The sequence below is a fragment of the Massilia niastensis DSM 21313 genome (assembly GCF_000382345.1).
GTDB lineage: Bacteria > Pseudomonadota > Gammaproteobacteria > Burkholderiales > Burkholderiaceae_D > Telluria > Telluria niastensis.
In genome coordinates, this window is record NZ_KB908077.1 from 1 (window position 1) to 57671 (window position 57671).

The 57671-nt window shown below is 67.0% G+C and carries 44 protein-coding genes, 2 tRNA genes and 1 pseudogene (1 of these 47 running past the window's edge); 18 read left to right on the top strand and 29 right to left on the bottom strand.

What is annotated here, in order from left to right; all coding sequences use genetic code 11:
- Positions 1 to 137 (top strand): annotated as a pseudogene (locus H162_RS33805) (IS5/IS1182 family transposase); the annotation flags it as partial.
- A 132-nt stretch (positions 138 to 269) separates the two neighbouring features.
- On the opposite strand, the gene H162_RS0101340 reads toward H162_RS33805, so the two are convergent.
- Both H162_RS0101340 and H162_RS0101345 read right to left on the bottom strand, forming a co-directional pair.
- Positions 270 to 860, bottom strand: coding sequence for a DUF4123 domain-containing protein (locus tag H162_RS0101340; RefSeq protein WP_020651644.1), 591 nt, complete (start codon positions 858 to 860; stop codon positions 270 to 272).
- Complete coding sequence (locus H162_RS0101345) at positions 857 to 3691, bottom strand: type VI secretion system Vgr family protein (protein WP_020651645.1); 2835 nt, start codon at positions 3689 to 3691, stop codon at positions 857 to 859. Before H162_RS0101345 ends, H162_RS0101340 begins: the two co-directional genes overlap by 4 nt.
- A 253-nt stretch (positions 3692 to 3944) precedes the next feature.
- Between H162_RS0101345 and H162_RS0101350 the strand changes: the two genes are divergently transcribed.
- Positions 3945 to 4487, top strand: coding sequence for a hypothetical protein (locus tag H162_RS0101350; protein ID WP_020651646.1), 543 nt, complete (start codon positions 3945 to 3947; stop codon positions 4485 to 4487).
- A gap of 93 nt (positions 4488 to 4580) precedes the next feature.
- Positions 4581 to 4656: transfer RNA gene (locus H162_RS0101355), tRNA-Lys, on the top strand.
- A 69-nt stretch (positions 4657 to 4725) separates the two neighbouring features.
- Here the strand turns inward: H162_RS0101355 and H162_RS0101360 are convergent.
- Positions 4726 to 7065, bottom strand: a complete 2340-nt coding sequence (locus H162_RS0101360) for a hybrid sensor histidine kinase/response regulator (protein WP_020651647.1) — start codon at positions 7063 to 7065, stop codon at positions 4726 to 4728.
- Positions 7066 to 7161: 96 nt separating this feature from the next.
- Between H162_RS0101360 and H162_RS0101365 the strand changes: the two genes are divergently transcribed.
- Together H162_RS0101365 and H162_RS0101370 are read left to right on the top strand one after the other, a co-directional pair.
- Positions 7162 to 7521 carry a transposase gene (locus H162_RS0101365; RefSeq protein ID WP_020651648.1) on the top strand — a complete coding sequence of 120 codons (360 nt, stop codon included), beginning with the start codon at positions 7162 to 7164 and terminating at the stop codon, positions 7519 to 7521.
- Positions 7518 to 8384, top strand: a complete 867-nt coding sequence (locus tag H162_RS0101370) for an IS3 family transposase (RefSeq protein ID WP_020651649.1) — start codon at positions 7518 to 7520, stop codon at positions 8382 to 8384. Before H162_RS0101365 ends, H162_RS0101370 begins: the two co-directional genes overlap by 4 nt.
- Positions 8385 to 8402: 18 nt before the next feature.
- Here H162_RS0101370 and H162_RS29860 read toward each other — a convergent pair whose 3' ends face one another.
- A complete protein-coding gene (locus tag H162_RS29860) occupies positions 8403 to 8774 on the bottom strand; it encodes a PAS domain-containing protein (protein WP_020651650.1) in 372 nt (123 codons plus the stop codon).
- 151 nt (positions 8775 to 8925) lie between these two features.
- Here H162_RS29860 and H162_RS0101380 point away from each other — a divergent pair.
- A tRNA-Lys gene (locus H162_RS0101380) sits at positions 8926 to 9001 on the top strand.
- Positions 9002 to 9071: 70 nt separating this feature from the next.
- Here H162_RS0101380 and H162_RS29865 read toward each other — a convergent pair.
- The 13 genes from H162_RS29865 to H162_RS33810 all read right to left on the bottom strand — a co-directional run bounded on the left by H162_RS29865 (position 9072) and on the right by H162_RS33810 (position 28430).
- Positions 9072 to 9467: a GYD domain-containing protein gene (locus H162_RS29865; RefSeq protein WP_020651651.1), complete on the bottom strand. Its 396-nt coding sequence runs from the start codon at positions 9465 to 9467 to the stop codon at positions 9072 to 9074.
- Positions 9468 to 9645: 178 nt separating this feature from the next.
- Complete coding sequence (locus H162_RS0101390) at positions 9646 to 10356, bottom strand: acyltransferase (RefSeq protein ID WP_020651652.1); 711 nt, start codon at positions 10354 to 10356, stop codon at positions 9646 to 9648.
- On the bottom strand, positions 10353 to 11693 hold the full coding sequence (locus tag H162_RS0101395) for a glycosyltransferase family 4 protein (protein ID WP_026354101.1): 1341 nt from the start codon (positions 11691 to 11693) through the stop codon (positions 10353 to 10355). The genes H162_RS0101390 and H162_RS0101395 overlap by 4 nt, the downstream gene beginning before the upstream one ends.
- Positions 11694 to 11731: 38 nt before the next feature.
- Positions 11732 to 12916 carry a hypothetical protein gene (locus tag H162_RS0101400; RefSeq protein ID WP_156885427.1) on the bottom strand — a complete coding sequence of 395 codons (1185 nt, stop codon included), beginning with the start codon at positions 12914 to 12916 and terminating at the stop codon, positions 11732 to 11734.
- 10 nt (positions 12917 to 12926) lie between these two features.
- Positions 12927 to 13697, bottom strand: coding sequence for an outer membrane lipoprotein-sorting protein (locus H162_RS0101405; protein ID WP_020651655.1), 771 nt, complete (start codon positions 13695 to 13697; stop codon positions 12927 to 12929).
- Between the two features lie 13 nt (positions 13698 to 13710).
- A complete protein-coding gene (locus H162_RS0101410; protein ID WP_020651656.1) occupies positions 13711 to 14958 on the bottom strand; it encodes an ABC transporter permease in 1248 nt (415 codons plus the stop codon).
- Positions 14952 to 15680, bottom strand: a complete 729-nt coding sequence (locus H162_RS0101415) for an ABC transporter ATP-binding protein (RefSeq protein ID WP_020651657.1) — start codon at positions 15678 to 15680, stop codon at positions 14952 to 14954. Before H162_RS0101415 ends, H162_RS0101410 begins: the two co-directional genes overlap by 7 nt.
- A 13-nt stretch (positions 15681 to 15693) precedes the next feature.
- Positions 15694 to 17448: a 4'-phosphopantetheinyl transferase superfamily protein gene (locus H162_RS0101420; RefSeq protein ID WP_051109855.1), complete on the bottom strand. Its 1755-nt coding sequence runs from the start codon at positions 17446 to 17448 to the stop codon at positions 15694 to 15696.
- Entirely contained in the window at positions 17448 to 18668 is a 1221-nt protein-coding gene (locus tag H162_RS0101425; RefSeq protein ID WP_020651658.1) for a 3-oxoacyl-[acyl-carrier-protein] synthase III C-terminal domain-containing protein, read from the bottom strand. Before H162_RS0101425 ends, H162_RS0101420 begins: the two co-directional genes overlap by 1 nt.
- Positions 18669 to 18704: 36 nt before the next feature.
- The gene (locus H162_RS0101430; RefSeq protein ID WP_051109856.1) at positions 18705 to 26177 is read right to left on the bottom strand and encodes a type I polyketide synthase; all 7473 of its coding nucleotides are present in this window, start codon (positions 26175 to 26177) and stop codon (positions 18705 to 18707) included.
- A 68-nt stretch (positions 26178 to 26245) separates the two neighbouring features.
- A complete protein-coding gene (locus tag H162_RS0101435; protein ID WP_169444415.1) occupies positions 26246 to 26983 on the bottom strand; it encodes an AMP-binding protein in 738 nt (245 codons plus the stop codon).
- A gap of 141 nt (positions 26984 to 27124) precedes the next feature.
- Positions 27125 to 27937, bottom strand: coding sequence for a hypothetical protein (locus H162_RS32455; protein WP_020651661.1), 813 nt, complete (start codon positions 27935 to 27937; stop codon positions 27125 to 27127).
- Positions 27938 to 28085: 148 nt separating this feature from the next.
- Positions 28086 to 28430, bottom strand: a complete 345-nt coding sequence (locus H162_RS33810) for a hypothetical protein (RefSeq protein ID WP_156885429.1) — start codon at positions 28428 to 28430, stop codon at positions 28086 to 28088.
- Between the two features lie 67 nt (positions 28431 to 28497).
- On the opposite strand from H162_RS33810, the gene H162_RS0101445 reads away from it, so the two are divergent.
- Positions 28498 to 29094, top strand: coding sequence for an IMPACT family protein (locus H162_RS0101445; protein WP_020651662.1), 597 nt, complete (start codon positions 28498 to 28500; stop codon positions 29092 to 29094).
- Between the two features lie 276 nt (positions 29095 to 29370).
- The gene (locus tag H162_RS0101450; protein ID WP_020651663.1) at positions 29371 to 30537 is read left to right on the top strand and encodes an MFS transporter; all 1167 of its coding nucleotides are present in this window, start codon (positions 29371 to 29373) and stop codon (positions 30535 to 30537) included.
- A gap of 43 nt (positions 30538 to 30580) precedes the next feature.
- Here the strand turns inward: H162_RS0101450 and H162_RS0101455 are convergent, their stop codons facing one another.
- Positions 30581 to 31153, bottom strand: a complete 573-nt coding sequence (locus tag H162_RS0101455) for a cysteine hydrolase family protein (protein ID WP_020651664.1) — start codon at positions 31151 to 31153, stop codon at positions 30581 to 30583.
- Positions 31154 to 31267: 114 nt separating this feature from the next.
- On the opposite strand from H162_RS0101455, the gene H162_RS0101460 reads away from it, so the two are divergent.
- Positions 31268 to 32176: a LysR family transcriptional regulator gene (locus H162_RS0101460; RefSeq protein WP_040786172.1), complete on the top strand. Its 909-nt coding sequence runs from the start codon at positions 31268 to 31270 to the stop codon at positions 32174 to 32176.
- Positions 32177 to 32181: 5 nt separating this feature from the next.
- Here the strand turns inward: H162_RS0101460 and H162_RS0101465 are convergent, their stop codons facing one another.
- The 7 genes from H162_RS0101465 to H162_RS0101495 all read right to left on the bottom strand — a co-directional run bounded on the left by H162_RS0101465 (position 32182) and on the right by H162_RS0101495 (position 41033).
- Positions 32182 to 33018 carry an HDOD domain-containing protein gene (locus H162_RS0101465; RefSeq protein WP_020651666.1) on the bottom strand — a complete coding sequence of 279 codons (837 nt, stop codon included), beginning with the start codon at positions 33016 to 33018 and terminating at the stop codon, positions 32182 to 32184.
- Between the two features lie 149 nt (positions 33019 to 33167).
- Entirely contained in the window at positions 33168 to 34013 is an 846-nt protein-coding gene (locus H162_RS0101470) for a BON domain-containing protein (protein WP_020651667.1), read from the bottom strand.
- 127 nt (positions 34014 to 34140) lie between these two features.
- The gene (locus tag H162_RS0101475; protein ID WP_020651668.1) at positions 34141 to 34830 is read right to left on the bottom strand and encodes a hypothetical protein; all 690 of its coding nucleotides are present in this window, start codon (positions 34828 to 34830) and stop codon (positions 34141 to 34143) included.
- Positions 34831 to 34970: 140 nt separating this feature from the next.
- Positions 34971 to 36692: a DUF8614 domain-containing protein gene (locus tag H162_RS0101480; protein ID WP_026354104.1), complete on the bottom strand. Its 1722-nt coding sequence runs from the start codon at positions 36690 to 36692 to the stop codon at positions 34971 to 34973.
- A 94-nt stretch (positions 36693 to 36786) separates the two neighbouring features.
- On the bottom strand, positions 36787 to 38241 hold the full coding sequence (locus H162_RS0101485; protein ID WP_020651670.1) for an efflux transporter outer membrane subunit: 1455 nt from the start codon (positions 38239 to 38241) through the stop codon (positions 36787 to 36789).
- Between the two features lie 38 nt (positions 38242 to 38279).
- On the bottom strand, positions 38280 to 39881 hold the full coding sequence (locus H162_RS0101490) for a DHA2 family efflux MFS transporter permease subunit (protein ID WP_020651671.1): 1602 nt from the start codon (positions 39879 to 39881) through the stop codon (positions 38280 to 38282).
- A 9-nt stretch (positions 39882 to 39890) separates the two neighbouring features.
- Positions 39891 to 41033, bottom strand: a complete 1143-nt coding sequence (locus H162_RS0101495; RefSeq protein ID WP_020651672.1) for an HlyD family secretion protein — start codon at positions 41031 to 41033, stop codon at positions 39891 to 39893.
- Positions 41034 to 41143: 110 nt separating this feature from the next.
- On the opposite strand from H162_RS0101495, the gene H162_RS0101500 reads away from it, so the two are divergent.
- Together H162_RS0101500 and H162_RS0101505 are read left to right on the top strand one after the other, a co-directional pair.
- Entirely contained in the window at positions 41144 to 41803 is a 660-nt protein-coding gene (locus H162_RS0101500; protein WP_026354105.1) for a TetR/AcrR family transcriptional regulator, read from the top strand.
- A 165-nt stretch (positions 41804 to 41968) separates the two neighbouring features.
- Positions 41969 to 42154, top strand: coding sequence for a hypothetical protein (locus tag H162_RS0101505; protein WP_020651674.1), 186 nt, complete (start codon positions 41969 to 41971; stop codon positions 42152 to 42154).
- A 66-nt stretch (positions 42155 to 42220) separates the two neighbouring features.
- Here the strand turns inward: H162_RS0101505 and H162_RS0101510 are convergent, their stop codons facing one another.
- The 4 genes from H162_RS0101510 to aceE all read right to left on the bottom strand — a co-directional run bounded on the left by H162_RS0101510 (position 42221) and on the right by aceE (position 49011).
- A complete protein-coding gene (locus H162_RS0101510) occupies positions 42221 to 42547 on the bottom strand; it encodes a hypothetical protein (protein ID WP_020651675.1) in 327 nt (108 codons plus the stop codon).
- A 229-nt stretch (positions 42548 to 42776) separates the two neighbouring features.
- The gene (gene lpdA / locus H162_RS0101515) at positions 42777 to 44579 is read right to left on the bottom strand and encodes a dihydrolipoyl dehydrogenase (protein ID WP_020651676.1); all 1803 of its coding nucleotides are present in this window, start codon (positions 44577 to 44579) and stop codon (positions 42777 to 42779) included.
- Positions 44580 to 44592: 13 nt separating this feature from the next.
- Entirely contained in the window at positions 44593 to 46239 is a 1647-nt protein-coding gene (gene aceF / locus H162_RS0101520; RefSeq protein ID WP_020651677.1) for a dihydrolipoyllysine-residue acetyltransferase, read from the bottom strand.
- A 75-nt stretch (positions 46240 to 46314) separates the two neighbouring features.
- A complete protein-coding gene (gene aceE / locus H162_RS0101525; RefSeq protein ID WP_026354106.1) occupies positions 46315 to 49011 on the bottom strand; it encodes a pyruvate dehydrogenase (acetyl-transferring), homodimeric type in 2697 nt (898 codons plus the stop codon).
- A gap of 443 nt (positions 49012 to 49454) precedes the next feature.
- On the opposite strand from aceE, the gene folD reads away from it, so the two are divergent.
- From folD to H162_RS29875, 7 genes are all read left to right on the top strand, one after another.
- Positions 49455 to 50315, top strand: a complete 861-nt coding sequence (folD, locus tag H162_RS0101530) for a bifunctional methylenetetrahydrofolate dehydrogenase/methenyltetrahydrofolate cyclohydrolase FolD (RefSeq protein WP_020651679.1) — start codon at positions 49455 to 49457, stop codon at positions 50313 to 50315.
- A gap of 53 nt (positions 50316 to 50368) precedes the next feature.
- Complete coding sequence (locus H162_RS0101535) at positions 50369 to 52444, top strand: M3 family metallopeptidase (RefSeq protein WP_020651680.1); 2076 nt, start codon at positions 50369 to 50371, stop codon at positions 52442 to 52444.
- Between the two features lie 42 nt (positions 52445 to 52486).
- Complete coding sequence (locus tag H162_RS0101540; RefSeq protein WP_020651681.1) at positions 52487 to 52912, top strand: DNA polymerase III subunit chi; 426 nt, start codon at positions 52487 to 52489, stop codon at positions 52910 to 52912.
- A complete protein-coding gene (locus H162_RS0101545; protein WP_020651682.1) occupies positions 52909 to 53301 on the top strand; it encodes a DUF2486 family protein in 393 nt (130 codons plus the stop codon). Before H162_RS0101540 ends, H162_RS0101545 begins: the two co-directional genes overlap by 4 nt.
- An 80-nt stretch (positions 53302 to 53381) precedes the next feature.
- Positions 53382 to 55520 (top strand): NHL repeat-containing protein, encoded by a 2139-nt coding sequence (locus H162_RS0101550; protein WP_020651683.1) that lies wholly within the window; start codon positions 53382 to 53384, stop codon positions 55518 to 55520.
- 61 nt (positions 55521 to 55581) lie between these two features.
- Positions 55582 to 57108: an FAD-dependent monooxygenase gene (locus H162_RS0101555; protein WP_020651684.1), complete on the top strand. Its 1527-nt coding sequence runs from the start codon at positions 55582 to 55584 to the stop codon at positions 57106 to 57108.
- 75 nt (positions 57109 to 57183) lie between these two features.
- Positions 57184 to 57671 carry the 5' portion of a CYTH and CHAD domain-containing protein gene (locus tag H162_RS29875; RefSeq protein WP_020651685.1) on the top strand. It continues 1024 nt past the right edge of the window, so 488 of the gene's 1512 nt are visible here — the first part of the coding sequence; its start codon is at positions 57184 to 57186; the stop codon falls past the right edge of the window.

The window sequence follows — 57671 nt, forward strand, 5'->3', positions numbered from 1 at the left end:
ACCTCTTCCGTCATCGCAAGACACGCTATCGTGGGCTGGCAAAGAACACCACGCAGCTGTTTGCCCTGTTTGCGTTTGCAAATCTGGTGCTGGCTGGACGAACCTTCGGAAGCGCTCGCGCCAGAACTCCGTCTTGAGCGGAGAAAAACTCGCAGGGATACCTCGAAAATCGTCTCGCGACGCCGTGCTGGGGCAAAAATACTCGCTTCGCTGCTCGTCAAGCCAGCGTCGACAGCACAGCTCCGGCCACGAGAAAAATATCGATTAAATCAGCGCTTCCCTAGCAAAGCGAATTCTTGTTGCTGACTGAGCACCAAAGGCGCGGAAAAATTTTCTTGAACATTGAAGAACGTTGTAACCCCCGCCATTCTTCCAGCCCGATCGACGTAGCGCCACGCTTGGGCTGGACTAAAGAATTCTTTAGCCTGCTCGACAGACAGGATTTCTATCAAACTTTCCAATACTCTCGGGTCAAAGAAGCGGAGCATCGCTTCCATGTTTTCCGAAATCCTGACGTCGAGGCGCGCTGTCAGTCGGCTCGTCATGGGCTCGATCTGCAGGGGCGAAGACAGCATGATGACGGTCGAGGAATAGGTCCCGTTTTCCCCTAGCCATTCCAAAAATGATCGAGACATCCGCAACTGGCCATTGCTACCGGCTAATATGAGGAAAGGCGCCACAGCCAGTGCATTCGCCTCCCTTGTAGAGTCGAACAGACTCGTCCAACCCAAGGAGCTTCTCGATAATTGCCGATACAGGCCAGGCAACCCACCGTGATCAAGCAGGAAGTACAAGTTCGATGTGGGATATTCGGCGAGAGACTCTTCCGCAATCACACGAAAGTCGATGCGAGAGCTCATGCTGACCTCATGACGAAAGGCGAACCTGAGCTGCGTGCTTTCTTCAAACAATCCACGCATAGACTTGTTGGCATGACAGGGAGCGGATAAGAGAGCTTGGCTGCACCGGCAAAGCTCTTTTTACCTGCATGGACCGCAATTTTCCCCGGACACTGCACCGTGATATTTCCTCCATCGATCACGATGTTCGCGCCACCTGCCGTCGCCAGGCTGATGCTGTTCGCCGCCGCCCAATCGATGTGTGCGTTTGCGCTGATGACCTTGATCTCGTTCTTTGCCTGCACCTTGAGCTCATCCGCCTGAGCCTGGATGTCGACCGGATCCTTTGCTGCGATCATTTGCAGACCCACGTTTCCTTCGCCAGCCTTGACCGCTCCACCGAGCACGCCAATCGCCTGCCTGGTCTGCACGCGCATCTGTCCACCCGTAACGAACTGCGTATCCTGCCCACTCATCAGCGTGACGGTTTCGCCATTCGCCAATTGCAGGCTCTGGGCCGCGTTCACCGCCAAGCCCTCTTTGGCGGCAATCGCGATCACCGGTCCGCTTGCCTCGGAGTCCGAAGCAGCTGCTTCGCCTGAACCATTCTGCTTTGCCATGCTCTTGGCTGCAGCCAGCATTGCCTTCAGCGGCGGCGCCCCGTCGTCCAGCACGCTTGCGTTGGCTTTCGCCGCCCCTGCATGCGCCGCCAGCCCCACCGTCTGATGGGTCACGGCTGCAGAGTGAAACGTCTGCGCCATCTTGACGCCCTGCTCCAGCACCGCGATACCAGGAGCGTTCTCCCCAGCAGGCTCACGCGCCGCCGCGTTGTGCCTGATCCCGTAACTCGACACCAGCAAGCCAGCCCCCGCCCGCACCGCCCCATACGCATCCGTCCGCAATTCCGCACCCAGCCCGCGAAAACTTCCGCGGTAGTTATCCGCCGCATGGATCAGGTGCCCCAGATTCAGCTCCGTGGCCGCATGCGTACTCCTGAGCTGAATCCGCCCCTGCCCGTCGGTGTCATCGAATACCAGCTGGTTGTACCCGGACCCGCCGAACTCCTTGCTGCGTATCCCCCACTGCGCCGCCGCATTGCGGTGACCATGACTATCAGCCGACGCCCCATGCCAGACCGGACTATTCCCCCCAGCCAGATTGCCCTGCGCCGAAGGCGCATGGTCGTGCGCCGAATCGAACGGCGACTCCTCGCTGGCCGCACTACGCTGCCCACCCGGCGTCGGCGCGATCCCGCCCTCCCCCTGCCCGTTGTACAGCGCTCCGACGACGATCGGCCGATCGATATCGTTCTCCATGAACTGCACCAGCACTTCCTGCCCGATCCGCGGCAGGAACTGGCTGCCCATCCCCCCGCCCGCCGAGCGCTGCGCGACCCGCACCCAGCACGTGGCGGCGCCGCTGTCCTGCCAGTGAAAACGAATGCGCACCCGTCCCAGGCGATCGCAATACAGTTCATCCGGACCGGAAGGATGGTCGCTCCCATCCGCCCCAAGCACGATGGCGCTCTGCGCGCCGAACGCCGTCGGCTTCGGACTGAGACGTCCTCCGCTGCCCGCGAGCTGAGGGCGCCAGGGAAGCTCCACCGAAACCGCCTCGAAGCAATTGGCATATCCCGTCTGCCGCGCCTGCTCGACCGCGAGCCCGAAGTCCTCAGGCAGCTCAAGCCCGGCGCCCGCTGCCCGCTGCAGCAGATCGGGAAGTGGCCCGAACAATTCAGCCAGCGCCTGCCGGGCCGGCGGCGGCATGTTGTTCACGCCGACGCTCACCACACGCAGGACCGTGAACGCCGCCGCCTCCCCCAGCCGCTGCAGGGGCGCACCGACGATGCCGAGCCGCGTGCCCGCACACAGCGTGCGTACGGTGGAGCGCCCTTGCCACAACTGGCCGCGCGCCTCCATCCCTTGCATCTGCAGATCGGCGTGGCGCTGCGCCTGCGCGCGGTCCGCAAAGGCATACTGGCCCGGCGCATCGCAGGACTCCAGCACCGGCAACTGGCTCCCGGAGTGAAAACGCGACGGCGAACTGGCACCGACGATGCGCTTGGCCTTGTAGTCGACACTGAGCACCGTCGCCAGCGACGCATGCAGGCGGCGCTGCGTCACGAGCGCCTGCACCGTGTCCTGCTGCTCGACCGAGCGCGCGCCGTGATAGCGGATGCCGCCATTCGCCGCGCTGCTGCGGTCCTCCGGCACCGCGCATGCCTGGGTGCTATCGGCAAACAGCACCAGGCAAGGCCCGCCATCGCCCTGCTCGAAGCGCCAGCACAGCCCCTCCTCGGCCAGGATGCGCCGTACGAAATCGAGATCGCTCTCGCGGTACTGGCAGCAGTAACTGCGGGGCGGGACGTCCGCGAGGAAGGAACCGGTCTCGTCGCTCCAGCGCCACGACCCAGCCGGTAGAAACGACGCGAACACCGACTCGACGATCTCGACGACGGTCTTGTCCTGCCACACGCGGCTGTTGCGCGTCTGGTCCAGGCGCCACAACCACGGCGTGATGCGAATCCGGTAGCGCGCCAGCCCGCCATCGCTGCCCAGCATGGCGGCCGCGCTGATTTCTCCGGCGAAGCGGGTCCGGGTCCCATCCGCCAGGCACACTTCCAGCGCCGCCGGTTGACCCAGCAGTGCTTCGAGATCGAGGCAGGCGCTGGTCGACAGCGCAATCACATCCCGCGCCCCGGCCTCCTGCACCGCCTCGTCGGCAACGAAGGCCTCGACCAGCAGGCCGGCCGTCTCCCTGCCCTCCGCGCCGATCTTCAGTTCATACAGCCGGCTCGCACTGGAGAATTCCGCCAGTTCCTTCATGAGCTGTATCGCCAGCACAGTGTCCATGAGCGCAGCGCTCCTTTCCAATGATCGGCCCGACGCCATCTGCCAGGATACGCGGGTTGCCCTGCGATCTATTGCGTCACATCATCGGGATGGCTCAGCGCCCCAATTGCAGACAGGCAACCGACACCGCCGCGATCGACGACGTCAAGCTCGCCGCGGATACGCATCGGCCAGGCCGTCTGTCGCCATGACCAGGAAACCTGAACGAATACGCATCGCGAGCGCGGCCGTCATCGTATTAATGCTAGAGTGATTGCAATTCTATAAACATTACCGCACCGTGAAGCTCATCCAGAAAATCTTCCTCGCCGGTTACCTGGCGATCGTCAGCCTGTTCTTCATCTGCGGACTGGGCCTGATCGTGCTGGCCGCGATCGAGACCTGGGCCGCGCTCAATCCCATCGACGACACCTCGGTGCGCGACCGCTTCGTCATCCTGCTGGAATGTATCGGCCTGCTGACCATCGCCGTGGCCGCGCTGGAACTCGGCCAGACGGTGCTCGAAGAAGAAGTGCAGCGCTCGGTCAATATCAGCGCGCCCACCCGGGTACGCCGCTTCCTGTCGCGCTTCCTGATCGTGGTGGTCGTGTCGCTGTCGATCGAATGCCTGATCGGCGTCTTCCAGTTCATCCATGGCAAGCCCGAATTCCTGCCGCATGCGGCCTCGATCGGCATCGCCGCCGCGTCCATCCTGGCGACCTGGGGCCTGTTCATCCGGATGAACGTCGACGCGGAAAAGCTGGAACCGCACTCCATGCACGAGGTCCAGGCAGAGGACAAACAAGTCGAAACCTGAGGGGCTGACCTGCTCGACAACTGGCAGATGTACAAAAAATGACTGGATGCACTTGGAAAATCGCGCAAGTGCCGCTATAATTTCGATCTCTTCGGGTCGTTAGCTCAGCTGGTAGAGCAGCGGACTTTTAATCCGTTGGTCGCAGGTTCGAATCCCGCACGGCCTACCAAAGATACAAGCGAAAACGCCAACCTTCACGGGTTGGCGTTTTTGTTTTCCGCTCCATTCCCGGTCCGCCTCATGGTCCAGGCTTGCCGCCCAGTCCGGCCAGGATGCGCTCGACGTCCGCCAGCAGCACCGGCTTGGTCAGATGATGATCGAAGCCCGCCGCGCTCGTGCGGTTGCGGTCGTCTTCCGCGCCCCATCCGGTCAAGGCCACCAGCACGACCTGTTCCAGCCCCGGCATGCGGCGTATCGCCCTGGCGGTTTCGTAGCCATCCATGCGCGGCATGCCGATGTCCAGGAAAGCCAGCCGCGGCCTGAATGCCTCCAATGCCTGGATCGCCTCGACACCGTCGTGGGCCACCCGTGTCTCATGGCCGCTCATCTCGAGGATCATCGACAGCGTCACCGCCGCGTCGACGTTGTCGTCCACGACCAGCACCTCGATGCCCGTCGCGGCCTGGTGGGCGGCGCCGTCGCGCTGTTGGGCGAGCCCGGGACCGTGGCTCTCCACGGCCTGCGCCAGCGGCAGGCATACGGTAAACGTACTGCCGGCGCCGATCCCGGCGCTGCGCGCCGTCACGCTGCCGCCATGCATTTCTACCAGGCGGCGCACGAGCGACAAGCCGATCCCGAGGCCGCCCTGCGAGCGGTCCAGGTGGCGGTCGATCTGGCTGAACATCTCGAAGACGCTGCCGAGCGCTTCCTCCGGAATGCCGACGCCGGTGTCCGTCACCGAGATCAGCGCATGCTGGCCGTCCCGGCGCATCGCCAGCCGGATGTTGCCGCCCGCCGGCGTGTACTTGGCGGCGTTGTTCAGCAGGTTCGCCACGACCTGGGCGATGCGGGTGACATCGACCTCGGCCATGAACGGTTCCTGGGGCGCGTCGACGCTCAATTCGTGGTGGCTTGCCTCGATCATGGGAAGGCTGGTCTCGATCGCGCTCGCCAGGACATGGTTCAGGTCCGCGCGCGTCCTCTTGAGCTCCAGCTTGTCGCCGCTGATGCGGGCGATGTCGAGCAGGTCGTCGATCAGGTGCACCATATGCCCCACCTGGCGCTCCATCATCTCCCTCACCTTGGTGATGGCGGCGGCGCTGTCGCCACCCAGGCGCATGACGCTCAAGCCGCTGCGGATGGGCGCCAGCGGATTGCGCAGCTCATGCGCCAGCGTTGCCAGGAATTCGGTCTTGCGGCGGTCCGCTTCGGACAGGTCGCTGGCCTGCCGGCGCAGCGTGTCGTCGGCCTGCTTGCGTGCCGTGATATCGCTGAACAGGAGCGCAACCCGCCGGCTCGCCACGCCGCCGATGCGCGTCGCATAGACATCGAACCAGCGGCCCATCGCCCTGGCCTCGCTCTCGAAACGCACCGCCTCTCCGGTCAGGGCCACCCGGCCATAGGTATCGGTCCAGAAGCTGTCGAGCGTGGGCAACAGCTCCCTGGCGGTCCTGCCGGTGGCCTGCGCCAGCCCGGTATGCTGTTCGAACATCGCGTTCATCTCGATGAAGCGATAGTCGACCGGCCGGTCCTCGTCATCGAAGATCATGTCGATGATGCAGAAGCCCTGGTCCATCGACTCGAACAGGGTACGGTAGCGCTCCTCGCTGGCGTGCAGCTCCTGCGCGGCGTGCCTGTTTTCGGTCGTATCGAGCACGATCGCCACCACTCCCTGGAACTCGCCGGCCGGCCCGCGCAGCGCGTTGACGCTGCTGGTGGCGGACATCAGCGATCCATCCCGGCGCAGGTAATGCTTGTCGATGACGGTCTCGACGCCATCGTCGAGCAGCCTGCCGACGGCGTCGAGCGTCTTCCGCACCGAATCCGGCGCCGTCACATCGATGACGCTCATGCCGATCAATTCGTCCGGGGCGTATCCCAGCATGTCGCCGTATTTCTGGTTGACGAAGCTGATGCGGCCCGTGGCGTCCAGCTCGACGACGCCGGTGGCGGCCTGGCTGACCAGTTTCTGGAAGCGCTCGCGGCTCTCGTAGAGTTCGATTTCGGCCAGCTTGCGGTCGGTCTGGTCGACGCCGTGCGCGAGCAGGCCGGTCACCTTGCCGTTCGCGTCGCGCAGGGCCAGGTAGACCAGGTCGACGTAACGCTTCTCGAGCGGCATGCCGGGCTGGCGCTGCAGCATCACCGGCATGTCGACGCCAAAGAACGGCGCGCCGGTCTGGTAAACACGATCGATCAGTTCGAAAAACCCCTGCCCCGCGATCTCCGGCAGCGCCTGCCGCACGGACTGGCCCACCAGGTCGCGATTGCCCACGAGCTGGAGGTAACGGTCGTTGATCAGCTCAAACACATGTTCGGGGCCGCTCAGTACGCACATGAACGCAGGCGCCTGCCTGAAGATATCGTTCATGCGGTCGTTGGCCGCCTGGAGTTCCTTGTGCAGCCGTTCGTGCTCGGTCACCGCCTGGACCCCGGCCGTGATGTCGCGTGATACGGTGAGGTGGTCCGGGTTTCATGGACATCCAAATAGGGGACAATACACCCCGGAAGGATATACATGAAAAAGAAGCAGCTACCCTCGAAGCGGGAGATCATTCCCGCGTCACCGACGTCGGCCCCCAAACCGCGCGCCACCTTCACCGATGAGTTCAAGCGGAAGGCGGTATCGCGGTTGCGCTCTGGTGGTCAAAGCGCCACTGATCTGGCGATTGAGCTGGGGATACAGCGTAGCCAGCTCTACAAATGGGCCAAGAAGCTCGACGAGCAATCGCCCGGGGACACGTTCCGTTCCCCCGGTCGGCCTGCCGTAAGTGAGTTGAGCGAAGTTGAGCAATTACGCCGCGATCTGGCCAAAGCCCAGGAGGAGTTGGCCATCTTAAAAAAGTTCGATGCGTACTTAACTCGCCTAAAGAAGTGAAGTACGCCTCCATTGACGAGCTACGCAGCGAATTCCCAGTGAAGTCGCTGTGCCGGGTGCTCGATATCAGCCGCAGCCTGTACTACGCTTTCAAGAAGGCCAGGCCGAGCCTGCACAGCCAGGAGGACCTGGCCTTGCGTGCCGAGATTGTCAGGATCAATGCTGCGCATCGCTGGGCCCCTGGAGCAATCAAGATGTGGCGCTTGCTCAACGCCGAAGGCATCCAGTGCGGCAAACACCGGGTGAGAAGGCTGCGCAAGCTGGAGAACATTCAGACGACACGCATCAAGCGCTTCCGTGTCATGCAAGCGATGGAACGCGTGCAGCCGCCGGCGCCGGATCTGGTCAAACGCGGCTTTCAGGTCAATGCTCCGAACAAGATCTGGGTAGGCGACATGACGTGCCTGCGCACCCGGGAAGGATGGATCCATCTGGCCATCGTGCTCGATCTGTTTGCGCGCCGTATCGTGGGCTGGTCGATGGATGCCACGCAAGCTGCAACGCTGCCGATGGCCGCGTTGAGCATGGCGCTGGCACAGCGCAAGCCCTGCGCAGGACTGATCTTCCACAGCGACCAGGGCACCGTCTATGGCTCACACGATTACCGTGAATTGATGCAAGCTCACGGTGTGCGAGCAAGCATGAGCCGTAAAGGTAATTGCCACGACAATGCTGTCGCGGAGAGCTTCTTTTCGAACTTGAAGAACGAGGCAATGCACGGCCGCCTGTTTGCATCCAGGGACGAAGCCAGGGCAGTGGTCAATGACTACATCGAGGTGTATTACAATCGGCAACGGCTACATCAAACCTTGGGCTATCAAACGCCTGCCGCCGTCGAAGCCGCGTTCCGTGTGCTTAATTAACTGTCCGGGAAATCCGGACTACCTCACGGCGAGCAGGTTCCCGGCTTGCCCGTCCATGCCGGACACCGAGGTGACGACGACGTCCCACCATGCCGGCCTGCCTTTGGCGGTCGGGCAGGATGCCTTGAAGCGTCCGGTCCCGCCCGCAATGGCGGCGGCGATGGCGGCGTCGATGTCAGCGTGGCTGTGCGCCGGCCAGAACGCCTTCCAGGGCCGGCCCGCGCATGCGGAAAACGAATCGATTTCCATGGCGCGTAGTCCATGTCGATTCATCGCCAGCACCCGTCCATCGAGACTGAGCACCTTGACGCAGTCCGAACTGGCTTCGAACAATTTCCAGCCCAGGTCCAGCGAATTCAGCCCTGGCGGCCCTTCGTATTCATGCGGCATGCAGTCATCTGCCCCAGCCGGCTGGGGCATCCAGGTTCTTCAAGGACTACCTATATAACATAACCAATGTCGGAAACGGCGTTTCCGTCGCGTGTCCCGAAGAAAGTACTTAGCGAAACGCGGATGAGCCGGTATAATGCACGCCTTCTTCGGGTCGTTAGCTCAGCTGGTAGAGCAGCGGACTTTTAATCCGTTGGTCGCAGGTTCGAATCCCGCACGGCCTACCAAAGATACAAAGCGAAAACGCCAACCCTGACGGGTTGGCGTTGTTGTTTTCATCCGCGTCCGGCGCCTCGTTCATTGATTTGTGCCTGGCACACCTCCCGCAAGATGCCCCCCTTCGCCTTCCCAGTTGGCGACCTCGGGATCCAGGTCGACTCCAGGCGGGCGATACACGCCGGTTTTCGTCACTGCCAGGTCGATTTCTTGAGGTGTAAGCAAGACTGATGTCTTGCAGGTGACGACGCCCACGGCATTGACCCTCAGGGTCAGCGCCGCGGCGGTGGCATTGTCAGGCAGCTCGCCAATGATGACGACATCCTTGTCTCCGAACACGAAATAAAACGCCTCGACCGACCCGCCGAGTGACTTGAACAATTCATCGACAGCCGCGCGCCGCCGCGTGCCGCCTTCCTTCAGCAGACCACTGACACCTTCGCTGAGATAGCTCGCTTCAACCAGATACTTAGCCATGTGAGCTCCTTCCAGGTTTAACGCTCCAGTCGCAGCAGCGCCGGCTGATGCCGTCCGCAACGGCCTATCGAGGACGTCATGGTGAAACGAGTGTACTCCTGTTTCACGACCGGCCATCGCTCCTTTTGGGCTCGACAATCCCGGCCTGCTCATGCACTCGCGCATGTCTTCGCCGCCCTCATCCGGTCCTGTTGACCGGCACTGGCGTGACAGCGGCGGGAAGCGCACCCATGCGGCGCGCCGGCGTGCCTGCCCAGGTTTCTCCCGCGCGGATGCAGGTTCGCTTCGTCACCACCGAATTGGCGGCGACGATCGCGCCATCGCCGATGCTTGCACCTGCCAGCACCACCGCGTGAGCGCCTATCGTGACGTTGTTGCCGATCGAGATGCGGTAGTGGGCGATCGCCCCGCCCTCGATCACGTGCGGCACCAGCAGCGCCGATTCGCCCACCAGCGTGTTGCCGCCGATGGTCACGAACATGGGATCGAAAATGATGCCTGCGCTATAGCTGTTGGCGCCGAGCCGCGCGCCCAGGGCCAGGTACACCAGGCGCATGAGCGGAATCGGGATGGCCCGGCAACGGATCAGCGTATTCAGGAGAAACAGGTAATACAGGATATACACCTGGTAGCGGAACTCCTGCTCGCCGCCGGCCCCGATCGCCCCCTCGCGCAGCGGTGCGATCCACAGGAGCAGCCGATGCTGCGCAACCGCATAGGCGTAGAGACACACGATCGCCGCGGCGCCGACCGCGACGCCGCGCATGTCCCCCAGGGCGTGCAGGTAGCGTCCGCACCACCACGCCGTCCCTGCCGCCAGGGCCAGCACCGGTGCAAGCAGGACCAGGAATGCGGCGATGGCGCTCCAGCGCATCGGCCGCATCGTCATGCACCGCCGGCCTGGGCGAGCCGGGGCTGCTCGCCCAGGCCCACATGCGCAAGGACGTCGTCGGTCATGTTGTCCAGGCTGAAACGGGCCGCGATCGCGCGCGTATTGGCGACCAGGCCACGGTGCAGCGCCTTGTCGACCAGCAGGCGTTCGAGCTGGCGCGCCAGGTCGCCGCTGTCCCACGCCTTGAAGGTCAGCCCGCCCGCCTTGCCGCCCTGCTGGATCACTTCGCCGATGCCACCGTAATCCGGCACCAGCACCGGTGCGCCGTGGCTCATCGCTTCAGCGACCACCAGGCCGAAGGGTTCGCGGTTCACCGAGGGATACACCACGCAGTGGCTGTGCGCGAACAGCGCGTCGCGCACCTCGTTCGGCACCGACCCGGCATGGAACACCGCCAGGCCGAGGTGCTCGGCGAGATCGGCGAGCACCTTGCGGTAGGCGGTGCCCTTGGCGGTGGAGCCGCAGATCACCAGCTGCATCGGCAGCTTGCGGCCGGCCAGCTGGCGCGCGGCGTACAGCAGCAGGTCGACGCCCTTCTCGACGTCCTGGCGGCCCAGGTAGACCACCATCGGGTAGTGCGGCGACAGGCCGGGAAACACCGCCTTGAGCCGGGCGAACGAGGCCTTGCTGTCGCGCTTGGGCAGTTCGACCCCGTTGTACACCACCTCCAGCTGCTTGCGCGGCACCGCCAGCTCCTCGACGATGCGGTCGATGTAGTCGGCGCTGACGGCGATCGCCGGCCATGGCGATCCGCGCAGCACCTCGCCCAGCCGCGCGCGGAACGGCTCCAGCAGGCCGAGCCGCTTCGCATGCGCGGCGAACTGCTCGTCGCCCTGGAAGGTCAGCAGGTACTCGAAGCCCCCGCGCATCTGCTTCGCCGCCAGCGCCAGCGGTCCGATCGAGGCGTAGCTCATCATCAGGTGCGTGGCCCCGTCGCGCGCCAGGAAGTCGGCCAGGCGCCGCGCCAGCGCCCTGTCGCCCTCCGCCCTCCCGTACAGCGCGCCCACCATGTTGCCGAGCAGCCGGTCGACATAGCCGCTGCGTCCCTGCACCACGCGCACCCTGAAAGGCTTGGGCAACAGGAACAGCAGGCGGCCGAGCACCCGGTCGAGCAGCCAGGATGGGCGTCCGAAGTGGTAGCGGGTGCCGTGGCACAGCACACGCTGGACGATTCCCGGGTCGGCCATCTCTTCATTGGTTTCCATCATCCAGTACACGACGACCTTGTAGCCGCGCCGGTGCAGCATGTTGGCCAGCGCAAGGTCGCGCACGGTGGCGCCCAGGAAGTCGCCGCTGCCCATCGTGACGAAAGCAAAAACCGGTGCCTGACTCATCTCGTTCTCCTCGGTGACATGGATTGCCGGACGCGCGCCTAGAAGGTGTAGGAAGCGCCGACGAATATGGATTTGCGCAACAGGCTGCCGAATTCGCTGGTGCGGCTGCCGTGATAGAAAGTGGGGATCGCATACAGCTGCCAGTGGTCCCCCAGTTCGTATTCGAGATTGACGACCAGCTGGGAAGACTTGTCATCCAGGTTCCGGACCAGGCGCGCCGCCAGGTTCAGCTTGCCCGCGATCCTGGTATCGGCGTACTGCAGCATCGCGTAGCGGCGCCGCACCAGCGGGCGGACCGGGTCGACCAGGGCGCCGCGCAGCGCCAGGCAGGCCTGGATCGACAGGCGGATGCAGCCATCGTCGCGATAAAAATATTCCGCCGACAGCTTCGCCCCCTGTTCGAAGGTGTAGGAAGCGCCGACCAGCAACTGGCGGTCGCGCCGCTGCGGCAGCAGGCTCTCCTCGCGCCGGGCGGCGCTGCCCTCGGCGTGCAGCGAGACGGACTCGGACACGTCCCAGCCGGCGAAGCCGCCGACACGGGTTTCTTCCCCGTCTCCGCGCGAGACGACCAGCGACAGGAAGTAGCCGTCGCCGGTGTAGTCGACCTTCGCCGCGTTGGCCTTGCGGTAGCGGTTGACCTGGTCGAGACGTCCGCGCCCGGTGTTGGAAATCAGGGAGATCGTCAAGGAGGAGCTGGCCACGTAGACGACGCGCGCGTAATCGAGCCCGGGCAGCTCGAGGTTCGGATTGTTCCTGCCGTTGCTCGCGTTGAAGGGATTCGACGGCGACAGCAGCGCGGAGGGGCCCCACTGCAGGTTCTCCCTGCCGTAACTGAGGATCAGGCGGTCGTGCAGCCGGTAGCGCACCGACCCCTCGTTGATGTAGGCGCGGTCCTGGCGCGTGTCGAACTGCAGCAGGTCGGCATACAGGGTGCGCGTCCGGCTCCACTGGAAGCGCGGCTTCAGGTCGAGTTCGAGCTGGCGCCACTTCAGGTTGAAATCCGGGCGCAGGTCGAGTTCCTTCTGGGTGCGCGGCGTGCCCAGCACATTGATCGTGTTGACGAACGTCTCGGCCGGTTCCTGGTGCAGCGCGAAGCCGAATACATTCACGCGCGAGAAAAAGCCGGCGCGCAGCTCCTCGCCCAGGCTCGCCGGTTCATCGGCCAGGCATGCGCCGCAGGCCAGTCCCAAAGCCGCCAGCGGCAGCATCCTTCGTCGTCGCATCGCGTTCTCCTCATCGCATGAACAGGTTCAGGTCGAACACGTAGTCCGGAACCGGTTCGACCCGCGGGCTGCGAAGGTTCAGGTAAGTCACCGAGCCATTCATCAACTCGTTGCGCAAGGTGATGCGCGACAGGAAGGGGCGCGCCTGGCCTTCCAGCCTGACCGCATTCCCGTAATCCATCGTGGCGGACTTGAATTTTTTCCCCGACACGGTGTAGTAGTCCGCCTTGATGCCGGTCCGGCTCTGCTTCGACACCCAGTAGACGATGCGGTCATAGGTCAGCTTGTCTTCCTTGGCCTTGAGATCGAAGACGTAGCACGGCTCGCCGTCGACCGTCTCGTCCGGCAGGCGCGTGGCGGCATAGTTTTCGGCGTAGTTGGTCGAGGCGATATCGCCGTAGGCGGCCTCGCCCATCAGTTTCTGGCGCTGCGAGACCGGGACCGGCTTGCTCAGGCCCGGCTTGTAGAACCACATGCTGGTATTCAGCATCAGGATCTTGTTGCCGCGGTACTTGGCGGGCGCCAGGCTGGTGCCGGCGATATTGAAGGCGCGGACCTTGATGTCGTACACCAGCGTGTCGGTGGTGCGCTCGTTGTCCTTCGATTCGATGCTCACTTCCCAGCCCATCCCGCTGACGTTGCCGCGCGCCTCGTCGGCGGCCTTGAGGATGGCCTGGTTGCCTGGCACCGCGTCGGCCCAGGCCGGCGGCGACAGCAGCGCGGCCAGCAGCAGCGGCAGCAGCGGCCGCGCGGCGGATCGGAATTCGGGTTTGGCAGTCATCACAGCTCCTTCCTCAGGCATAGCCCAACGCGTTCGTAATCGGCATCCGCGCGGCCTTGCGCGCGGGGAGAATCGCAGACAGCATCGAGAGCAGCATCAGCACCGCGGTGCTGAACAGCCAGAACTGCGGCACCAGGTGGATTTCCAGCGGCACCCGGCGCGCCAGCTGCGGCGGGACCCAGGTCGGCTGCAGCCAGCCGACCAGCGCGACGACCAGCAGGGTGAGCGTGATGCCGAGCACCGAACCGACGCCGCCCAGCACCACGCTTTCCAGCGAAAACAGCGACACGATGCCGCGGCGCTTGACGCCCAGCGCGCGCAGCGTGCCGATCTCGCGGGTACGCTCCATGACCGCCATCGTGAAGGTGTTCACCACGCTCATCACCACGATCGTGAACACGATCAGGAAGCTGATCGCGAAGATCACGTCGAACATCGTCTTGACCTTGGTGTAGAACGGCGACAGTTCGTTCCAGGTCTTGACCTCGAGGTCGAGTCCGGCCGCGTCCAGCTCGCGCGCCAGCACGGCCCGCATCGCCCCGGCGTCCACGCCGCGCTCGAGCAGCACGGTGACCCGGTCGACCTGGCCGGTGTCGTACAGGCCCTGGGCGAACTGGAGCGGCACCAGGGCCAGCTTGTCTTCGAGCGCCTCGACCGGCGCGTCGATCAGCTGGTAAAGCTGGGCGTCGAGCGCATTCACCTGGCCGCTGATGGTCGGCGCCATCGCCACCGCGGTATCGCCCAGTTTCAGGTTGAGTGCGCGCGCCAGGCCATGGCTGACGCCGATCCCGCTGGCGACCCGGTCGGACAGCGCCCGGCCGTCGTACAGCTTGACCCTGGCGCCGCGCCCGCCCAGCTTGCCGATCGCCTCCACGTCGGACGGCACCCGGCCCGAGGCGACGAAGATCGTGGACACTTGGCCATTGCTGAGCATTCCAGAAATCTGCAGCTGCGGGGTACCGACCAGCACCTGCGGATGGCGATGCAGCACCTGCCGGATGCCGGCCACCTGCTGTTCGTCCAGCAGATACTGCGTCGGATCGAGCCTGCCCTTGTCGAGGAAGCCTTTGCGGAACACCGTCAGGTGCCCGTTCGCCTCGCCGTAGATATAGCTTTCCTGGAGACTGGTGAAGATATAGGTGGTAAAGCCGCCCAGGACATTCACGGCCAGGAAGCCGAGGGCGATCGCCAGCACGGTGAACAGCGAACGGCGCCCGTTGCGAAACAGGTTGCGCACCGCGAGCGTGATCCAGGTCAGCATGATTGCCCCCGCAGCGCAATGACGCCGGATGCGGCGTGGTCATCCGTCACCACGCCGTCGCACAGCGTGATGCGGCGATCGACCCGCTCCAGCAGGCGTTCGTCGTGGGTGGAAAACACGAAGGCCGTCCCTTCGCTCTTGCTGATCGCGCGCATCAGCGCGATGACCCTCAGCGCGTTGTCCGAGTCGAGATTCGCGGTCGGCTCGTCCGCGACCACCAGCGCGGGCGCCCCGACCAGGGCGCGCGCGATCGCCACGCGCTGCTGCTGTCCGCCCGACAGCTTCGCGGGCCGGTGCGCCAGGTGGCCGCCCAATCCGACTTCGTTCAGGCGCGCCGTCGCCGCCGCCCGCGCTTCGCGCGCCGGCGTCCCGTCGATCTGCAGGGGCAGCATGACGTTTTCCAGCGCCGACAGCACCGGCACCAGGTTAAAGCTCTGGAACACGAAGCCGATCGAGCTGTTGCGCAACTCGCTGCGCTGCTCGTCCGACAGCCCGGCCACGTCCTGGCCCTTGAAGCTGACGCTGCCCGACGAAGGCGTATCGAGCAGCCCGATCAGGTTGCAGAAGGTCGACTTGCCCGAGCCCGAAGGGCCCCACACCGCCACGAACTCGCCCGGCATGATCGCCCCGCTGACGCCCTTCAGGGCGTCGATCCGGCTTTCGCCGAGCAGGTAATGTTTGCTGACACCGCGCATCTCGAGCAGCGCTAGGGATTTCGACATGAGGTTCTCCAGATTAACGGGCAATGGCGGCGGTATCGAAGGCGATGACGAACTCGCCGTCCTGGCCGGTGTGGACCTGCGTGGCGGCGCCGCTCGCGGCATGCCGCATGTGCAGGCTGAAGTCAGGCGCCAGCGACTGCGCTTCGAAGCGGTGCGGCCCGCCGGCGACGCCGGTACCCAGCCGTTTGCCGAAGGCTTCCTTGGCGCACCACAGCCGTGTGATCCACGCATCGCGTTCGGCATCCGGCACGGCGGCGAGCAGTTCGCGCTCCCGCGCCGTGCAGAAGCTCGCCACGCAGTGCTCGTCGCGCGGGACGATCTTCTCGATATCGACGCCGACCGCGGCGCCGGACGCCAGCGCGATCGCCTGGCCGCCGGCATGCGCGATGCCGATGCGGGGCGCCGGCCGGCCGGGCGGCCAGCACGCCACCTCCGGCTGGCCGGCGGCGTCGTTGACGATCGCGAAGGCCGCGGGATGCAGGCCGGGATGGCCGCACCAGGCGCGCGCCGCGTCCTTGGCGGCGATCCGTCCCAACAGCCAGTCGTGCTGGCGCGCAGGCTGCCCGGACTTCGCGGCGAACGCCGGCCACTCGCTGCCGTGCAGGTAGTGGCGCGCCAGCAGCGCCAGGTCGAAACCCTTCAGCGCCTGGGCCGACATCCGCCGGCAGGCGACGCCGGCGCCGGGCGTCTGCCGCTCCTCGCTGAGCAGGGTATGCGCGGGCTGCCGCTGGAACGCGACCAGCTGCGGCGCCCAGTCGAACTGCCAGGATTTCCAGCCGCTGATCCGCAGCCAGAGACCGCCCTGGCCGTCGCCGATCTCGACGTCCGCGATCAGCATCTTCAGCTGCTGGTCGACGACCTGCAGGCGGATCGGCAGGCGCGTCCCCGGCGCGGGCGTCGGACCATGCAGGTCCAGCCGCTCCAGGCCGATCGGGAACGCCGCGCGCCCCTGCCGCATGGCCCACACCGCCGCCAGCTGGCCCACCGTGTCGAGCAGGGCCGCATCGGTCAGCAGTTGCGGCCGCCGCTGGCCCGCGAACCAGTCGTCGGCACGGCGCGCCAGCAGTTCTGCGGCGGCGCCGTGCGCGCCGACGGCGACCTGCCCCACCAGCCCCTGGAAGCGCGGGCCGTGGAACAGGTGGCGCTCGCCATACAGCGCCACCGCGTCCTGCGCCGTACTGGCGCCGAGCGGCGGCAGCACCGGCTGCGCGGCCTCGTGATGGGTGCCGAAGCAGACCGTCGCATCGATCGCGGCCGTGCCGGCATCGCCGGCGAAGACCTGCACCGCGATACGCGTGCTTCCTCCTGGCGCCCGCTGGTCCAGCACGCGGCCTTCGATGCGCAGATCCAGCGCGCCGCCCTCTTCGAGCGCGATCCAGCGGCGCGCCGTGACCGACTCGAAGCCGACCAGGCCCTGCCCGGGCGCCAGGCAGGCGGCGGTTTCCGCCATCGCCTCGAGGCTGACCGTCATCGGCAGCACCGGGAAGCAGTCGGCCATGGGCTTGACCCCGGGCGCGTACACGAAACTGTGGTCGGCCAGGTACAGGTCGTGCTCGAGCGCCAGGCGGCGCGCGACAGTGATGCCGGCGCCCGGCCGGAAGCCGTGCACCGCCCCGACGAACGGCAGCACGGGCAGCACGGGCGGCACCGGCGGCGTGGCGGCGGCCGGCGGCCGCGGCTCCGGCGCGGTCTCCGCCTGAGCCGCCTCGAACATGCGGCCGATGACGGGCATGGCGCCCGGCGCCAGCATGTTGTTCAGGTGTGCCATCAGATTTTCTCCAGCACCAGTCCGGTCACCGTCAGGCCGGGGCCGAAGCCGAGGCAGACGACGCGGGTGCCGGCGCGTATCGACGACTCTTCCACGATCGCCTTCATGATGTGCGGGATGGTGGCCGACGACATGTTGCCGTTTTCCCAGAACACCGACTTGCTGATCGCCACCTGGTGGTCCAGCAGCCCGAGTTCGTCCTGGATGTGCTCGACGATCTTCGGTCCGCCGGGATGGATGGCGAACATCACGCGCTCCCTGTCATCCTCGAAATCCATGCCGGCCCGGTGCATCAGGTTCACCACGAACTTGTACACATGGCGTTTGATCACCACCGGCACCATCACCGACAGCGTCATCTGGAACTGGTGCGCGGCCGGCACCCAGGTCATGTCGTCGGCCGAATCGGGCAGCAGGTGTTCGTTGAACGCCAGGATGCGCAGGCCGGCCAGGCCGCGCTCCTGCGCATACTCGCTCGAACACATCGAATACTTGATGAAGCCGTCCGCGAACAGGGTCATCGTGATGATGTTCTCGATGCCGAAGTCCTCGATGTTGTGGTGGTTCGAGAGCAGCTCGGTGTGGACGATGTCGACCACCTGCTTGGGCGGCGTGGCGCCGGTGCGCGACGAGGCCAGGAAGCCGTGCGCCATCTTGATTGCCGGGAAAGCGCCGTAGCAGCCCATGTGGTAGCTGTGCGTCACCGTGGTGTCGAACCACTCCCTGTGCGCGACCATGCGTTCGACCGGGCTCGGGGCCAGGTAGCCGGAACAGGTCACGTGGATCAGGTCGTCGGGCGCCTGCTCGACGGCGCTGTACATGCCGTCCAGGCAGTCGCTCACGATCTTGCCGTAGTTCGCGTGGCGCTGCTTCAGGTCGGCGCCCTTGGTGTCCTCGTGGCTGGAAAAGATCCTCAGGTGTTCGTGCTTCGGCTCGGCGAGCATGATCTCGCCGTCGGCAATGCGGATATCGCCCAGGCGTGGAAAGAACACCAGCTGGCGCTGCGCGATCTGCAGCGCCGACACCGCGTATTTGTCGAACCTGGCCTGGATCTCGGCCAGGGCCTGGCGCTTGCCATCGCGGTCGTTGATGCCGTGCTGCCTGCAATAGCCGCGCGCCATGCCATACGCGGAGACCTGCAGCGCCAGTTTTTGCGACACCGGCTTGGCGACGCGCGCCGGAGCGAAGTTGACCAGGACCGGATTGGCGTTCGTGTTCATCTGGATACTCCCTATTTTTGGTGGTAGAGGGGCGGATCAACTGCTCTGCGGGTGCTGCTGTCGTCCCAGCCGCAAGGCCCCGATCTGGCCGATGCTGGAAGAAATCACGATCTCGGGCTGGCCGCCGCGGCCGCGTTCGAGCGCGTCGAGGAAATGGCGCCGGCCGGCGGCGGGCTGGATCGGCCGGATGCCGCGCGCCGCATACAGCCTGCGCAGGTCGTCGCTGACCATGCCGGCATCCCACGGCCCCCAGTTGATGGCGAGCGCGTGCAGGTTCGGGTGTGCGTGGCTGAGACGTCCGGCCAGCTTGTTCAGGACCTCGTTGGCGGCGCTGTAGTCGGCCTGTCCGATGTTGCCGAAGCGGCCGGCCACCGAGGAGAAGAACACGATGAAACGCAGCTCGTCCAGGCGCAGGCGGTCGGCCAGCACCAGGGCCGGCACCACCTTGGTGTCGAACACGGCGTCGAAGGCCTCGAGCGGCTTGCTGGCGATGAGTTTGTCGCTGATCACCCCGGCGCCGTGCAGCACGCCGTCGATCCGTCCCAGCCGCCGGTAGACGTCGTCGATCAGCGCCGCGAACGCGCCGCGGTCGCGCACGTCGATGCTGTGGTACTCCGGCTGGCAGCCGGCGGCCCGCAGCGCGGCCAGGTTGGCGCGGATCTCGCGCTCCTTGCCGAGGCGCGCCAGCTCGGCGTCGACCAGCACCGGCGTGACCCGCTGGCCGCCGGCGCGCAGGTGCGCCGTCAGCAGCCGCCGCAGTTCGCTCCTGTCCTCGACGCCGCTGGTCAGCGCGGATTCTTCGCCGGGCAAGGCGCTGCGTCCCGCCAGCACCAGGCGCGGACGGTATTTCTCGGCCAGCACGCGCGTCAGTTCGGCGGTGATGCCGTAGGCGCCGCCCGTCACCAGCACCACGGAATCCGGCTCCAGCCGCAGGGCGCCCAGCCCGCCGTCGGGGAACAGGCGCGGCGCCAGGTCGATGCGGCGGCGTCCCTGCTCGCTGTAGCCGACTTCGATCTCGCGGTCGCTGCTGAACATCTCGGCCAGCACCTGGGTCGCCAGCCAGGACGGGTCCAGCGCGGGCGCCGCGTCGATGCACTTGACGCGCAGCTCGCCCCACTCCCGCGCCGCCGACTTGGCCACGCCGAGCGTGCCGGCGCCGGCCGCCGGCAGGCCGCCCGGCGCCGCCAGGCCGAAACTGCCGTCGAAGGCGGTCAGGTTGACCAGCCGGCCGGCGCCGCGCTTGAGCTGTGGACCGAACAGTTTCAACAGCAGGAACAGGGCCCGGGCGTCGCGGTGATGGTCCGAGCGCGTGCCGGCGCCCTCCACGTCCCATCCCATCAGGTTGACCAGGGCGCCGACCGGCTCCGGATCGGGTGGCAGCATGCCGGCCAGCGGCTCGATCGACTGCGCCGATGCGAAATCGACTTCGTAGCGCCAGTCGTCGACCGCCCGCGTGAACAGGCCCGGCACCAGCTGGCGCACCGTGTGGCCACGCGCGCTCAACTGGGTGCGCAAGGCGTCGGCCAGCGGCGACGGCCGGCCGACCAGGAGCACCCGCAAATGGTCGGTCCCGTCGTCGATGCCGTTGGCCGGCGCCAGTTCGGCGTCGTGCGTCCGCACGACATAGCATTGCACCGGATCGGACTGCGCCGCCGTTGCGCGCGACTCCACTTCCTCATCAGGCCGAGAAAGTGGAGTCGAGGCTTTTTTTGGCGAGGCGCCTCCCACCATGGCAGCTTCGGCCGCGGCCGGCTCCAGCATCCGGGCATACCAGGCCACCACTTCGCGCAGGGACTTGAATCCGGACAGCTCCTCGATCATGGTCTCCTCGTCGCGTTCGCCCACCAGGCTATGGCGCTGCGTCAGCCCGCTGAAGATCTCGATCCGCTTGATCGAATCGATCCCGAGGTCGGCCTCCATGTGGGCGTCCATGTCGAGCATGTCGACCGGATAGCCGGTGCGCTCGGATACCGCACGCAACAGCTCGGCCGAGAATTCCTCCGCCGTCGCCGGTTGCGCGGGCGCGGCCGGCGCACTGGCGGCGCTCACCTGGATCGGCCGCGCCGGCGGCGCGTCGAGCGTGGCCACCGGCGCGGCGCTCGGGATGAGGTCGGGCAGGACCGGAATGCGGGCCTGGGCGCCCGGCATGGCCACGGGCGCGGCGGCGTGCGCGTGGACCGGCGCGAGCGGCGCCTGGGCCGGCGCCAGCGCGAGCGCGGCGGCGGCGCGCGGCGGCGCCGGGGAATGCAGGCCGGCCGGCGTCATTGGCCTGGGTGGGCGCCCGCTGCCGGCCAACTGTGCATGCAGGTCGAAGAACCGGTGCAGGGTTTGCTGTTGCTCGGACTGGAATGCCAGCAGACGGGTGAAGGCCTGCTCGATCTGCATGAAGTCCGGCGCCGGTCCGGGACCGGCATGGCTTGCACTCGCATGATGCGAAAGATCGTCCGGAATGGTGTCGTCTTCTATATTCATCGTGGCTCTCCAGGGGTGGGGTTGCGGGGCGGTCGGAATCGACGGCGCGCGCGCGGGCGCGCTCGGCGGCGGGAGTGGAACAGGCATCGCGGCCCGCACCGGCGCCCGCGCCCGCGCGGGCGCGGGTACCGGCACTGGCGCTGGCGCCGGCTTCGCCTTCCAGGGCAGTGCGCGGCCGCCATTCACGCGCCAGATCAGCGGCCCCGGTTCGGCGCGCGCGTCGGCGAACAGCTCGTCGAGGCCGCGCGGCGCCAGGCCGCGGCCGGCGAACCAGGGTTCCAGGTTGACCGGCAGCCCGGCCGCGATCGCGTTCGACAGCAACTGCGCCAGCTGCACCCAGCCGTCGCGGCCCGGGGCATCGATCGCCAGCACCGTGTGCGGCCGCTGGCCGAGCACGCGTCCGACCAGCCCCGTCAAGGTCAGGCCGGGCCCGCACTCGACGAATACGCGTGCGCCCGCTGCATACAAGGCGTCGATCTCGTCGGCGAAGCGCACCGGTTCGACGATGTGGCGCGTCAGGAGCTCGCCCATCCGCGCGCCATCGAGCGGATAGGGTTCCGCGGTCAGGTTCGCATACACCGGCACGCGCGGCTCCCTGAACGCCACCGTGGCCAGCTCGGCGGCAAGCAGCGCGCGGACGCCCGCCATCTGGTCGCAATGGAACGCGGCCCCGACGGCCAGGCGCTTGAAGCGCATGCCTTCCTGCACCAGTGGCGCCTGGGCCGCCTCGATGGCGTCGACCGCCCCGGCGATGATGGTCTGGTCGGGTGCGTTCAGGTTGGCGATGCTGACCGCCAGGCCGTGGCGGGCGATCGCCTCGGCCACGCGGGCGCCGCCGGCGTCGAGCGCCGCCATGGCGCCCGCCGGCGACTGGGCGCACAGGCGTCCCCTGGCCGCGGAAAGGCGCAGGAGTTCGTCGCGCGTCATGGCGCCGCCCGCGCACAGGGCCACGTATTCGCCATAACTGTGGCCGGCCAGGAAATCGGGCCGCAGGCCGTAGCTGGTCAGCACATCGAAGGCGGCCAGGCTGGCCATGCCGAGCGCCGGCTGCGCGACATCGGTGGCGTTCAGCGCCGCCTGCTGGCTGCTGCGCGCTGCGTCGCTGAACGCCGGCCGCGGGTAGACCAGATCGGCGATGCCGGCCTGCGCAAAACAGTCATGCAGCGCGGGCAGGCCGGTCACCAGCTCGCGCAGCATGTTGACGCGTTGCGCACCCTGGCCCGGGAACAGGAAGCATACGCCGCCGACGGCGCCCACGCTTTCGCGGTAGAACACGCCCGGCCCGGGCGTGTTGCCCTCCCGATAGGCCAGCAGCGCCAATGCGCGTTCCAGCTGCCTGGCCAGCTCGGGAACGGATCCGGCGGCCACCACCAGCCTGCAGGGCTGGCCGCCATTGGCGCGCCGGATCACATGCTGTTCGCGGTACAGGGAATAGGCCAGTTGCGCCAGCTCGACCCGGGGCCCCGCCGCCAGTCCCTGCAGCAGGCGCTTCACCGTGCCTTCGATCTCGGCGCGGGTGGCGCCGGCGAAGGCGAACAGCTCGACCTCGCGCGGCTGCAGGCTGACCGCATCGGCTGCGCGGTAGGCGCCGGTATATTCGGCCAGCACCGCGTGGAAATTGGTGCCGCCGAAGCCGAAGGCGCTGACCCCGGAATGGCGCGGATGGTCACGGCCGGCGTGCAGCCAGGGCCTGGCCTCGGTATTCAGGTACAGGCTGGAACCCGCGGCCTGCAGCGCCGGCGCCGGCTTCTCGACGCCGATCGTCGGCGGCAGGACCCGGTGCTGCAGCGCCAGGGCCGCCTTGATCAATCCTGCCATGCCGGCCGCCACCTTGGTGTGGCCGATCATCGATTTCACCGAGCCGAGCGCGCACACCGGCGCGTCGGCGGTGCCCAGCACGGCATCGAGGGAGGCGATTTCGCTGCGGTCGCCCAGCGCCGTGCCGGTGCCGTGCGCTTCGATCAGGGTGACCGTGGCCGGATCGACGCCGGCGTCCTCGTAGGCGCGCCGCAAGGCAAGCACCTGGCCGGGCGGATGCGGCGCGGTCAGGCTGCGATGGCGGCCATCGCTGGCGCTGCCGACGCCCTTGACCAGCGCATAGATGCGGTCGCCATCGCGCTCGGCGTCCGACAGCCGCTTGAGCACGAGCGCGCCGACCCCTTCGCTGATCGCGATCCCGTCGGCGCTGGCGTCGAACGGACGCGAACGCCCGCGCGGCGACAGGGCGTGGGTCTGGGCGAAGCACATGAAGCCGATCGGATTATTGACGCAGTCGACGCCGCCGACCAGGGCCACGTCGGCTTCGCCGCTGCGCAACTGCCGGAAGCCGACTTCGAGGGCGGCCAGCGATGCGGCGCAGGCGGCATCGACCGTGAAGTTGCTGCCGCCCAGGTCGAGCCGGTTGGCGATCCGTCCGGCCACCACGTTGCCGAGGATGCCGGGGAAGGTGTCTTCGGTCCACTTCGGCAGTTCGTGCTCGAACAGGGTGTCGAGGATCTGGCTGCGCACCGCGTCGGACAGGCCCTCCACCCTGGCAAGGTATTGCGGCAGCAGGGTGCGGAAGTTATAGATCGTGCCCAGCTCGTTCATGCCGCCCACCGCCATGATGCAGGCGGTGCGTTCGCGCGCGAACGGGCGGCGGTCGAAACCCGCGTCTTCGAGCGCCAGGCGCGCCACCTCGAGCGTCAGGAGCTGGGCCGGCTCGATCGATGCGAGGGTGGCCGGCGCGATCCCGTAGCGCTGCGGATCGAAGGCGATGTCGTCGAGGAAGCCGCCCCACTTCGAATACACCTTGTCGGCGGTGCCGCGCTGTTCGTCGAACAGCAAGGCGGACGGCCAGCGGTCGTCGCTGACTTCGCGGACCGCGTCGACGCCGCGGATGATGTTCTGCCAGTACTCGCGCAGGCTTTGCGCCCGCGGGAAGTTGCAGGCCATGCCGACGATGGCGATGTCCTCGCGCGCCGCGGGCTGGGCCGATGCCGCCGCAGCAGCGCGCGCGGCGTGCGGCCGCAACAGGTCCATGCCGGTCACGCTCACGGCGGCGTGCAGTTCGGCCAGGCTGCACGAGCGCTGCCGCAGGCGCGCCACCTCGCCCAGCATGTACAGGCCCTCGCGCCGCTGCATCCCGGCGTCCAGCGTGACATAGCGCTGGTCGGCGCCGGCCTCGGGATCGTTGTTGCGCGTGATGCCCTTCGCGGCGATGCGCAGGCGCCCGATGTTCATCAGTTCCAGCGCCATCAGCTTTTCCTCGTCCGACTTGCTGTCGAGGACCAGCTGGCGCCGCAGCGCTTCGAACTCGCCGCAGAAGTCGGTCTTGGCGCAGCGCGTGTAGATGCCGACGCCGGACTGCAGCAGCGCGGTGTCCTCGCAGGCGATGGCCTGGCGCTGGAATTCCTCGACGATGGCGCCGCTCGTGACGATTTCGTGGGTGAACAGGTAGGCGGTGCCCATCAGGACCCCGACCTTCATGCCCCGTGCCACCAGGGGCGCGGCCAGCACCGACACCATCGCGGCCGACAGCGCGTCGTGGATGCCGCCGGCGAACAGCACCTGGACGGCGCCCGGATCGTCCAGGTGCGCGGCCGCGAGCAGGTCGATGGCCTGCTGCCACAGCACGAAGCTGCTGCGCGGCCCGGTGTGTCCGCCGCATTCGCTGCCTTCGAACACGAAGCGGCGCGCGCCCGCGTCGAGGAATCCGCGCAGCAGGCCCGGCGAGGGCACATGCAGGTAGCTGGTGATGCCCAGTTCGTCGAGCTCGCGCGCCTGGCTGGGCCGTCCACCGGCGATGATCGCGAAGGGCGGCTTGATGTCGCGCAGGACGCTCATCTGCTCCTGGCGCAGTTCGAGCGGCATGAAGCCGAGGATGCCGACGCCCCAGGGCAGCTCGCCCATCAGCCCGCGCGTGGCGGCCAGCATGGTGGCGATCTCGGGCCCGCGCATGACCGCCAGCGCAATGAAGGGCAGCGCGCCCTCGCCCGCCACCGCCCGGGCAAACGGGGCGACGTCGCTGACCCGGGTCATCGGGCCCTGCGCGATCGGGAAACGGGTGCCGTGCGCCAGCGCCAGCGGCGCGCCGGGCGCCAGGGGCAGCTGCGAAGCCGCCTTTGCGGCGCCGCTCCTGATGCTCTCCATGATGGCGGTGACGATGCGGCCGACCGTGCCGTAACGCGCGGCCAGCGGCGCGGCGAAGGCCAGGTCCTGGCTGGCGGCGAGCAGGCCCAGGTCGCGATCGAGCAGGCCGGCGAGCAGCAGCGCCTGCCAGTCGTCCTGGCGCGCGACGGCCACCTCGAGCTCGCGCAAGGCGCCGCGCCCGGTGCGGCTGAAGCAGCGGTACGGCGCATCGTCGGTACCGGCAAGCACGGTTTCGCTGCCGTCGAGTCCCTCCCAGCCCGTAGTCGCGGGCGACGGCGGCGCTTCCGCGGCGAGCCAGAGCTGTTCGCACAGCACCACGCCGGCCGCGCCCGACAACACCACCGCGGCGGCGCTATGCACCCCGATGCCGCCCTGGATCCAGTACGGGATGCGCAGCTTGCCGGCGAACTCCTGGGCGAGGATGAACGCGGAACGCTGGCTCACGCGCCCGCCCGCTTCATTCCCCTTCAGGATGAGCCCATCGAAGCCGGCCTGCTGCGCCGCCATCGCCTCGGGCAGGTCGCGCACCTCGAGATAGACCTTGTGCGCCAGGCCGCGCCCCGCCGCGCAGGCCTGCCTGGCTTCGCCACGTCGGATCCCGCCCAGCACCAGCACAGGTACAGGCGCCGGTGCGGCCAGCCCGAGCCGCTGCGCCAGGCCCTTCAGCGTGCCGGCGGCGTCGTCGAAGAGATCGCAACGGATGCCCCAGTGTTCCGACTGCGCCGAGCGGCGCAATGTGGACAGCGCCGCCGCCGCACCGTCGCCAAGCGCGCGGACACCCAGGTCGAGGATGCCGAGTCCGCCGCTCCGGCAGGCGGCGATCGCCATCTCCGGGCTGACGCGATGCTGCGGAGTCAACACGATGACCGCGGGCGATGGGAAACGGGACGAGTGTGGTCGTTTCATGAAGCTCTCCATGGATGGTTACCGGAACGCTTGCTGGGGTGGCGCGCCGCCGGGCGGCGCGCCGTGGCTCACGGCCAGGCCCGAGCCTGGATCGTCAATGGGGCGCCGCTCGACAAGGGCTGCCAGAGACCGCCGGGGTCCGCGCCCAGGGCGGGCGCCGGCCTGGACGCGCCGTCGAGGCTGGCGCCCAGCGCCTGATGAGTCCGTACGGAAATGCACAGGTCGCCGTCGGCGGACAACTGCGCGTAGGCCCAGGCCGGCGTGCGCGGCCCCACCGGCAGTTCATCCGGCCAGCCGTACGGCAAATCGGCGGCGTCTTCGTCGCAGCAGATGGTCTTCATCTCCTCTTCCACCCTGCTCGCGTGGCCGCCGCGGGTGAAACGGAGCGCCGGCCGGAACGCCGCCAGCACCGCCGCCGCCGCGCCCTGCGCGATGCCGGAATCGAACAGCAGGCATGCGGCTCCCGCCTTCAGGACCGCCAGGATCGCCCGCACCTGCGCCAGCGACGGCTCCAGGTCGACCATGCAGAAGCTGCCCGGCATCAGCCCGCCGGCTTGCAGATGCAAGGCCAGCGCGTCGGCCTGCTCGTCGAGTTCGCCGTAGGTCAGGCGGCGCCCGTTGAAGTCGACGGCAACCGCGCACGGGGTGGTGCGCGCGATGACCTCGAAGCGCCGTTGCAGCGGTTCCCGGGATGGACTGCCGGCTGTTTCGCGGCGGCCGCCGGCATAGTCGCACAGGGCCGCATACAACTGCATGAGCGGGGAAGACGCTGTGGCCAGGCTGCGATTCCATTCATCGACCTGCATTCTTTGCTGCTTTGCAGCATGCAAAAGACAATCATCGACATAGAGTAAAACATCGCGAAAAGCGCAGTGTCCATAGGCTGTGGAAGCGTCATTCATTTTATTCTCCCGACATTCGATCCCGACTACTCATTACCAGAATATTTACGCTGGAATTCGCTGAACATGTTCTCCAGCCTTCGCTCCGGGAGATGCCGCAACCTCGTCCTGCAAGCCCTCCCACAACTTGTCCGGCTGTTCTTTCCCTTCCATGATGCGTTTCTTGCGACGCGCCCCATGCTTGCGTACGCTGGCGCTCAATTCGGAAATGACTTCGGTCGCCGCGAATATGATCTGATTAATATTGAATCCGGCATTCAGCATTTCCCGATAAAAGGACTTGGCCAGGATGCGCGCGATCTGATTCGGATTCCGCATTACACCAGACAACATTTCCTGCGCACTGGCATCACCCGACTTGCCCAATGCGGCTTGCGTGAAGCGCGATTTCAAGAGTTGTTGCAGTTGAATGACTTGGATGGACTTCGTGATGATCGGCGTCAGGATGCTGAAGAGATCCAGGTCGTCCTTGCTGAAACTGTTGTGCTGTTGTGGCAGGACAGCCTGGATCAGGCCCACAACCTTTCCCTTCAGAACAATTGTGGAAAACATGCTGTCGACGCGTGCCTCGCTGCCGCCGGCGAGGGCAGGCTTCGGGAAGGTGGGCATGGCCAGGTGGGATAGGGACTTGCGCAGCCTGGCAGGAGTGCCGGGCAGGAATCCAAAGCCGGCCCGCTCGCTGATTTCGGTCCGCATCGCCTCCTCGTCCGTCAGCAGGATGATGGTGCAGCCTTTCGCGCTCAGCATTCTTGCAACCAACGCAGATAATTCATCCAAGCAATCCTCCAGGCTGCCTTCGAAACCCACCTCGCTGAATAGATCGCGCAAGTCCTGCACCACGCTGTCGCTCAGTTTCATTGCAATCTCCTGTCGGATACCGCCGTGAGTAGTTCCACTTCCAGCCCCGACGCGCGCCAATGGCTCCGTGGGCTCCACCATTCTCCAATATCGTGCAATACACGCGCTCCTTATCCAGAAACGCACCAAAAAGAATCAGCCCGCCCATTCAGACCGATTGGCTGCACAACAATAAACAAATACGCACCAATATAGCCAAATGGCTAAATGAACAGAGGAAACAAGTATTAAATATAAAACCACTCCCCGCATCATTTCGATAATTACTTTCTCTCAACTCCTCTTTCAATATGTATCGCTCGATGCCGCATGATATTAATGTAATATCGAAACCGCGAAATAGAAAGGTAAACTTTGTGCGATGCACCAAAGCCACGATCGCCGTGGTTTTTTGATCACCGGGATCTTCCGCCTCTTTACCCGGGCAGCGCATGGAGGAAGCGGGAACGCCAGGCTGCTGTTCTTGCCTTTGCTTGTGGACCTGGGCTACCATGCCTGGTCAATCCCTTCGACAACGCCGGCCTTCGGGTTGGCGTTGTTGTTTTCACATCCAGCATTGCATGCCCCAGACGATCGCCAGCCCCGTTCATCACGAACTGATCATCAAGAAAAGCCGCTTCCTGGCCTGCGTCCAGCCGATGGCCGACCGCGCCGGCGCGCAACAGGTGGTGGCCGGGCTGCGGGCGCAGCATCCGGGCGCGGCCCACGTCTGCTGGGCCCTGCTGGCGGGCGGCCAGTCGGCGGCCGTCGATGACGGCGAACCCAGCGGCACCGCCGGACGCCCCATGCTCGACGTGCTGCGCCACCAGGACCTGGAAGGCGTGCTGGCCACCGTGGTGCGCTACTTCGGCGGCGTCAAGCTCGGCGCGGGCGGACTGGTGCGCGCCTATACCGACAGCGTGGCGCAAGCCCTGCTCCAGGCGCAGAAAGTCCCCATCGTCAAGCTGCAACAGCTGCGCTGCACGGCGCCCTACGCGCTCGAAGGCATGGTGCGGCGCGAACTCGACGCCGCCGGGGCCAGCCTCGACGAGGTGCTGCACCAGGACGATGTCGAATTGCGCTTCAGCCTGCCGGCGGACGCGGCGGCGGCCGTGCGCGCCCGTCTCGACGAAGCCGGCCACGGCCGCATCGGCTGGCCGCGCGCGGCCGAGGACTGAAGACCATTCGGCGCCGCTATACCTGTCATCACGACAGGAAAGCGGACTCATGTGCCGCCAGCCGGTATAGTGGCCGGTCCGCGTAACACTCCGGACCGTTCCCCTTTAGGGAACCTCGAAAAACCGTAGCGAGCGGCAGCAATGTTGACCGAGAAGCGCAGCTGTACGGGAGTACAGCGAGCATCGCAGGCCTCGGCGGCCCCGTCGACAGTGCAACGCGCAGTAGGTTTTTCGAGGTTTCCTTTACAGTCCGGCAACCTAGAAGAACGGCACGACGTGATCAAGAAAAGTCTCATCCCCCTCGCGCTCGGCGGCTTCGGTATCGGCATGACGGAATTCGTCATGATGGGCATCCTGCCCGATATCGCCACCGGCCTGCACATCAGCATTCCCCAGGCCGGCTACCTGATCACCGCCTACGCGCTCGGCGTCGTGGTCGGCGCCCCGACCCTGGTCAGCCTGTTCGCCAATCGCCCGCCGCGCACCGTGCTGGTCTGGTTCATGCTGATGTTTACGATCTTCAATGCGATGTCGGCCTTCGCACCGAACTTCCACGTGATGATGGTGTCGCGCTTCCTGGCCGGCTTGCCGCATGGCGCATTCTTCGGCGTGGGCGCGGTGGTGGCCAGCCGCCTGGCCGACGAAGGCAAGGTGGCGGCCGCGATGGCGACCATGTTCGCCGGCCTGACCCTGGCCAATGTCATCGGGGTGCCGATCGGCACCTGGATCGGCCATGTTGTCAATTGGCGGCTGGTGTTCCTGATCGTGGCGGCGATCGGCCTGGCGACCATGCTGAGCCTGCACAAGCTGGTGCCGCACGTCGAGGCGAAGAAGAGCGCCGGCCTGATGAAGGACCTGCGCATCTTCCGCAGCGGCGGCCTGTGGCTGGCGCTGGCCATCACCTCGATCGGCACCGGCGGCTTCTTCGCCTGGTTCAGCTACATCACCCCGCTGCTGACCGACGTGACCCTGTTCAAGCCGGCCACGATCCCGATGGTGATGACGGTGGTCGGCATCGGCATGACGGTCGGCGTGCTGCTCGGCGGGCGCCTGGCCGACCGCTACGATCCGCTGCCGGCCATCCTCATCCTGCTGAGCCTGATGACGGTCCTGCTGCTGTGTAATGGCCTGATGGCCACTTTGCAGCCGGCCATGCTGCTGCTGGCCTTCGCCACCGGCGCCAACGCGCTGGCGCTCGGCCCGCCGATCCAGATGCTGCTGATCGAGCATTCGCGCGACGCCGAGATGCTCGGTTCCTCGCTGGGCCAGTCCGGCTTCAACATCGGCAACGCGACCGGCGCCTTCCTCGGCGGCATTCCGCTGACCCTCGGCTATTCCTACGCCGCGCCGCAATGGGTGGCGGCGGCGCTGGCGCTCTCCGGCGTCGTCCTGGCGCTGCTGATGCTGGCGCAGCAGCGCGCGCCGGCGCGCATCCCGGCCTGACAGGGCTCGCCGGGACCACGTCCCGGCGACATCCGCGACGCCCTTACTCCCCCTTTTCCAACGCCGCCAGCACCTCGCGCGTCGTCACCACGGTGGCGAACTCGCCGTGCAGGCTGGCCAGCGCGGTATCGTGCATGTCCTCGGCCGTGAAATGGCGTCCGTCCGGCCCCGTGCGCTCGAAGGTCGCGGTCGCGTCGCCCACGAAATAGGTCTCGAACCCGAAATTGCCCGCCATTCGGGTAGTGGTGGACACGCAATGGTCGGTCGTCAATCCCATGATGACCAGCACCTCGATGCCGGCCGCGCGCAGCCGCGCCTCGAGATCGGTCCCGATGAAGGAACTGTTGACGCTCTTGAACAGCACGGGCTCTCCCGCCAGCGGCATGCCCTCGGGTTTGTGGCGATAGCCCGGCCGATCCGGATGGAACAGGCTGCCGGGGCGCGGCGAGCGGTGCTGGATGTGGAACAGCGGGCGCGGTCCAGAACGCCATGCGTCCAGCAGGATCGCGATGTTGCGCTCGGCATCGGGATTGTTGCGCTGGCCCCAGACCGGATCGTCGAAGGCCTGCTGGACGTCGATGCTGATCAGGGCGGCGTTGGCGGGCAGGTGGTGCATGCTGGTGTCCTTTCGTCATGGGTGGAAGTACCGGCATCTTGCAGCCCCGGGCACGCGGCAACCACCGAAATGGCAGATAATTGCGAGCTCTACATGAAGGATTTCGATGGCTCCATGAAGCTCAGCCAACTCAGGATGTTCGTCGCCGTGGCCGATTGCGGCGGTTTCAGCGCCGCCGCCGCCCAGCTCGGCTGCACGCAGTCGCGCATCAGCCATGCGATCGCGGAACTCGAAGGCGAACTGGGCGCCGCCCTGCTGCTGCGCACCCGCGCCGGCTCGACGCCGACCGAAGCCGGCCAGCGCGCGCTGGCCACGGCGCGCCAGATGCTGCGCCTCGAGGCCGACCTGCTGGACACGGTGGGCGCCGGCAGCGCGCTGCGCGGCACGGTGCGCATCGCCTGCTTTCGCAGCATCGGCACCCACTTGTTGCCGCATGTGGTGGAAGCGCTGGCGCAGGCGCACCCGGGCCTGCATGTGGAAATCGACGACAGCTGCGAGGAGCGGCGCGACGTCACCGACGCGCTGCGCGCGGGCCGGGCCGAGCTCGGCATCGCCCAGCTGCCGCTCGACGCCAGCCTGGCGTCCCGCCCCTACCTCAGCGACGACTACGTGCTGGTGCTGCCCGCCGCCTTGCCGCTGGACGAAGCCAGGGGCTGGCCGGCGGTGGGCGCCCTGCCCTTCATCCAGCTCGGCTGTTCCGGCGCCGCGGCGATCCTGGCGCGCTGCCGCGCGGCCGGCTTCGCGCCCGAACCCGGACGCTCGCTCGCCAACGACACCAGCATCGCGGCCATGGTCGGGCGCGGCATGGGGTATGCGATCCTGCCGCGCCTGTCCACCTTTCCCGAACCGGCGGAAGTGCGGACCGTGCCGCTGCCGATCCCGGCGCGGCGCCAGTTCGCCATCGCCGCGCTGCCGGACGTGATGCGCCAGCCGGCCGTGCGCGCGGTCGTGCGCAGCCTGCAGGACCGCACGCTGGCCGCGCGTACGCAGGCCGGGCGCGCCGGTATCATTGCCTGGGATTAAATTACCTAGACGAGGACGGCGTCGCCCATGGCATGCGCAATCTCGCAGGCTTCGTCGCGGACCAGCCGCAGGGTGTCCTCGTCGAGCACGAGGTCGAGCACGCACTCGCCATCCGGCGGCGGCGGCGCCTGCTTGCCCAGCGGCGATTGAACGGGAGCGTATTCGTTGGCCAGCAAGAGGGTGTCGAGCAGGTTATCCGGCGGCATGTTGAGCAGGCCGCCGCGCATCTCGCCGATGGCCGCGGCCACCAGGGGCGGAATCGCCAGCTTCTTCATGACTTCGGCGCTGACCACGTCTTCGCACAGCTCGCCCCAGTTCTCGGTGTCGTCCTCGAGCAGGCCGGGAAATTCGTCGGCGCGCGACAGCAGGTAGAAGCCGCCCACCTCGTGCACGATGCCGGCGAACATCGCGGTGTCGGGATTCGCACTGGTCACGTGGCGCGCCAGCGAATACGCGAGCGCCGCCACCTGGGTCGAATGCTCCCACAGCTGCTCGGCCTTGGCGCGCAGGCCGGGGTCGACGATGCGGTTGCCGAACTGGCGCACGGCAAGGCAGGCGACCAGCGATCGCAGCCGGCGGTAGCCGATCCGGGTCACGGCGGCGCGCACATTGCTCACCGGCATGCTGCTGTTGCCGCCGAAGCCGGCCGTGTTGGCCATGGCGACAGTACGCGCGGCCAGCTGCGGTTCGGCCAGCACCAGCCGGATCGCTTCTTCCACATGACAGTCGGGATCGTCGAGGGCGCGTTGCAGGCGCAACACGGCGTTGACGCTGGTGGGGAAGGTGATCTCGCCGCGCGCGGCTTGCGCAGCGATGTATCCGAAGGCTTCGAGCTTGTTCACGCGCGAGATTATACCCGCCTCCGGCTGGCCGCTTGGAGCAGCCGGGGCGAGCCATCGCATCGATCCATCGGGATGTGGCGGCCTGTTCACAGGCCAAAAGTGAGAACAGCCCGCATGCGGACATGCGGGCTGCCGGGATGCGTCCGCGCTTACTTGACCTTGAGCGCGTTCTTCACCTTGGTCACGCCTTCGACATCCTTGGCGAGGCGCTCGGCCTTCTCGGCTTCGGCTTTCGATCCGACGAAACCGCTCAGCATGACGACGCCTTTATCGGTGTCGACATTGATGGCCATGGCGCTCAGGTCCGGATCGGCGACCAGGCCGGCCTTGACCTTGGTCGTGATGGTGCTGTCCGCCACCGCCGTGGCGGCACGCTGGGCAACGTTCCTGGTCTTGTCGCCCGCACGTTCGGCGGCGTTCTCGGTGCGCGCGGCCGCGGTGGCGGCATCGCGGTTCTCGACCAGGCAAGCGGTCCTGGCGTCACCGGTCATCTTTTCGCAGCGATCGACCGCGGCCGACTTCACCGGATCGCGGGTGTCGCTGCTGGTGACCAGGCCGCCGCTGCCGCTGGCGCCGACGACGGTGGCGCCGTCACGCGTGCCCTTCAGCTCGGCCAGGGCGGCGGTCCGCACTGCCTTGGCATCGGCCGTGCACTTGTCCTCGGCATCGCCGGTCATCGTTTCACATTTTTCCTCGGCGAGTTCGTACTCGGCCTGGATCACCTTGTCGCGGGCCGCGTGCAGTTCGCTCGCGTCTTTCCGGTACTTGGTCACTGCGGCGGCTTCGGCCTTGGCGCGCATCAGCTTGGCCTCGGCCACGCAGACTTCTTCGGCGTCGCCGCCTTTTTTATCGCACCTGTCCTTGGCGACACGGTAATCGGCAGACGCCTTGTCGGTGGCTCTCTGGTAGGCGTCTTTAGCTTGGGCAACAGCGGGGGCGATTGCGATGCTGGCTCCGGCAGCGGTTGCAATCAGGGTAGCGATGAAGGTCTTCATGATGGTCCCTTGCATTCGGTTGTTGTGATGGCGTCCATTAGACGCCCCCACCTCGACCATCATCTGTGCGACAACGAACACTTGTCGATAAAACAGCATTGCTGCCGCCGGGCGCCGCCGGCGACCCTTATTCGTCGCGCAACAGGCCCTCGCGCCATAGTTCGTTTGCAGCAACGAACGGCGTGGCCGCCGAGTCGAATTGCGTCCCATCCTCGGCCAGGCGCACCCAGGCGCCCGTGTCATGGCCGCTGCGCGGGATCGCCAGCTTGCCGCGGACGTCGGCCAGCCAGCGGTAGACGCGGGCATACTCGGCCGGATGGCTGCGCTGGGTCCAGGCCAGCGCAGCGAGGTCGGCGAAACCTTCCTCGCGGCGCGTCTCGCGCATCTCCTTCGAGGCCGCCAGCAACTCGGCATCGAGGGAGGTTTCCTCGCTTTCTTCCACGAATCCCGCCGGCAGCGCATGCCAGACGCCTTCGGCATAGCGCCAGCAATGCGCCAGCTCGTGCGCCGCCATGGCTTCGATCAGGATGCCCTGCTCCGCTTCGGGCACGCCGTCCAGCACGCTTTCCGCCTCGGGATTGCCGCGCATCGACAGCACCAGCTTGCAGCGGCCGTTGGCGAAACCCATCGCCAGCGGCACGTCGCCGGGCCTGGCCTGGGGCTGGACGATGATGTCGACCGGCAGCTTGATCTGTTTCGCGTAGGTGAGTACCGGGACGGAGGCGCGCAGCCAGCGTGTTTCCAGCGCAGTCAGGTCGGCGGCGTGGAGCGGGAAGGAGGCGGCAAGGCTTGCCGCGAACAGCAGGGACTTGAACATATGAAGCACTCGGCAGACTGAATTCCTACTGGCAATTCTATCCCCGGATCAAGTCCAACTCTCAGGAAAATATTTCGTCGTGTTTAAAACGACAAGGGGCTGCCGAGGCAGCCCCTTGTCCTTAGTGCATCAGTACATGTTTATTTCGTCAAGCTTGCCGCCGTCACGAACGCCGGACGAATATCGTTCGGCACCGCCTTCAGCTTGTCGAGCGCCTTGCGCACTTCCGGACGGATCACCACGTACTTGTCCATCATCGCGCGGGCAGCCGCATAGTCGCCGGTGGCTTCGATGGTCAGGAACTCGCGGTCCAGGTCGATGACCGCCTGCTTGATCTTCTTGAAGTCGACCGAGAAGCTGCCGTCCGGATGCGCCACGAAGGCGCCCTTGTCGAGCAGGTAATTCATCTGGATCGCCATGCCGCGCGCGTGCGAGGAGGTCAGGCCGAAATGCAGGGTGCGGAAGGCTGATGCCAGGAAGGTGTTGTACAGCTTGCGCTCGGCGGCGGCGCCCTGCCCCAGCGTGTCCTTCAGCAGGCCCTTGTCCATCATGTAGCCCAGCGCCCACAGGCCGGTGATGTCGGCCTTGGCTTCCTCGATGGTCGAATAGGTTTCCTTCAGGTCCTGGCGCGGGGTCGACTCCTTGCCGTCCTTCTTCGTGTGGTGCGGACCCAGGCCGTGCATGATTTCATGCGCCAGGATGTGGGTGAAGAAGGAGTCGAAGTCGAGGTCCTTCTGGTCGGCCGCACGCAGCACCTGCTTGCTGATCGGGGTCAGGGTGGACTTGAACTTGGCCTGCTGTACGTTCTTGAGCATGACGCGCTTGGAACCGCGCTCGCGGATCACGCGCTCGTCGTTCGGCAGGTTGTAGGCGGCGGTCTGCACGCCCATGTTGCCGTCGCCCGCGCCATAGACTTCGTTCACCACCACCATCGGGGCGATCGCGCCGACCTTCGGGTTGCGGTACTGCTTGTCGACCGGCAGGTTGTCTTCCAGCTCCTGCAGGTGCTTGCCGAAGAAGTCCAGCTTCGCCGTTTCCTTCGGATCGCGGATGCTGACATAGGCTTCGAACGCGGCCTTGTAGCCGAACAGTTCGTCGTTATAGGTCTCGTACGGCCCGATGGTGACGTCGACCGGCGAATCCAGGTCCATCCAGGCGAAATCGGAAGCCAGGTAGTCGTTGCTCAGGAAGGCGTCGGCGCGCAGGGTCAGGAATTTCTTGAGCGAGGCGTTGTCGGTGGCGGCGGCCGCTTCGCGCAGCAGCTTGGCCAGCTGCTCCAGCTCCGGGCGGTATTCGTCGGAATACTTCACGGTGCGGAACTTGCCGTCCGGGCCGGTGCGGATCACGGTGAAGAACCACTGGGCTTCCTGCCTCGCCTGCGGCGACAGGCCGTTCATCCAGCTTTCCAGCGCGCCCTTGGTGGCCCCAGGCGGGTAGAAGTTCGCGCCTTCCGGCTTCTTGGCCGGGATCGCGATGCCGGCGTATTCGGGCGGCATGAAGGACTTGTTGTCGTCCAGGCCGGACCACGGACCCTTGTTGAGCCAGAACGCTTCCTGGCGCGCGCGGCCGAGCGGGGTCGTGTCCTTGCGCAGGGCGGCCAGCAGCGCTTCGTTATGGGACCAGCGCTGGCGCAGCTGCAGGGTGTCGACGATCCTGGCGGCCTCGATCAGCTTGCCGATGGCGACGCGGTCGCCGCGCGAGAGCTTCGAGACATCGGCGTTCAGGTCGACCGGCGCGAAGCGCTTGGTCATGGACAGGAGCTGTTCGGTGGTGGCCGGAGTTGCCGCTGATGGCGGGGCGTCGGCGGCGAAGGCGGCGCCGATGGCCGCGCACAGAACGAGAGGAGCGAGGATTTTCTTCATGGGTCCCTTAAGTTGTGGATGACAACCGAGGCATTGTAAACCTCAAGGGAGGGGGCATGATGAAAACTCGATATGCATGCGCCGGCTGAACGCGTCAGCGCACCGCCGCCAGTGCCGGCCCCTGCTCCCAGCCGCCGCCGAGCGCGCGCGCCACGGCCACGCTGGCCAGCAGGCGCTGGGTGCGGATCTGCGCCGCCGCCCGGTCCGCCGCCAGCGCGCTGCGCTGGGCGTCGGTCACGTCGAGGTAGGTCGACACGCCGCGCTCGTAGCGCGCCTGCGCCACCAGCAGCGCGCGCGCCGCGGCCTGCTGCGACTGGGCCTGCACTTCGCCCTGCTTCTGGCGCTGCTCGACGTCGGACAGCGCATCCTCGACTTCGCGCAGCGCGCCCAGCAGGCGGGTCTCGTGGCTGGCGCGCGCCTCTTCGTAGCGCGCCCTGGCCAGCGCCAGGTTGGCGCGGTTGCGGCCGGCGTCGAACAGCGGCAGCGACAGCGCCAGCGGCCCCGCCGAGAACTGGCGCGCCCCGCCGCTGGCGAGGTCGCGCAGGTCTTCGGAGGCGAAGCCGAAATTCCCGGTCAGCGACACCGACGGATAGAACGCGCCCTCGGCCACGCCGACCTGGGCGTTGGCCGCCCTGAGCTGGGCGACGCTGGCCGCCAGGTCGGGCCGCCGCCCCACCAGGCTGGCCGGCAGGCCGACCGGGACCATCGGCGGCTGCGGCAGCCGCGCAGCGGGCGCCGCCGCCGGCAGCAGCGGCGCGCTGGGCGAGGCGCCGACCAGGGTGGCCAGCGCGTGCTCGACCAGGTTGCGCTGGCGCTGTACCTCGTGCAGGTCGGCCTCGGCGTTGGCGCGTTCGATACGGGCGCGCGAGACATCCAGCTCGTTCGACAGGCCGGCCTTGAAGCGCGCTTCGACCAGGTCCTGGGCCTCCTGCCGGGTGCCGAGGGCGTCGCGCAGGATCGCCAGCTCGGCGTCCAGGCCGCGCAGCTGCCAGTAGCTTGATGCCACCTGGCCGGACAGCAGCAGGATCACGCCGTCGCGGTCGTCCTGCGCCGCCAGCGCCTGCGCATCGGCCGCCTCGACCGCGCGGCGCACGCGTCCCCACAGGTCCAGTTCATACGACAGCGAGGCGCCGACGCTGAAGTTGTCGCCTTCGATCGAACGCCCGCCCAGCGCCCGGCCCTGCGCGGTCTCGGCCGAGGTGCGCGTATTCGACACCCCGGTGCTGACCGACACGGCCGGCAATTGCCCTGCCCGCGCCACGCCCAGCTGGGCCTGGGCCTGCAGCAGGCGCTGCGCGGCCGCCTTCACGCCCGGGTTGTCGTGCAAGGCGCGCTGCTCCAGGCTGTCGAGGGTGGCGTCGCCGAACACGGTCCACCAGGCGGCCGGCAGGCGCGCGCCGTCGGCGTTCGCGCCGGCGTCGGCGGCGTGGCGGAAGGCCGGGGCCGAGGGCGCGCCCGGCGCCTGGAAATCGGCGCCGACCGTGGCGCAGCCCGCGAGGGCGGCGGCCAGCGCGCCGGCGAGGAGGGAGGGCAGGAATCGCTTGATCATGTCTGTTCTCTTCTTTCGTATCCGTATCAGTGGGCGCATCAGTGGGCAGCCGAGGCGCCGCCGGGCGACTTGACCTTGTCGGCCATCCAGATCGCCGCGATGCAGCCGATCAGGACCAGGCCCATGATCCAGAAGGCGTCGTTGTAGGCCATCACATAGGCTTCGCGCCGCACCACGCGGTCGAGCACGGCGAGCGCCTGGCTGGCCGCCGTGGCCGGGTCCATGCCGCCGGCGAGGAAGCCCTGGGTCAGCTGGTCGAGGCGCTGCTGGGTCGGCAGCGCGTAGTTCGACACCGATTCGCCCAGGCGCGCCGAGTGGAAGTGCTCGCGGTTGGTCAGCGCGGACGCCAGCAGCGCGATGCCGATCGAGCCGCCCAGGTTGCGGGTCATGTTGAACAGGCTCGAGGCCGACGGCATGTCGCGCTGCGGCAGGCCCGACATCGCGAAGTTCGACAGGGTCAGCATCACGAAGGGCTGGCCGATCGCGCGCACCAGCTGGGTCAGCATCAGCTGGTCGGCGCCGGTGCCCGCATCCATGAAGGCGTTCATCAGGCAGGAGCCGCCGAACAGCAGCAGGCCGAACGAGCACAGGATGCGGTTGTCGACCTTCGAGGACAGCATCGCCGCGACCGGCATCACCAGCAGCTGCGGCAGGCCGACCCAGGCGATCACCTCGCCGATCTGCATCGGCGTGTAGCCGGCGATCTGGCTCAGGTAGAGCGGCAGCAGGAACGAGGCGCCGTACAGGCCCATGCCGGTGACCGCCGACAGCGCGGTCGCGACCAGGAAGTTGCGCTGTCCGTACAGGCGCAGGTTGACGAAGGGCTCGGGCCGCGTGAAGCTCAGCGCCACCCAGCCCAGGATGCCGGCCAGCGACAGCGCGGCGAAGGTCACGATGAACGAAGACTCGAACCAGTCCTTCGAATTGCCCTCTTCCAGGAAGATCGTCAGGCAGGCCAGGCCCATCGCCATCAGGCCGATGCCGAGCCAGTCGGCGTGCACCAGCTGGCGCACGTTCGCCTTTTCCTTGTCCAGTCCCCACCACATGCCCGCGATCAGGAGCACGCCCGGGATCCAGTTGATGTAGAAGATCGACGGCCAGCCGTACAGCTCCGACAGGTAGCCGCCCAGGGTCGGGCCCATGGCCGGCGCCAGGGTGGCGGTGAGGCCGAAGATCGCCATGCCGGCCGCGCGCTTCGAGGCCGGCAGGCGCGTCATCACCAGGGTCATCGCCATCGGGATCAGCGCGCCGCCGGTGAAGCCCTGCAGCATGCGGAACACGATCATGCTCTCGAGGTTCCAGGCCGCGCCGCACAGGGTCGAGAACAGCAGGAACAGCACGGTGGTGCCGATCAGGTAGAGGCGGGCGCCGAAGGCGCGCGTGAACAGCGCCGTCATCGGGATCACGACGATCTCGGCGCACAGGTAGGCGGTCGAGATCCACGAGCCCTCTTCCTGGGTCGCCGACAGCGTGCCCAGGATGTCGCGCAGCGAGGAATTGGTGATCTGGATGTCGAGCACCGCCATGAAGGCGCCCAGCATGCCGGCGGCGACCGCGATCCAGGTGCGCAGGTCGACCCGGGCGCCGTCCGGGGGCGCGCCCGCCATCGCGCCGGGAGCGGCCTTGGTCAGGGTGGTCATGGCCGGCCCTTAGTGCGCAGCGGCGGTCCGGGTATGCGCGGACTGCTGGCCCAGCTCGACCTCGGCCACCACCGACATGCCCGGCACCAGGCGGCCGGCGTACTTGCGCACGTCGGCCTGCGCCAGGGTGATCTTGACCGGCACGCGCTGCACGATCTTGGTGAAGTTGCCGGTCGCGTTATCGGCCGGCAGCAGCGCGAACTGGTTGCCCGAGGCCGGCGCGAAGCTGTCCACGCGGCCCACCAGGTGCTGGCCGGGCAGCGCGTCGATGTCGAGCCTGACCTGCTGGCCCGGCTGCAGGCCCGCCAGCTGGGTTTCCTTGAAGTTGGCGACCACCCAGACGTCGTCCTCGACCACGGCCAGCAGCTGCTGGCCCGGCTGCACGCGGGCGCCGATCTCGACGCTGCGCTTGCCGATGCGGCCCGCGACCGGCGCCACGATGCGGTTGTAGGCGAGCTGCTGGCGGGCGTCCTTGAGCTGGGCCTGCAGCACCTTGACCTGGGCCTTGAGCACGTCGCGGCCGGCATCGGCGGCGGCCACCTGGGCCTGGGCCGCGGCCGCGTTCTCGCGGCGCGCCGCCACGTCGGCGCCGGCGCCGGCGCGCGCGGCGTTCGAGGCATCCACCTCGGCCTTCGACACCGCCTTCATGGTGTCGTTGTACAGCTGGCCGAAGCGCTCGGCGTCCTGGCGCGCACGCACCAGCTGGGCCTCGGCCTGCCTGATCTGGGCGCCGGCCGCCGCCGCCTGGGCGCGCACCTGCGCCACCTGGGCGTCGGCCTGGGCGATCTGCTGCTGCACGCTGGCGATCTGCGCCTCGATCTGCTCGACCCGCACGCTGTGGTCAGCCGGATCCAGCTCGGCGATCACGTCGCCCGCCTTGACCACCTGGTTATCCTCCACCAGCACCCGCGTCACCACGCCCGCCACGCGCGCCGACACCGGGTGCACCCGGCCGGTCACGTAGGCGTTCTCGGTCTCCACGTAATGGTGGCCGCGGTACCACATGCGTCCGCCCGCGCCAAGGGCGACCAGGGCGATCAGCGCCACCACGCCCAGCACGCGCTTGTTCGGCGGCGTCTTGCCGGGCGCGGCGGGCGCCTGAGAAGAAACGGCGGCGGACTTGTGCTCGGCCGGGGTATGCGATTCTGCCATGGGGTACTCCGAAGAAATGAAATGGGGTCATCGCATTATTTTCCATCGACAGGCCAAAGTCAAGAAATGAAACGGTTGCATTTCATTCGCCTTTACACTACAGTCGAAGCATGAGCAAATCTTCTACCGAGTCTTCCTGCTGTGCGAAAACGGCCGGGCGCCCCAAGGCGTCCGAAGTCGAGGCGCGCACCCAGGAACTGGTCCATGTGGCCGGCAGGCTGTTCCTCAAGCACGGCTATACCAGGGTCAGCCTGGAGTCGATCGCGCGCGAGGCGCGCGTGGCGGTGCGCACCATCTACGTGAAGTTCGGCGGCAAGGCCGGCCTGCTCAAGGCCGTGCTGGCCTCGCAGCGCGAGCGCTTCTTTGCCGACCGCAACATGGACACGGATCCCCGCCCCTTGCGCCAGATCGTCGACGATTTCGCCCTCGAATTCCACATCATGCTGTGCGCGCCCGACGCGGTGGCGATGCAGCGCGTCGTCATCGCCGAGTCGGGCAGCGACCCGGAACTGGCGGAAACCTTCTACGAAGGCGGCCCGCGCCTGACGCGCGACATGCTGGCGCGCTTCTTCGCGCGTCCCGACATCCGCGCCCAGCTGCGCGACGACCTGGCGCTGGAGCTCCTGCCCTCGCACTTGATCACCTGCATCAGCGGCGACCCGATCCTCCGCTTCCTGTTCGCGGATGCCGATCCGGACGGCGAGCAGGCGCGGCGCCTGCTGGCCCAGCGCATGGAGCTGTTCTATCACAGCGTATTAAGGCGTCCTTAAGAGCGGAAACGGTACTATCTCAGCTTGCCAAGGCAGCCTTGGCGACCGGGACTGTACGTCATCGCACCGACCCGGTATGATGTTTATGACAACCTGCAAACATTGTTTTCAGGAGAATGTCATGGGTTCCAACAAGACGACAGCGGGATACCGCGAGGAGGAAGTATGAGCAAGTCATCCCGTTATGAATGGCGCGACCTGCAGGCCGCCCTGCAGGAGCGCATGAAGGGGTTCATCGAGAATCCCGGCAACGAACAGCTCGAGGCCGTCGTGGCCGAGATGCGTGCCTACGCCGCCGCCGCGCAGGCGGGCACGATCGACATTCCACAACGCTTCGTCAGCTTCGGCTGATCGCGCGCAGCAACAGATCTGCCGTCCGGCGCAAGCCGGGCGGCATTTTTTTTGCGGCAACGCCTGCTAGACGGCCGGGGCCGGCACCGGCCTGGCAGGACCGAGCTCGGCCATGTCCAGGTCGATGACGCGCGTCAGCAGGTGCACCTTGCGCGGGGCCCGGTGACGCTCGTGGATTTCGCGTGTCAGCACTTCGACGCGGCGCGGCCGCAGCGCGACCTGGCGCGGATCGATGGCATCCGGCGAGTGGTCGTCGAACTTCGCCGCCAGTTGCTGGGAAATGGTTCCGGTCACGGTATGGGGTACGCCGTGGACCGTGGTCCTGAGTTCGAAACTGCGGGATTCCGGTAATACGTAGACGGTGCCGATGAATTCATTGCCGTGTTCGTCCATGTCTGACTCCTGAGCAAGACGCGACCGCGGCAATGGGGCTTGCCGCCTCATGTTCCCATCATAGCAAGTTGGCAGGCGGGAGCAACGGGCACACGGTATGTTTATTTCTGCCGTATCGCAAGTTGGCGGGGGCTGTTGTTTTGCTGAGCAGGGGTGGACGGCTCTGCCGTCCACCCTGCAAAAAAACCGGGACCCAAGGGTCCCGGTTTCACATGTATCGTCCAGCCGATCAACGCTTGCGCGGCGGCGGCAAATCCGTGCAGACGCCTTCGTAGGCTTCCGCCGCCATCCCGATCGATTCGCCCAGGGTCGGGTGCGGGTGGATGGTCTTGCCGATATCCACGCCGTCCGCGCCCATCTCGATCGCCAGCGCGATCTCGCCGATCATGTCGCCGGCATTGGTGCCGACGATCGTGCCGCCGACGATGCGATGGGTCTCGGCGTCGAACAGCAGCTTGGTGAAGCCTTCGTCGCGGCCGTTGGCGACCGCGCGGCCGCTGGCGTTCCACGGGAAGTGGCCCTTCTCGACCTTGACGCCCTGCTGCTTGGCTTCTTCCTCGGTCAGGCCGACCCACGCCACTTCCGGATCGGTGTAGGCCACCGACGGGATCACCTTGGCGTCGAAGTAGGCCTTCTCGCCATGCGCCGCCTCGGCTGCCACGTGGGCTTCATGCACGGCCTTGTGCGCCAGCATCGGCTGGCCGACCAGGTCGCCGATCGCGAAGATGTGCGGCACGTTGGTGCGCATCTGGCGATCCACCGCGATGAAGCCGCGGTCGCTCACCGCCACGCCCGCCTTCTCGGCGGCGATCTTCTTGCCGTTCGGGCTGCGGCCCACGGCCACCAGCACCATGTCGTACAGCTGCGGCGCCGGGGCGGCCACGCCTGCCTCGGCCGACTCGAACGTGACCTTGATGCCTTCCGGCAGCGCTTCCACGCCGACGGTCTTGGTCTTCAGCATGACGTTGTCGAAGCGGGCCGCGTTGTACTTCTGCCAGACCTTGACGGCCTCGCGGTCCGCGCCCTGCATCAGGCCATCCATCATCTCGACCACGTCGATGCGCGCGCCGAGCGTGGAGTACACGGTCGCCATCTCCAGGCCGATGATGCCGCCGCCGATGACCAGCATCTTTTTCGGCACCTGGCGCAGCTCCAGCGCGCCGGTCGAGTCGACGATGCGCGGATCTTCCGGCACGAAAGGCAGCTTCACGACCGCGGAACCGGCCGCGATGATCGCCTTCTGGAACTTGACGACCTTCTTGCCGCCGTCGGCCGAGGTGACCTCGAGGTGGTTCGGGCTCAGGAACTGGCCCACGCCCTGCACCACGTTGACCTTGCGCGCCTTGGCCATGAAGGCCAGGCCGCCGGTCATCTTCTTGATCACGCCGTCCTTGTAGGCGCGCAGCTTGTCGATGTCGACGTCCGGCTTGGCGAAGCTCACGCCGAGGTCGGCCATATGGGCGGTCTCGTCCATGATGTGCGCCACGTGCAGCAGCGCCTTCGACGGGATGCAGCCCACGTTCAGGCAGACGCCGCCCAGGGTCGCGTACTTCTCGACCAGGACGGTGTTCATGCCCAGGTCGGCCGCGCGGAAGGCGGCGGAATAGCCGCCCGGACCCGCGCCCAGCACCATCATCTCGCATTCGATGTCGACCTGGCCGCTGTAGCTGGCCGCGCCCGGGACAGGCGCCGCGGCCGGCGCAGGGGCCGCTGCCGCTGCCGGCGCCGGAGCCGGTGCGGCGGCTGCCGCGGGCTTCTCGGCCGGCGCCGCCGGGGCGGCGGCCGCGCCGGCGCCGGATTCCTCCAGCACCAGCAGCAGGTTGCCCTCGTTGATCTTGTCGCCGACCTTGACCTTCAGCTCCTTGACCACGCCCGCATGGGTCGACGGGATCTCCATGCTGGCCTTGTCCGACTCGACGGTGATCAGGGACTGGTCGACCTTGATGGTGTCGCCCGGCTTGACCATCAGCTCGATCACTTCCACATCCTTGAAATCGCCGATGTTCGGGACTTTCACTTCAACAGTGCTCATCGTGGCGCTCCAATCACAGAAGGGTCTTGCGCAGGTCGGACAGGACGTCGGCCAGGTACGCGGAGAAGCGTGCGGCGCCGGCGCCGTCGATCACGCGGTGATCGTAGGACAGCGACATCGGCAGCATCAGGCGCGGCTGGAAGGCCGAGCCGTCCCACACCGGCTTCATGGCCGACTTCGACAGGCCGAGGATCGCCACCTCAGGCGCGTTGATGATCGGCGTGAACGCGGTGCCGCCGATGCCGCCCAGCGACGAGATGGTGAAGGTCGCGCCCTGCATCGAGGCCGGGCTCAGCTTGCCGTCGCGCGCCTGCGCGGACAGCTCGCCCATCTCGGTGGCGATCTGCGACACGGTCTTCTTGTCGGCATCCTTCACGACCGGAACCACCAGGCCGTTCGGGGTGTCGGCGGCGAAGCCGATGTTGTAGTACTTCTTGAGGATCAGGTTGGCGCCCGTCTCGTCGAGCGAGGCGTTAATCTGCGGGAACTTTTTCAGCGCGGCGACGCTCGCCTTGATGACGAAGGCCAGCATGGTCAGCTTGACGGTCGACTTCTGCTTGGCCAGCGCGGCGTTCGAATCGACGCGGAACTGCTCCAGGTCGGTGACGTCGGCTTCGTCGAAGTGCGTCACGTGCGGGATCATCACCCAGTTGCGGTGCAGGTTCGGGCCCGACAGCTTCTTGATGCGCGACAGCGCCAGGGTTTCGGTCTCGCCGAACTTCGAGAAGTCGAGCGACGGCCATGGCAGCAGGCTGATGCCGCCGATGCCCGCGCCGCCGGCGGCTGCCGGCGCTGCGCTCGGCGCCGCGGCGGCGCCGCTCATCACGCCCTTGACGAAGTTCTGCACGTCCTGCTGGGTGATGCGGCCTTTCGGACCGCTGCCTGGCACGCGCGCCAGGTCCACGCCCAGTTCGCGGGCGAAGCGGCGGATCGACGGCGAGGCGTGCGCCTTCGAACCGGTCACGCCTTGCGCAGGCGCTGCCGCCGGAGCCGGGGCTGCCGCGGTGGCGGGAGCGGCTGCGGCTGCGGGCGCGGCGGCCGGTGCGGCCGGTGCGGCTGCAGCAGCCGGTGCGGCCGCAGGCGCGCCGCCGGCCGCTTCGAGCAGCAGCACCAGCGAGCCCTTGGCGACCTTGTCGCCGACCTTGACCTTGAGTTCCTTGACGACGCCGGCGTGGCTGGACGGGATCTCCATGCTGGCCTTGTCCGATTCGACGGTGATCAGGGACTGGTCGACCTTGATGCTGTCGCCCGGCTTGACCATCAGTTCGATGACTTCGACTTCCTTGAAGTCGCCGATGTCCGGCACGGTGACTTCGACGATGCCGCCCGATGCCGCTGGAGCGGCGGCAGGTGCGGCGGCGGGCGCCGGTGCGGCGGCGGCGGCAGGAGCCGCGGCAGCAGGCGCGGCAGCGCCGGCGCCGCCCGCTTCCTCGAGCAGCAGCACGAGCGAACCTTCGGCGACCTTGTCGCCGACCTTGATCTTCACTTCCTTCACGACGCCGGCATGGCTCGACGGGATTTCCATGCTGGCCTTGTCCGATTCGACGGTGACCAGGGACTGGTCGACCTTGATCGTGTCGCCCGGCTTGACCATCAGCTCGATGACTTCGACTTCCTTGAAGTCACCGATGTCCGGGACTTTGACTTCCACAATGCTCATAGTGTTAGCTCCAATTTTTCTTTGAGTTAGCTTCCCCGTCACCCCCGCCTGCGCGGGGGCGACGATGAGCACTTCTTACTGGGTCACAGGGTTCGGCTTGTTCGGATCGATGCCGTACTTGGCGATCGCCTGGCTCACGATCGACTTCTCGATCTTGCCTTCGTCGGCCAGCGCGCGCAGGGCGGCGACGGTGACGTAGTAGCGGTTCACCTCGAAGAACTCGCGCAGCTTGACGCGCGAATCCGAGCGGCCGAAGCCGTCGGTGCCCAGCACCTTGTAGGTGCGGTCCTTCGGCATGAAGCCGCGGATCTGCTCGGCGAACATGCGCATGTAGTCGGTGGTCGCCACGATCGGGCCGGTCGTGTTCTGCATCAGCTGGGTGACGTAAGGCACGCGCTGTTCCGCATCCGGGTTGACCATGTTCCAGCGCTCCGCATCCTGGCCGTCGCGGGCCAGCAGGGTCAGCGACGGCGCCGACCACACGTCGGCGGCGATGCCCCAGTCCTTCTGCAGCAGCTCGGCGGCGAAGATCGACTCGCGCAGGATGGTGCCGCAGCCGATCAGCTGGACGCGCTGCTGCGCTTCCCTGGCGCCTTCCTGCAGCAGGTACATGCCCTTCAGGATGCCCTCTTCCTGGCCCGGCTTCAGGCCCGGATGCGGGTAGTTCTCGTTCATGATGGTGATGTAGTAGAACACGTCCTCCTGCTGTTCCACCATGCGGCGCAGGCCGTCATGGATGATCACCGCCACTTCGTGGCCGAAGGTCGGGTCGTACGGCAGGCAGTTCGGGACCGTCGCCGCGATGATGTGGCTATGGCCGTCCTCGTGCTGCAGGCCTTCGCCGTTCAGCGTGGTGCGTCCCGCGGTGCCGCCCATCAGGAAGCCGCGTGCGCGGATGTCGCCTGCCAGCCACACCAGGTCGCCGACGCGCTGCATGCCGAACATCGAGTAGAAGGTGTAGAACGGGACCATGGTGCGGTTGTTCGTCGAGTACGAGGTCGCCGCGGCGATCCACGAGCTCATGCCGCCCGCTTCGTTGATACCTTCCTGCAGGATCTGGCCGGCCTTGTCTTCGCGGTAGTACATCACCTGGTCCTTGTCGACCGGCTCGTACAACTGGCCCTGCTGGTTGAAGATGCCGATCTGGCGGAACAGGCCTTCCATGCCGAAGGTACGCGATTCGTCGACCAGGATCGGGACGATGCGCTGGCCCAGGCTCTCGTCCTTCAGCAGGGTGGTGATGACGCGCACGTAAGCCTGGGTCGACGAGATCTCGCGGCCTTCCGCGGTCGGCTCGATCACCGACTTGAAGGTTGCCAGCGGCGGCACGACCAGCTGCTCGTCGGCCTTGGAACGGCGCTGCGGCAGGTAGCCGCCCAGGGCCTTGCGGCGCTCGTGCAGGTATTGCATCTCAGGCGCGTCGTCGGACGGCTTGAAGAACGGGATCTCGGCCAGCTTGTCGTCCGGGATGGGAATGTTGAAGCGGTCGCGCATCTCGCGGACGGCGGCGTCGTCCAGCTTCTTGGTCTGGTGCGCGGTGTTGCGCGCCTCGCCCGACTTGCCCATGCCGAAGCCCTTGACGGTCTTCACCAGCAGCACGGTCGGCGTGCCCTTGTTTTCCTGGGCGTTCTTGAAGGCCGCGTAGATCTTGTGCGGATCGTGGCCGCCGCGGGTCAGGCGCCAGATGTCGTCGTCGCTCATGTTGGCGACCATCTCGAGCAGCTTCGGATGCTTGCCGAAGAAGTGCTTGCGCACGTAGGCGCCGTCCTTGGCCTTGTAGTTCTGGTATTCGCCGTCGACGGATTCCATCATCACGCGCTGCAGGATGCCGTCCTTGTCCTTGGCCAGCAGCGGATCCCACTGCGAGCCCCAGATGACCTTGACCACGTTCCAGCCGGCGCCGCGGAAGTCGGCTTCGAGTTCCTGGATGATCTTGCCGTTGCCGCGCACCGGACCGTCCAGGCGCTGCAGGTTGCAGTTGACGACCATGACCAGGTTGTCGAGACGCTCGCGCGCGGCCATGCCGATCGCGCCCATCGATTCCGGCTCGTCCATCTCGCCGTCGCCGCAGAAGACCCAGACCTTGCGGTTATCGGTCTGGGCGATGCCGCGCGCGTGCAGGTACTTCAGGAAGCGCGCCTGGTAGATCGCCATCAGCGGGCCCAGGCCCATCGACACGGTCGGGAACTGCCAGAAGTCCGGCATCAGTTTCGGGTGCGGGTAGGACGACAGGCCCTTGCCGTCGACTTCGCGGCGGAAGTTCAGCAGCTGCTCTTCGCTCAGGCGGCCTTCGAGGAAGGCGCGTGCGTAGATGCCGGGCGAGCTGTGGCCCTGGATGTACAGCAGGTCGCCGCCGTGGTCTTCGGTCGGGGCGTGCCAGAAGTGGTTGAAGCCGATGCCCAGCATGTTGGCCAGCGAGGCGAAGGACGAGATGTGGCCGCCCAGGTCGCCGTCGGCGCGGTTGGCCTTGACCACCATCGCCATCGCGTTCCAGCGCATCCACGAGCGCAGGCGCTCTTCGTACTCAAGGTTGCCCGGGCAGTTCTGGTTCAGGTGCGCCGGGATGGTGTTCACGTAGGCAGTGTTGCTCGAGAACGGGATGTGGGCGCCGCGGCGGCGCGCCAGGTCGACCAGGCGCTCCATGAGGTAGTGGGCGCGGTCCGTGCCCTCGTTTTCGATCACTGCTTCCAGCGCGTCGAGCCATTCCTGGGTTTCCAGGGTGTCCGGGTCGTTGGCAGCTTGTGCCGTCAACTGGTCGAGTTGAGCTGACATTAATGCGTCTCCTTGAGTGTGGCGCCCCACCCGATCCCTAAACTGGCTGGTGGCGGTTTGGTGAAATTTCAAATTAATCGAAAATAAACTCTCAGATTCTACCAGTGGATTTTTGGTTTTTCAAATTACGATATGGCATTTCATAATGTAAAACGCAATGCTGCGACCGCACAATTTCCCCGGCTCGTGACACGGATAAATATGCTGTCAATCCTATAACGAAGTGGGGTGTGAGAGAAATAATATTCGGCGGCAATTCTCGCTTGGAAACGGTGCCGATCGGCTCATGCATAAGTTGGTAGCGGGGTCATGCATATGGGAGGGAGGCTGTCCAGTGAAGTCATGGGGGACAAGCTATAAATATGACAATGCTTGCCCCGGTGCGGCGCGCGATACGGGCGTGGGCCTTATAATTTCATTTTTGCCTAGCGACGAGCCCCACCATGCCAGCCCAACAGATCGACGGAGTCCTCCTTTCCCAACAACTGCGCGCCGAAATCGCCGAGCGCGCCGCCAGGCTGACCGCTGCCGGCAAGCAGCCCGGCCTCGCGGTGGTCCTGGTCGGCGAAGACCCGGCCAGCCAGGTCTACGTGCGCAACAAGGTGAAAGCCTGCTGCGACGTGGGCTTCCACTCGGTGCTGGAAAAGTACGAGGCCGACCTGACCGAGCAGGCCCTGCTCGACCGCATCGCCGCCCTGAACGCCGATCCGGCGATCCACGGCATCCTGGTCCAGATGCCGCTGCCGAAGCACATCGACCCGCACAAGGTCATCGAAGCGATCTCCACCACCAAGGACGTGGACGGCTATTCGGTGCTGTCGGCCGGCGAGCTGATGACCGGCCTGGAAGGCTTCCGCCCCTGCACCCCGTACGGCTGCATGAAGCTGATCGAGAGCACCGGCGTCGACCTGCGCGGCAAGCACGCGGTGGTGATCGGCCGCAGCAACACCGTCGGCAAGCCGATGGCCCTGCTGCTCTTGCAAGCCAACGCGACCGTGACCATATGCCATAGCGGGACCGCGGACCTGGGCTACCACACCCGCCAGGCCGACATCGTCGTCGCCGCCGTGGGCCGCCGCAACACCCTGAGCGCCGACATGGTCAAGCCGGGCGCGATCGTGATCGACGTCGGCATCAACCGCGACGACGCGGGCAAGCTGTGCGGCGACGTGGACTACGCCGGCATCCGCGAAGTGGCCTCGCACATCACGCCGGTCCCCGGCGGCGTGGGCCCGATGACGATTACCATGCTGCTCATGAACACCGTGGAAGCGGCGGAACGCGACCTGGCACAACGCGGATAAGCCGCAGCCTGCCCGCGAGGAGGCTGCGATTGACGACTATAGGAAGGAACACCATGACGACCGACACCAGCAATCCCCTCCTCGACTTCTCGGGACTGACCCGCTTCGACGCGGTCAGGCCGGAGCACGTCACGCCCGCCATCGAACAGCTGATCAAGGAAGCGGCCGCTGTCGTTTCGAAGCTGGAAGCGCCGGCGGACACGGTGACGTGGGACAGCTTCGTGGTGCCGCTCGAGGAAGCAACCGAACGCCTGGGCCGCGCCTGGGGCGTGGTAAATCACCTCAACAACGTGATGGACACCCCGGAGCTGCGCGCCACCTACAACGAGAACCAGCCGAAGGTGATCGAGTTCTGGACCGCGCTGGGCCAGAACGAGGCGCTGTTCGCGAAATACAAGGCGCTGCGTCATGGCAGCGAGTACGACTCGCTGTCGGCGGCGCGCAAGCGCATCGTCGAGAACGCCCTGCGCGACTTCCGCCTTGGCGGCGCCGAGCTGCCCGCGGATAAAAAGCAGCGCTTCGCCGAGATCCAGGAACAGCAGTCCGCGACCTCGACCCGCTTCTCGGAAAACGTGCTGGACGCCACCAACGACTACAAGCTGCTGGTCGAGGCCGAATCCGAACTCGCCGGCATTCCCGAAGACGTGAAGGGCGCCGCGCGCGCCAGCGCCGAGAAGGACGGCAAGGCCGGCTGGCAGTTCACCCTGCACTTCCCTTCCTACTATCCGGTGTTGCAGTTCGCCGACAACCGCGCGCTGCGCGAGAAGATCTACCGCGCCAGCGCCACCAAGGCGTCGGACGCCGGCGTGATGTTCAGCGAGCTGGAAAAATGGGACAACACCGGCAATATCGTCAAGCTGCTCAAGCTGCGCCATGAAGAAGCCCAGCTGCTCGACTACGCCAACTTCGCCGAAGTCTCGCTGGTGCCGAAGATGGCCCAGAGCCCGCAGCACGTGATCGAATTTTTGGAAGACCTGGCCAAGCGCGCCCGCCCGTTCGCCGAGAACGACCTGGAAGAGCTGCGCAACTTCGCCCGCGACGAGCTGGGCATCGCCGAGATGCAGTCCTGGGACGTGGCCTACGCCTCCGAGAAGCTGCGCGAGAAGCGCTATGCCTTCTCGGCCCAGGAAGTGAAGGAATACTTCCCCGAGCCCAAGGTGGTCGAGGGCCTGTTCAACGTGATCCAGGACCTGTTCGGGGTCCGCATCAAGCCCGACGACGCGCCGGTCTGGCATCCCGACGTGCGCTTCTTCCGCATCGAGCGCGACGGCCAGCTGGTCGGCCAGTTCTACCTCGACCTGTATGCGCGTCCGGGCAAGGGCCAGGGCGCCTGGATGGACGACGCGCGCGGCCGCCGCCTGGCCACCGGCGGCATCGTGCAGACGCCGGTCGCCTACCTGACCTGCAACTTCACGCCGCCGGCCAGCGTCGACGGCAAGCTGCAGCCTTCGCTGTTCACCCACGACGAAGTCATCACCCTGTTCCACGAATTCGGCCATGGCCTGCACCACATGCTGACCGAAGTCGAGGAACTGTCGGTGTCCGGCATCTCGGGCGTCGAATGGGACGCCGTCGAGCTGCCTTCGCAGTTCATGGAAAACTTCTGCTGGGAGTGGGACAAGCTGCAGCACATGACCGCCCACGTGAAGACCGGCGAACCGCTGCCGCGCGCGCTGTACGACAAGATGATGGCGGCGAAGAACTTCCAGTCCGGCATGCAGACCCTGCGCCAGGTCGAGTTCTCGCTGATCGACATGCACCTGCACTACGACTTCGACCCGAACATGCAGCGCACCGTGCAGGAACTGATCGACGACGTGCGCAAGCACTTCGCGGTGCTGGTGCCGCCCGCGTTCAACCGCTTCCAGCACTCGTTCGGCCACATCTTCTCGGGCGGCTACGCGGCCGGCTACTACAGCTACAAGTGGGCCGAGGTGCTGTCGGCCGACGCCTATGCGGCCTTCGAGGAGGCGATCGAAGGCGGCGACCTGCTCGAAACCGGCAAGCGCTTCCAGCGCGAGATCCTGGCGGTGGGCGGCTCGCGCCCGGCGCTGGAATCGTTCAAGGCCTTCCGCGGCCGCGAACCCTCGATCGACGCGCTGCTGCGCCACAGCGGCATGAATTCCTGATGCCACGGGGAGGGCCCGTTCCTCCTTTTTTCCATCCACGCCATGACCCGCATCGACTTCCATACCAATATCCCCGACAAGCTGGCCTATGCCTGCCGCCTGGCGCGCAAGGCCTATGCCTCGCGCGCCAAGGTGGTGGTGCTGGCCGAGAACGCGGAACAGGCCGAGGCCCTGAACGCGGCGCTGTGGACCCTGTCGGACACCGACTTCGTGCCGCACGTGCTGGCCGGCGATCCGCTGGCGCCGCAGACGCCGGTCATCGTCACCGCCGACGAAGGGGCCGCGCTGCCGCACCACGAGATGCTGGTCAACCTGACGCGCCGCACGCCCGCCAACTTCGCCCAGTTCGCGCGCGTGTTCGAGATCATCTCCACGGACGAAGCGGATGCCGCCGAAGGCCGCAAGCGCTACGTCGCCTACAAGAAGCAGTCCTATCCCCTGACCCACTTCGTCGCAGGACAGTCATGATCCAGCCACCCGGTTTCGATACGAGCATCCCGGTCCTGACGGAAGTCGTCGGCGAGCCGCCGGTATTGACGGAGACCGTGCACGACACGGCCGCGCCGGCGCCGGCCGAGACCCCCGAACAGCTGGAGCGGCGCGCGATCGAGCGCTGGAGCGGCGAGGAATGGGGCGTGCTGGAAAGGCGCGTGACCGAACGCATCCTGCAGCAGCTGCAGGGCCGGGTCGACTTCGTGCTCGAGCAGCGCCTGCGCGAAGACATCGCGGATGCGGTGCAGGCGGCGCTGGACGACTTCAGCGCCGGCATCCGCGCCAGCCTGCAGCTGACCATCGAGCAGGTGGTGACGCAGGCGGTGGCGCAGGAGATCGCGCACCTGCAAGCGCTGGGCAAATAGCCGCGCGACGCCCTCGCTGGCGGCAGCTTCCCCGCTCATCGGCTAAGATTGCGGCCCGATCACATCATCCGGCTGCTTCAGTGAACCGAAAGACCCTCATCGCGGCGCTCGCAGGCGCCGGCATCCTGGCCGTGGGCACGGCCCTGTACTTCACCGACTTCATCGCTCCAGAGTCCGGCGGGCCGGCCGTGCTCACGCCGGCCGTCGCCGCGACCACGCCGTTCTGGCCGGCGCGCGTGACCCTGCTGGCCGGCGACGGCCTGCCCGGCACCGCCGACGGCCCCGCCGCCGCCAGCCGCTTCAGCGATCCCTATGGCGTGGCGCTCGACCCGCGCGGCAAGGTCTATGTGGCCGATGGCGGCGACAGCAACCGGATCCGCAGCATCGCCCCCGACGGCACGGTGGCCACCCTGGCCGGCGGCCGCGAGGGCTTCGCCGACGGCCAGGGGGCGGCAGCCGCCTTCCACACCCCGTCCGCGCTGGCGCTCGACCACGAGGGCAACCTGTACGTGGCCGACACCGGCAACCATGCGATCCGCAAGGTGACGCCGGACGGCACCGTCACCACCCTGGCCGGCAGCGGCACGCCGGGCCACCTCGATGGCGTGGGCCGCGCGGCGCTGTTCAACGGCCCGGTCGGGATCGCGGTCGACGCCACCGGCGTCGTGTACGTGGCCGACACCTATAACGACCGCATCCGGCGCATCGGCAAGGATGGCAGCGTGAGCACCATCGCCGGCGGCGACCGGCCGGGCATGCTGGATGGTCCGGGCGCACTGGCCGCTTTCGATACGCCGAGCGCCATCGCCGTGGCCCTCGACGGCACCCTGTTCGTCGCCGACACCGGCAACCATGCCATCCGCCGCATCGGCCCGGATGGCGTCGTGACGACCCAGGCCATCCCGCCGGAAGGCGAGCGCCGTGCGGTGCTGCGCCGCCCGGTCGGGCTGGCGCTGACGCGCGACGGCTACCTGTACATCGCGGCCAGCTCGGGCGGGCGCATCCTCCAACTGGCGCCGAGCGGCGAATACCGGGCCCTGCTCGACGCCGACCGGCCGGCGGCGGCCGGCGGCTTCGGCGACGACGGCACGGTGCAGCTGTACGGCCCGCGCGGGATCGCGGTGTCCCGCGACGGCAGCCTGGTGGTGAGCGACGCCAGCGGCTACCGCCTGCACCGCCTGGCGCAGCCGCGCGCGGGCGAGGCGGCGCCGGCGCGCCCGCTGCCGTCCATGGTGCGGCGCAAGGAACCGATGCCCTGGCCGGTCGGCCCGCAGGACATGGCGCACGAAGTCGTCGGCGTGATGGGCGAGGTGCGCGGCGCCTGGAACGGCGACAGCCGCGACCACTTCCACGCCGGCCTGGACGTGCGCGCCGACGTCGGCGCGAAGGTGCTGGCGGTGTTCCCGTCGAAGGTGAGCGACCCCTACGCCAACTGGGGTTTCGGCTCGCTCAGCGAGGGCCTGAGCGTGGGACCGCTCTCCTACATCCACATGCGCGTCGGCCGCGACCCGCAGGGCAAGCCGCTCGACCCGCGCTTCCAGGTCCTGGCGGATGCGCGCGGCAAGGCGGAACGCGTGCGCGTGCCGCGCGGGACCCGCTTCGCCGTGGGCGACGCGCTCGGCACCATCAATGCGATGGCCCACGTCCACCTCGACTACTACCAGGGCGGGACCGTCGTCAATCCGCTGACCCTCCCCTTCGTCGGCTTCACCGACACCGTGGCGCCGCGCATCCAGAGCATCGCCCTGTACGACAGCGCCGACCAGCGCATCGCCGCGAAAAAAGGGCAGCCGCTGCGCGTGCCGCGCAGCCTCGGCCAGGTCAGCATCGTGGTGAACGCCTACGACCAGGTGGACGGCAACCTGGCGCGGCGCCGCCTCGGCCTGTACAAGCTGGGCTACCAGCTGCTGCGCGCGGACGGCACGCCCTTGCCCGGCTTCGAACAGCCCCTGATTACCCAGGTGTACGACCGCTTGCCGCGCAATCCCGACGCGGTCAAGCTCGTCTATGCGCCCAGCAGCGGCATCACAGTCTACGGTAGCAAGTCGACGCAATTCGCCTATGCTGTTAACAACCGCCTGCGCGATGGCGAAGTCGAGGCCGGCAGCTGGCAGGTGGGAGCGTTGGAGCCAGGGAACTATATCCTGCGCATACATGCAGCCGACTATGCAGGCCAGGTCGCACTCGAAGGGCGCGACCTGACTTTGTCTGTGGAGTAAGCCCAGCCGGGAACATGTCTCCCGCACCGGCATCTCTTCACAGGGAAAGCCAGGGGGAGACATGGATCACTACGACGTATTCATCGCGGGTTCGGGCCCGACCGGCATGGTACTGGCGCTGTACCTGGCCCACCAGGGCGTCAAGGTCGGGATCGTCGACAAGACCGCCGCTCCGGGAACCACGTCGCGCGCCATGGCGGTCCAGGCGCGCATCCTGGAACTCTACCGCCAGATCGGCCTTGCTGACGAGATCGTTGCGGCAGGCAAGCCGAACCAGGCCATCAACCTGTGGGCCAAGGGCAAGCACAAGGCCCACCTGTCGCTGCAACTGGCCGGCGCCCGCTACACCCCCTACCCCTTCATCCTGGTCTATCCGCAGGACAGGCACGAAGAAGTGCTGGTCCGCAAGCTGGAAGAGATGGGTGTGACGGTCCAGCGCGAGACCGAGCTGGTCGGCTTCGAGGAGCATGAATGCGAGGTCACGGTGCGCCTGCGCAAGGCCGACGGTACGGAGAAACAATGCACGGCCACCTACCTGGCCGGCTGCGACGGCGCGCACTCGGCGGTCCGCCACCTGCTGGGCGGCAGCTTCACCGGCGGCACCTACGACCGCCTGTTCTACGTCGCCGACGTCGAGGCGCGCGGCAAGGCGGCGGAAGGCGAAGTCCACCTGTCGCTGGAAACCGCCGACTTCGTGATCCTGCTGCCGTATACCGATACGGGGCGCTGCCGCCTGATCGGCACCGTGCGCGAGGAGCGTGCGGACGCCGCCGGCCAGCTCAGCTTCGAGGATGTCAGCCACCGCGCGCTGGAAAGCCTGGGGCTGCGGGTCGAGCAGGTCCACTGGTTCTCGACCTACCGCGTGCACCACCGGGTGACCGACCACTACCGGTACGGCCGCGCCTTCCTGCTCGGCGACGCCGCCCACGTCCACAGCCCGGCCGGCGGCCAGGGGATGAACACCGGGATCGGCGACGCCATCAATCTCGCCTGGAAGCTGGCCGCCGCGGTGCGCCACGAGGCGCCGCAAAGCCTGCTGGACAGCTACGAGGCCGAGCGCCTGGCGTTCGCGCACAAGCTGGTCGACACCACCGACCGCCTGTTCACCTTCGTCACGGCCGAAGGGACGTTCGCGGACTTCATGCGCACCCGCATCGCGCCGATCTTCGCCAGCGCCGCCTACAGCATCGACACGATGCGCGAGCTGATCTTCCGGATCATTTCGCAGATCACGATCAACTACCATGACAGCTGGCTGAGCGCGGGCGCGGCCGGCGCGCTCAAGGGCGGCGACCGCCTGCCCTGGGCGGTCCAGGACGGCCGCGACAACCATGCACCGCTGCCGAAGATCGACTGGCAGGTGCAGGTCTACGGCACGCCGAACGACGCGCTGGGCGACTGGTGCACCCGGCATGGCATGCCGCTGCGCGTCTTCGACTGGGGCCAGGGACACGAGGCTGCCGGGTTCACGCGCAATGCCCTCTACCTGGTACGCCCCGACAACCACATCGCGCTGTGCGACACCGGCGCGTCGGCCGAGACCCTGGCGAAGTATTTCCGCGACCGGGCGTACCGGCGCTTTTGCTGATGGCGTTCGCCGTACAGCCCATCCATGCGCCGCCGAACGCGCGGCTGTGGTCCACTACGCATGAAAGGACCGAGCATGGAAACCGAACTCAAACTCAAGGTTCCACCCGCCGCCCTGGAACGCATGCGCAGCCACCCGGTGCTGAGCGAGCGCTCGCAGGGCGCGCCGCGCGAACACCACCTGACCGACACCTACTACGACACTCCCGAACGCGAGCTGTGGAAGCATGGCCTGAGCTTGCGGGTCCGCAATGACAACGATACCTGGGTGCAGACCGCGAAAACGGCCGGCGCACGCTTCTGCGGCCTGGACCAGCGCGGCGAATGGGAATCGGCCTTGCCCGACGGCCAGCCCCGGCCCGGGCTGCTGGCGCGCCAGGTCAGGGACGGCAGGCTGGCCGATGTGCTGACCGCGCCCGGCATCGCGCAGCGCCTGCAGCCGGTGTTCCGCAGCAGCACCCGCCGCACCAGCTGGGACATCCCGCTGGCCGACGGCCGCCAGCTCGCCTGCGCGCTGGATGCGGGCGACCTCGCCTGCGGCGACCGCCACACGGAGATTTCCGA

Coding starts and splice junctions, on each gene's coding strand:
- H162_RS0101340 (WP_020651644.1), bottom strand. CDS start 860: ATGAGCTCTCGCATCGACTTTCGTGTGATTGCGGAAGAGTCTCTCGCC.
- H162_RS0101345 (WP_020651645.1), bottom strand. CDS start 3,691: ATGGACACTGTGCTGGCGATACAGCTCATGAAGGAACTGGCGGAATTC.
- H162_RS0101365 (WP_020651648.1), top strand. CDS start 7,162: ATGAAAAAGAAGCAGCTACCCTCGAAGCGGGAGATCATTCCCGCGTCA.
- H162_RS29860 (WP_020651650.1), bottom strand. CDS start 8,774: ATGCCGCATGAATACGAAGGGCCGCCAGGGCTGAATTCGCTGGACCTG.
- H162_RS29865 (WP_020651651.1), bottom strand. CDS start 9,467: ATGGCTAAGTATCTGGTTGAAGCGAGCTATCTCAGCGAAGGTGTCAGT.
- H162_RS0101390 (WP_020651652.1), bottom strand. CDS start 10,356: ATGACGATGCGGCCGATGCGCTGGAGCGCCATCGCCGCATTCCTGGTC.
- H162_RS0101395 (WP_026354101.1), bottom strand. CDS start 11,693: ATGAGTCAGGCACCGGTTTTTGCTTTCGTCACGATGGGCAGCGGCGAC.
- H162_RS0101400 (WP_156885427.1), bottom strand. CDS start 12,916: ATGCGACGACGAAGGATGCTGCCGCTGGCGGCTTTGGGACTGGCCTGC.
- H162_RS0101405 (WP_020651655.1), bottom strand. CDS start 13,697: ATGACTGCCAAACCCGAATTCCGATCCGCCGCGCGGCCGCTGCTGCCG.
- H162_RS0101410 (WP_020651656.1), bottom strand. CDS start 14,958: ATGCTGACCTGGATCACGCTCGCGGTGCGCAACCTGTTTCGCAACGGG.
- H162_RS0101415 (WP_020651657.1), bottom strand. CDS start 15,680: ATGTCGAAATCCCTAGCGCTGCTCGAGATGCGCGGTGTCAGCAAACAT.
- H162_RS0101420 (WP_051109855.1), bottom strand. CDS start 17,448: ATGGCACACCTGAACAACATGCTGGCGCCGGGCGCCATGCCCGTCATC.
- H162_RS0101425 (WP_020651658.1), bottom strand. CDS start 18,668: ATGAACACGAACGCCAATCCGGTCCTGGTCAACTTCGCTCCGGCGCGC.
- H162_RS0101430 (WP_051109856.1), bottom strand. CDS start 26,177: ATGAAACGACCACACTCGTCCCGTTTCCCATCGCCCGCGGTCATCGTG.
- H162_RS0101435 (WP_169444415.1), bottom strand. CDS start 26,983: ATGCAGGTCGATGAATGGAATCGCAGCCTGGCCACAGCGTCTTCCCCG.
- H162_RS32455 (WP_020651661.1), bottom strand. CDS start 27,937: ATGAAACTGAGCGACAGCGTGGTGCAGGACTTGCGCGATCTATTCAGC.
- H162_RS33810 (WP_156885429.1), bottom strand. CDS start 28,430: ATGGTAGCCCAGGTCCACAAGCAAAGGCAAGAACAGCAGCCTGGCGTT.
- H162_RS0101445 (WP_020651662.1), top strand. CDS start 28,498: ATGCCCCAGACGATCGCCAGCCCCGTTCATCACGAACTGATCATCAAG.
- H162_RS0101455 (WP_020651664.1), bottom strand. CDS start 31,153: ATGCACCACCTGCCCGCCAACGCCGCCCTGATCAGCATCGACGTCCAG.
- H162_RS0101460 (WP_040786172.1), top strand. CDS start 31,268: ATGAAGCTCAGCCAACTCAGGATGTTCGTCGCCGTGGCCGATTGCGGC.
- H162_RS0101470 (WP_020651667.1), bottom strand. CDS start 34,013: ATGAAGACCTTCATCGCTACCCTGATTGCAACCGCTGCCGGAGCCAGC.
- H162_RS0101475 (WP_020651668.1), bottom strand. CDS start 34,830: ATGTTCAAGTCCCTGCTGTTCGCGGCAAGCCTTGCCGCCTCCTTCCCG.
- H162_RS0101480 (WP_026354104.1), bottom strand. CDS start 36,692: ATGAAGAAAATCCTCGCTCCTCTCGTTCTGTGCGCGGCCATCGGCGCC.
- H162_RS0101485 (WP_020651670.1), bottom strand. CDS start 38,241: ATGATCAAGCGATTCCTGCCCTCCCTCCTCGCCGGCGCGCTGGCCGCC.
- H162_RS0101490 (WP_020651671.1), bottom strand. CDS start 39,881: ATGACCACCCTGACCAAGGCCGCTCCCGGCGCGATGGCGGGCGCGCCC.
- H162_RS0101495 (WP_020651672.1), bottom strand. CDS start 41,033: ATGGCAGAATCGCATACCCCGGCCGAGCACAAGTCCGCCGCCGTTTCT.
- H162_RS0101500 (WP_026354105.1), top strand. CDS start 41,144: ATGAGCAAATCTTCTACCGAGTCTTCCTGCTGTGCGAAAACGGCCGGG.
- H162_RS0101505 (WP_020651674.1), top strand. CDS start 41,969: ATGAGCAAGTCATCCCGTTATGAATGGCGCGACCTGCAGGCCGCCCTG.
- H162_RS0101510 (WP_020651675.1), bottom strand. CDS start 42,547: ATGGACGAACACGGCAATGAATTCATCGGCACCGTCTACGTATTACCG.
- lpdA (WP_020651676.1), bottom strand. CDS start 44,579: ATGAGCACTGTTGAAGTGAAAGTCCCGAACATCGGCGATTTCAAGGAT.
- aceF (WP_020651677.1), bottom strand. CDS start 46,239: ATGAGCATTGTGGAAGTCAAAGTCCCGGACATCGGTGACTTCAAGGAA.
- aceE (WP_026354106.1), bottom strand. CDS start 49,011: ATGTCAGCTCAACTCGACCAGTTGACGGCACAAGCTGCCAACGACCCG.
- folD (WP_020651679.1), top strand. CDS start 49,455: ATGCCAGCCCAACAGATCGACGGAGTCCTCCTTTCCCAACAACTGCGC.
- H162_RS0101535 (WP_020651680.1), top strand. CDS start 50,369: ATGACGACCGACACCAGCAATCCCCTCCTCGACTTCTCGGGACTGACC.
- H162_RS0101540 (WP_020651681.1), top strand. CDS start 52,487: ATGACCCGCATCGACTTCCATACCAATATCCCCGACAAGCTGGCCTAT.
- H162_RS0101545 (WP_020651682.1), top strand. CDS start 52,909: ATGATCCAGCCACCCGGTTTCGATACGAGCATCCCGGTCCTGACGGAA.
- H162_RS0101555 (WP_020651684.1), top strand. CDS start 55,582: ATGGATCACTACGACGTATTCATCGCGGGTTCGGGCCCGACCGGCATG.